This is a genomic window from Rhodococcus sp. YH3-3, assembly GCF_001653035.1.
Taxonomy (GTDB): domain Bacteria; phylum Actinomycetota; class Actinomycetes; order Mycobacteriales; family Mycobacteriaceae; genus Rhodococcus_F; species Rhodococcus_F qingshengii.
The window spans coordinates 515,119-572,789 of the sequence record NZ_BCWH01000003.1; the positions used below are offsets into that span (position 1 = coordinate 515,119).

The window sequence follows — 57,671 nt, forward strand, 5'->3', positions numbered from 1 at the left end:
CGTCCCGGCGGCGGTGGCCGTCCCGGTCAGCGCGGCGCAGCGGCAGGTGCATTCGGTCGTCCCGGCGGAGCAGTTCGCCGTGGACGTAAGTCGAAGCGGGCGAAGCGCGCCGAGTACGAAAGCATGCAGGCTCCCGCAGTCGGCGGCGTCAGGCTGCCACGCGGCAACGGCGAGACCATCCGTCTCGCTCGCGGCGCGTCTCTGTCGGACTTCGCGGACAAGATCGACGCGAACCCCGCAGCACTCGTGCAGGCGTTGTTCAACCTCGGTGAGATGGTCACGGCAACTCAGTCGGTCAACGACGAGACGCTGGAGCTGCTCGGCGGCGAAATGAACTACGTCGTGCAGGTCGTCAGCCCGGAGGACGAGGATCGCGAGCTGCTCGACAGCTTCGACCTCACCTACGGCGAGGACGCCGGCGGAGAAGAGGACCTCGAGTCCCGTCCGCCTGTGGTCACCGTCATGGGCCACGTCGACCACGGTAAGACCCGTCTGCTCGACGTGATCCGTAAGGCGAATGTCCGTGAGGGCGAAGCCGGCGGCATCACGCAGCACATCGGTGCCTACCAGGTGCTGACCGAGCTCGAGGGCAACGAGCGTCTCGTGACGTTCATCGACACCCCCGGTCACGAGGCCTTCACGGCCATGCGTGCTCGTGGTGCCAAGGCCACCGACCTCGCGATCCTTGTTGTCGCAGCCGACGACGGCGTCATGCCGCAGACGGTGGAAGCGATCAACCACGCCCAGGCGGCCGACGTGCCGATCGTGGTCGCGGTGAACAAGATCGACAAGGAAGGCGCGAACCCGGACAAGATCCGGCAGCAGCTCACCGAGTACGGACTGGTGGCCGAGGAATACGGCGGAGACACCATGTTCGTCGACATCTCGGCGAAGCAGGGTCTCAACATCGACGCACTGCTCGAAGCAGTGCTGTTGACGGCCGACGCTTCCCTGGATCTGCGCGCCAACCCGGACATGGACGCTCAGGGTGTTGCCATCGAGGCGCACCTCGACCGTGGCCGCGGCCCCGTCGCTACCGTGCTCATTCAGCGCGGAACGCTGCGGGTCGGCGACTCGATCGTTGCTGGCGATGCTTACGGCCGCGTCCGCCGCATGGTGGACGAGCACGGTCAGGACGTCCACGAGGCACTGCCTTCACGTCCGGTCCAGGTCATCGGCTTCACGTCGGTCCCCGGTGCAGGCGACAACCTGCTCGTGGTCGACGAGGACCGTATCGCTCGTCAGATCGCGGACCGTCGCAACGCACGTAAGCGCAACGCGCTTGCAGCGAAGAGTCGTAAGCGCATCAGCCTCGACGATCTCGATGCAGCTCTGAAGGAACATTCACAGCTGAACTTGATCCTCAAGGGTGACAACTCGGGAACCGTGGAGGCCCTCGAAGAGGCTCTCCTCGGAATTCCGATCGACGACGAGGTGCAGTTGCGCGTCATCGACCGCGGTGTCGGTGGCATCACGGAGACCAACGTCAACCTGGCTGCTGCGTCCAACGCGATCATCATCGGCTTCAACGTCCGCGCCGAAGGCAAGGCAACGGAGCTGGCGAACCGCGAGGGCGTCGACATTCGCTACTACTCGGTGATCTACCAGGCCATCGACGAGGTCGAAAAGGCACTCAAGGGTCTGCTCAAGCCGGTGTACGAAGAGGTCGAGCTGGGCAAGGCAGAGATCCGCGCCATGTTCCGTTCGTCCAAGATCGGCAACATTGCCGGTTGCTTGGTCACGTCGGGCAGCATCCGTCGCAACGCCAAGGCACGTCTCATCCGCGACAGCAAGGTCATCGCCGAGACGGTCACCATCTCCTCGCTCAAGCGGGAGAAGGAAGACGCTACCGAGGTTCGCGAAGGCTACGAATGTGGTTTGACCGTCACCTATTCCGATATCAAGATCGGTGACGTTCTCGAGTGCTACGAGCTTCGCGAGAAGCCGCGCGACTGATTATGTCGACACGGGCGTTGGGGCGGACGCACGTGAGTACTAGCTGACATGGACTCTCTCGGACTTGAACATACAAGTCCGAGAGAGTCCATTCGGCTCTGTCTAGGGGGAAAATGTTTGTAGGGGCACTGGAGTTCGACATCCTTTTCGGCGATGTCCACTCACTCAAGGAAAAGCGTTCGATGCTGTCGCCGATCCTGACGGAACTCCGTCGATTCGGCGTGAGTGCAGCGGAGGCGGGGGAGCAGGGACGCCTGCGTCGTGCGCTCGTGGGAGTCGGTGTGGTCAGTTCGTCCGTCGATCACCTGCACGACGTTCTCGATCATTGTGAGCGGGCGGTCGCCGAGCGTCCGGAGATTCAGTTGCTGGCTGTGCGAAGGCGAATTTTCGGCCCGGAAGACTGAGCGTCACCGATCTGTGTCGCTTAGCCACTCTTCCAGACGCCGTAACGAATCGAGTTCGTCGGCAAGGGATTCGGCTCCGGTGAGGAAGCGCGTGATTCGCGGGGCGCCCTTGGCGAGGACTTCCCCGTAGGCGGCGCACTACTTCATGCAACTACGAACCGCACGGTAGACGCGCCCGGATCGATCAAGGTTGATGTGAGCGATTCGCTGGTCAGATTGAGGCCCGCGTTGCCCGCCCCGACCTCAATGGATATCTGGCGGCTCGATTCACCCCGCAGCGAACCGGATCCGTCAGAGATGTGCGTCAAGTCGATTGCTCTCGTTCCACCGGTGCGAGTGTCGCGGTTCGAATAATTGACGTAGGCGGTGATCGAACACGGGCTGTCGAAAAAGGAAGTCCAGGAGACTGAAACGACTGCAATGCCTGGACGGTCGTGCGGGGTTTGGACGTAGCCCGTGAGTTGTCCGCTACAAGGAAGGGTGTTGTTCCTTCCCAACGAATATGTCAATGGAAGCGGTGTGAACTCGCTGTGGTCGGCCGACGCGATTGCCGGCGAGCAAAGTAGTGCAGTCGCAACGAGTCCTCCGGAAATTATCGATGCGGTGATTCTTGATCGCGTCATCGACCGGACGTTACCAACAAAAGGGCGATCGGTCTGTGCTGTGGGTTCGGCAGGCGCGGGTGGATGGTGATTTGGTTGCCGGGTAGCCGATGGACGAGACTGTTGTCGGTAATAATTCTTGTTAACCAGAACTTTGATCGATCGAGTCACCTCGATTCGAGTGGCCAGGTAGAGGAGACTGACAGTCATGGTAGATCCAGCCCGGGCACGCAAGTTGGCAAAGCGTATCGGAACCATCGTCGCGACCGCGATCGATCACGAGATCAAGGATCCGCGACTCGCATTCGTGACCATCACGGACACCAAGGTCACCAACGATCTGCACGACGCGACGGTGTACTACACAGTCATGGGCGAGAAGGTCGATTCCGCACCCGATGTGGAAGCCGCCGCCGCAGGTCTCGAGAAGGCAAAGGGTGTTCTGCGCTCGAAGGTCGGTGCCGGAACCGGAGTTCGCTTCACACCGACTCTGACGTTTGTCGCCGATACCGTTCCCGACACCGCGCGTCATATGGAAGAACTGCTGGCCCGTGCCAAGGCCGCCGACGACGAGGTCGCCAAGGCGCGTGAGAATGCACAGCCGGCCGGAGATGCAGATCCGTACAAGGAGCCGCGAGTGGCTTCGGACGAAGACGAGGCGTTGCCAGATGTTCGTGAAGCCGACTGACGCGCACCGAGAATGACGATCACCGCACTTTCGGACGTCGACCCCTGCGAGGCGAAGTTCGCTCAGGTGGCCGAGGTTCTCGAATCGGCACACACGGTGACAATTCTCTGCCATGTGCAGCCGGATGCGGACACGATCGGCAGCGGACTTGCGCTCGGTCTCGTTCTCGAGCGTCGGGGCATTTCGGTGCAGGTCGCGTTCAGTCGGCCGTCGGCGCTGCCCGAGTCGATGCGCGATTTCCCCGGTCTCCACTTGCTCGTGGCGCCCACTGATGTTCGGGAAAGTGTCGATGTACTGGTGACGGTGGATGTCGGCAGCGAGGGCCGTCTCGGTGAGTTGTCGAGTCGACTCGCCGGCGCGAATCGCACGATCGTCCTTGATCACCATCGCTCCAATTCCGAATTCGGAAGTATCAACGTCGTCGACGAAGCCGCGGCTTCGACGACGGCGCTCATCGCACGATTCTTCGATGCGTGGGGAGTCGCGATCGATCGCGATATCGCGCACTGTCTCTATGCCGGACTGGTCACCGACACCGGCTCCTTCCGGTGGGGAGGTCCGCTTCCGCACGTGCTCGCGGCGCGTTTGCTGGCGACCGGCATCGACGGCGACGCGATTGCGCGAAGGCTGCTCGACACCCATCCATTCGGGTGGTTGCCGATGCTGGCTTCGGTACTCGGGTCCGCGGTGCTGGTCCCGGAAGCCGCGGACGGCCGTGGGCTGGTGTACGCGGTCATCCGACGCAGTGACATCGGCGATCTTCGCTCCGAGGAGATCGAGAGCGTCGTCGATATCGTGCGAACCACTTCGGAAGCCGAAGTTGCCGCAGTACTCAAAGAGTCGGTTTCCGGAAGCTGGTCGATCTCGTTGCGTGCAAAGTCGGCGATCGACGTGTCGGCGGTCGCTGAAAGTCTTGGTGGCGGCGGGCACCGGCTGTCGGCCGGATACACGTCGACCAGTTCCAGCGACGAGATTGTTGCCGCGCTCGTCGCGGCACTCGGCTGAATCCGCGGCATTGAGCGAATCTGACGCCACCTCGGCGGGATCTTCGGCAGCTGATTTCGACGTCACTGGGCGTCGAATCTTTTCCCTGGCGTTTCCGGCACTCGGGGTACTGGCGGCCGAACCCCTCTATCTGTTGTTCGACATCGCCGTGGTCGGCCGACTCGGGGCGCTTCCGCTGGCCGGATTGGCAGTCGGTGGTCTGATCCTGTCGTTGGTGAGTACGCAGCTGACCTTCTTGTCGTACGGCACCACGGCGCGGGCCGCACGGCTTCACGGGGCGGGCCGCGAGCGCGACGCGGTGGGTGACTTCGGCGGTGGCCGGGACTCCCGACATCGCCGCGGCTGCGGAAAGTTGGCTCCGGATAGCGGTGTTGGGTGTTCCACTCATCCTGGTGGCCCTGGCCGGCAACGGCTGGATGCGCGGGGTTCAGAACACGGTGCGACCGCTGCGGTTCGTCCTTGTCGGCCTGGGTATTTCGGCGGTGTTGTGTCCGATTCTGGTGCATGGCTTGCTCGGTGCTCCGCGTCTGGAACTCGAAGGATCAGCTGTTGCGAATCTGGTGGGCCAGAGTATTTCGGGTGTGCTGTTCGCCTGGGCGCTCTTTCGTGAACCGGTTTCGGCTCGACCACATTTTGCGATCATGCGGGCGCAGATGCTGATGGGCCGTGACCTGATTCTGCGCAGCCTCGCATTCCAAGCGTGTTTCGTTTCCGCGGCTGCAGTGGCGTCGAGGTTCGGTGCGGCTGTAGTCGGTGCACACCAAGTCGTCCTCCAACTGTGGAACCTGGTTTCGCTCCTTCTCGATTCCTTGGCGATCGCAGCTCAGACGCTGATCGGAGCGGCGCTCGGCGGTGGATTCGCAGCCGCGGCGAAAAGGATGACCTGGCGGATCACCGCATGGTCGACGGTATTTGCCGTGGTGCTCGCGATCTTCTTCGCCGCCGGCCACTCCGTGATCCCCGGACTCTTCACGTCCGACGCCGAGGTGCTCGGTCAGATGTCGATCGCATGGTGGTTCTTCGTCGCGATCATGCCGGTGGCGGGAATCGTCTTCGCACTCGACGGTGTTCTACTCGGCGCCGGGGACGTGGTGTTTCTGCGCAACGCGACCATGCTGTGCGCCGTTCTCGGGTTTCTGCCCGCGATCTGGCTCTCTCTCGCCTACGACTGGGGGCTGGCCGGAATTTGGGCAGGGCTTACCGTGTTCGTAGTACTTCGGATGGTCGCGGTGTCGTGGCGAGCGTTTTCCGGCAAGTGGGCCGTGACAGGTCCGGCGACGGCGAAGCGCGGAAGTTCAACTGAGGAAGCAGAGGGATCGTGGCAGCAAAGCTGATGGCGGTGAGCGACATTCATGTCGGTCACAACGGCAACAAGCCGATGACGGAGGAACTGTTTCCGGATTCGCCTGACGACTGGCTCATTCTCGCCGGAGATGTTTCCGAGAAAACTGACGACATTCGGTGGGCGTTGAAGCTCCTTCGCAGCCGATTCGCAAAGGTCATCTGGATTCCGGGCAACCACGAACTGTGGACGACCGCCAAGGATCCGGTTCAGATTCACGGAGCGCCGCGCTACGAGTACCTGGTCAACATGTGCCGCGAACTCGACGTCATCACACCCGAGGACCCGTTCCCGGTGTGGGAGGGAGACGAGGGACCGGTCACGGTCGTCCCGATGTTTCTTCTCTACGACTACTCCTTCCTGCCGGAAGGTGCGCGAGACAAGGAACACGGGCTCGAGATCGCGCGTGACAAGAACGTCGTCGCCACCGACGAGTTCCTACTCTCACCGCAGCCGTATGCGACGCGCGACGCATGGTGCCGGGCGAGGATCGAGTACACCCAGGCGCGGTTGGATGCGCTTCCCGAAGGAACAAGAACCGTTCTCGTGAACCATTTCCCGATGGTCCGGCAGCCGACGGACGTACTCATGTATCCGGAGTTCGCACTGTGGTGCGGAACCACCGCGACCGCCGACTGGCACGTGAAGTACAACGCGGTGTGCTCGGTGTACGGGCACCTGCACATCCCTCGAACCACGTACTACGACGGCGTCCGCTTCGAGGAAGTCTCACTCGGATACCCGCGGGAGTGGCGTCGGCGTGGACTGCCGGAGAAGTTGTTGCGTCAGATTCTTCCCGTTCCGGAGTACCCGCCGGGAACGCTCAACAAGTGGGGTGGCCACTTCAAGGTCACGCCGGAGCAGGAAGCCGAAGTCGAGCGCATGCGCGCCGGACGCTGAGAGGTATCGCTACGTGATCGAACAGATTCTTCCCGGTGGAGTTGCGACGGCCGAGGCCTTCGTGGATCCGCCCGGTCTGGTTCCGCACCCCAGTGAGGAGGCGTTGATCGGCCGCGCGGTCGAGAAGCGTCGTCGTGAGTTCGTGACCACCCGGCACCTTGCGCGTCAGGCGATGGGCAAGCTCGGTGTTCCGTCTGCCGCTGTCATGCGCGGTGAGCGTGGTGCGCCGCTCTGGCCGCAGGGAGTGGTCGGGAGCCTCGCCCATTGCGACGGCTACCGCGGCGCTGTCCTGGCGTACTCCATGCAGGTCCGCTCACTCGGTATCGATGCCGAACCGCACGGCCCGCTGCCGGACGGGGTATTGCCCGCGGTCAGCATCGAGGCGGAACGAACGTGGTTGGACACTCAGGAAACCGGCGGTCCGGTGCACTGGGATCGAGTGCTCTTCTGCGCGAAGGAAGCCACGTACAAGGCGTGGTTTCCGCTCACCGGGCGCTGGTTGGGTTTCGAGGACGCCCACATCACGTTCGAGGCGGAGTCGGAAACGTCCGGCACTTTCAACTCGCGTCTGCTGGTCCCCGGTGAGGCGACGTCCGGTCCGCCGCTCACCTCTTTCGACGGCAGGTGGTTGGTGTCGGACGGACTCATCCTGACGGCAATTTCGGTGCAGTGAGCGCGACTGGCAGAATCGGCACACGTGTCAGCTCGTGAAAAGCCTTCCTCCGGTCTTGTCGGCGCCGGAATTCTGATTGTCGACAAAGAGGCGGGTATCACCAGCCACGACGTGGTCGCTCGGTGCCGCAAGTTGTTGAACACCCGGAAGGTGGGACACGCCGGGACGCTGGATCCCATGGCGACCGGCGTCCTTGTTCTCGGTGTGGAGCGTGCGACCAAGTTGCTCGGACTCCTGGCGCTGACCACCAAGGCGTATTCGGCGACCATTCGCCTCGGTGCAGCGACGGACACGGACGACGCCGAGGGTGAGGTCCTGACTTCCACAGACGCATCGCAAGTGACGGACGCGGAGATCGCGGCGATCGTGGCCACGCTGACCGGAGACATCAAGCAGATCCCGGCGAGCGTGAGTGCTATCAAGGTCGACGGTCAGCGCGCACACGCGCTGGTGCGAGCCGGAGAAACCGTCGAACTCGCGCCTCGCCCGGTAACGGTGTCGACTTTCGAGGTTCTGGCGCGGCGAAATGTCCCGGGAGGATTCGTCGATCTGGACGTCGACGTGGAGTGCTCGTCCGGTACGTACATCCGCTCGCTCGCCCGCGACCTCGGTCGTGAATTGGGCGTCGGCGGTCATTTGACGGCATTGCGCCGCACCCGCGTCGGGCCGTTCACTCTCGAACATGCGCGCACGCTCGAAGATCTGGCGCAGCAGCCGGGTGTGAGCCTCGACATCGATCAGGCCGCGCAGACAGCCTTTCCGCATCGGCAGATCACGGCGGAGGAAGCCGAGGCGATCAGCCAAGGGCGCTGGCTCGAGCCGATCGGGATGAAAGGGATCTGTGCGGCGATCGATCCCACCGGTCACACGATTGCGCTTCTGCAGGAGAAGGGTCGACGCGCCAGTTCGGTGATGGTCGTGCGACCGGCGACGCTTCGCGGGTGATCGTCCGCGAGCGTGTCGACGGCGACCTCGACGGTTGCGTCGATGCGCTGGCACAGGTCCACGAGTGCGACGGATATCCGAACACGTGGCCGCAGAACCCGCACCGCTGGCTCAGTTCGCCCACGGTGGTGAAGGCGTGGGTCGGTGAGAGCGACGGTCGTGTTGTCGGTCATGTGGCCGTCGACAGCGAGGTCGCAGGTGCGCCCACAACCGCGGGATCGATAGCCGTGTCGCGATTGTTCGTTCATCCTGGCTCACGTGGAAACGGCCTCAGCGATGCGCTACTCGACGCCGTGACGGATTTCGCAGCCGAGAGTCGGTTGGAACTGGCGCTCGACGTCGTCGACGACGCTCTGCCGGCGATCGCACTGTACGAGCGTCGAGGGTGGGTGTACGTCGACGAGAGGCTCGCCGACTGGACCCGGACCGACGGCGTCCGGCCCGTGGAACGCCGATACCGACTGCCGCTTTGACTACCTCGGCTAGACGAGCCAAATTGCTTGAGCGACTGGACTTCCCAAGTCGATGGTGTTGGGGCTGTCGCCGAGTCGAACGGACACTGTCCCGGCGAAATCGCGGCGCTCCTCGACGGTGATCTCGACATCGAGACTGACGCCGACGGAATCGAAGTACCGGAGCATTTCGGGATCGGAATCGGAGATCCGGGCAACGCGGCCCCGCTCACCGTTGGCGAAGTCGCTGAGCTGGCGGGCCGGGGGAGTCGGCACCGAACCGTCGGTGGCGGGAATGGGATCACCGTGCGGGTCACGTTCGGGGAAGCCCAGTTTGGCGTCCATCCGCGAGATCATCAGATCGGAAACGGCGTGTTCGAGGACTTCGGCCTCGTCGTGGACTTCGTCCCAGCCGTATCCGAGTTCCTGAACCAGATAGGTCTCGATCAACCGGTGGCGCCGGACCATGGAGACGGCGGCGGCGCGGCCGCTGTCGGTCAGGGCGATGGATCCGTAGCGGGCGTGATCGACCAGGCCCTGGTCCGAGAGTTTGCGGATCGCCTCGGACACCGTCGAGGCCGAGACGCTCATTTTCTCGGACAGGAGCTTGGTGGAAACCCGCTCGTGGGACCACTCCTGGATAGTCCAGATGACCTTGAGGTAGTCCTGGGCCACCGACGAGAGTGCGAGCGTGTCGATTGCCGCGTCGTGCGCCGAAGTGCTGTCGCCGTCCGACGTCGATGATGCTTCCGAGGTTCCGGTCTTGTGAGCTGCCACAACGCTTAGCTTAGGCTACGAAATCCGGAACTTCCGTACGTGAGCGGCAGCACAGCGGTGATTCGCTGGGCGGGTCCGAACGTGACCCGCCGCCGGTGGACCCGTAGGCTGCCAATCGTGCTGAGATGGCGTGGTCTCGACGAAGTTCCGGCCGATTGGGGTCGTTGTGTGCTCACTATCGGTGTGTTCGACGGTGTGCATCGTGGGCATGCCCAATTGATAGCGAGAGCGGTTACCGCTGCCCGCAAACGTGGTGTTCCGAGCGTGTTGATGACGTTCGACCCGCATCCCATGGAGGTTGTGCGGCCGGGTAGTCATCCAGCCCAGTTGACGACGCTGCAACGGCGTGCGGAATTGGCTCAGGATCTGGGCATCGACGTGTTCTGCGTGATGCCGTTCACCGCTGATTTCATGAAGCTGACGCCGGAGCGCTACGTCCACGAGATTCTCGTCGAACGTCTACATGTCGCCGAGGTCGTGGTGGGGGACAACTTCACCTTCGGCAAGAAGGCGCTCGGCAATGTCGATCTTCTTCGTGAAATGGGCGCTCGCTTCGGCTTTGCCGTCGACGGCGTCCAGCTGCTCGCCGAGCATGCGGTGACGTTCTCGTCGACCTACATCCGCTCGTGCGTCGACGCAGGCGACATGGAAGCGGCTACCGAAGCTCTGGGCCGTCCACATCGTGTCGAAGGTGTGGTCGTCCACGGTGACAAGCGTGGACGCGAGTTGGGGTTCCCGACGGCCAACGTTGCACCGCCGATGTTTTCGGCGATTCCGGCCGACGGCGTGTACGCGGCGTGGTTCACGGTGCTCGGTGCCGGCGAGGAACTCGGAACCGTCGTTCCCGGTCGCCGATACCAAGCCGCGGTGTCTGTGGGTACCAATCCGACCTTCTCCGGCCGGACCCGAACCGTCGAGGCATACGTTCTCGACACCGAAGCTGACCTGTACGGACAACACGTCGCGGTCGACCTGGTTTCGCGGATTCGCGGTATGGAGAAGTTCGACTCGATCGAGTCGCTCATCACGGCAATGAACCGAGATGTCGAACGCGCACGCCGGATTCTGAGTGAGGATGCAGAGCGCAGCGTCGGTTGAGTTCCTCCTGTGTCAGTGGCGGCCGCCACATTCGCTCCAGGTGGGCGAGAGCGCCTCATTGCTGCTGGTAGGATCTTCTCTCGGTGCGTGCTGCGGTTTGCGGTGGCCGCGCCCGATCTAGTTCCTTTCACGCAAACGTCATCACAGGAGTGAATCAAGTGGCATTGACCACGGAAGAAAAGAAGGCCGTTCTCGGCGAGTACGGCTTGCACGAGACCGACACGGGATCGCCTGAAGCTCAGGTGGCAATGCTCACCAAGCGCATCACCGATCTCACCGAGCACCTCAAGACCCACAAGCATGACCACCACTCGCGTCGTGGACTGCTCTTGATGGTCGGTCGCCGTCGTCGTCTGCTGAAGTACGTGGCAAAGACCGACGTCGCTCGCTACCGCACGCTCATCGAGCGTCTCGGCCTGCGTCGCTAGATTTTTCTCACGACGCTGATCGAAAGCAACACGGCATGCTTCGGTTTGCCGAACACTCCGTCAGCCGGCGAAGCCACGCATATACTGGGCTTCGCTGGCTTTCGGCGTTAGCTGCCGCAAGGCAGTTTCCGCTGTCGGCGCTATGCACAGTTGTCCAGGCGCAGTTGTCTAGGCGCAGTTGTGCAGTACGCAGCCAGCACACCGTATGCACCAGAGAACGTGGTGTCGGTTGTCGGTAGTGGTTCTCCGGACCGGGCAAGTGCCCGAAAGCTCCGGCGGACTTCGATCGACGGCCGCCCGAACGTCGTGACGTCCCGAAGCAGAAATCGCTCGCATCGCAAGGAGCGTCTGCAATTCAAGAGGGGGACGTCCCTCGGTGCGCAGTTTCCACCAGGAGGGTGGAAACGCCCGCGCGGGTACGGCGAAGACGAGAGGGAAGTGAAGAGAAAAGAATGACAGAGAATTCCGTAGTAGAGGTCGACGAAGGCGTGTTCGAATCCACCGCCGTGATCGACAACGGGTCCTTCGGTACCCGCACCATCCGTTTCGAGACCGGACGCCTTGCTCAGCAGGCCGCCGGCGCCGTCGTTGCTTACCTGGACGACGAGACCATGCTGCTGTCCGCCACGAGCGCCAGCAAGCACCCCAAGGAGCACTTCGACTTCTTCCCCCTGACGGTGGACGTCGAAGAGCGCATGTACGCAGCGGGCCGCATCCCCGGTTCGTTCTTCCGTCGTGAGGGACGCCCCTCCACCGACGCGATCCTGACTTGCCGCCTCATCGACCGGCCGCTGCGCCCGTCCTTCGTCGACGGTCTCCGTAACGAGATCCAGGTCGTCGTCACGGTCATGAGCCTCAACCCCCAGGATCTGTACGACGTCGTGGCCATCAACGCCGCTTCCGCGTCGACGCAGATCGCCGGCCTGCCGTTCTCCGGACCCGTCGGTGGCGTGCGCGTTGCACTCATCGTCTCGGACGAGAACAAGACCGGCCAGTGGGTTGCATTCCCGACGGTCGATCAGCTCGAGAACGCCGTCTTCGACATGGTCGTCGCCGGCCGCGTCGTTTCCGGTAGCGGTGACAACGCCGACGTCGCGATCATGATGGTCGAGGCCGAGGCCACCGACAACGTCATCGCGAAGATCGCCGACGGCGCTCAGGCGCCGACCGAGGCCATTGTCGCCGAGGGCCTCGAGGCCGCCAAGCCGTTCATCGCACGCCTGTGCGCTGCACAGGCAGCACTTGCATCCAAGGCTGCAAAGCCCACGGGTGACTACCCGGTCTTCCCGGCGTACCAGGACGACGTTTTTGCTGCCGTCGAGGCTGCTGCGTCCGAAAAGCTCAATGCCGCACTGACAATCGCCGGCAAGCAGGAACGCGACGACAAGACCGACGAGGTCAAGGTCGAGGTTCTCGAGCAGGTTGCACCCAACTTCGAAGGCCGCGAGAAGGAACTGGGAGCAGCGTTCCGCTCGCTCACCAAGAAGCTGGTTCGCCAGCGCATCCTGCGCGATCAGTTCCGTATCGACGGCCGCGGCGTCACGGACATCCGTTCGCTGTCCGCCGAGGTTGCGATCATCCCGCGCGCACACGGCTCCGCACTGTTCGAGCGTGGCGAGACCCAGATCCTGGGTGTGACCACTCTCGACATGGTGAAGATGGCTCAGCAGGTCGACTCGCTCGGTCCCGAGACCACCAAGCGCTACATGCATCATTACAACTTTCCGCCTTACTCCACCGGTGAGACGGGCCGCGTCGGTTCGCCGAAGCGTCGCGAAATCGGTCACGGTGCACTCGCCGAGCGCGCTCTCATGCCGGTTCTGCCCAGCGTCGAAGAGTTCCCTTACGCGATTCGCCAGGTCTCCGAGGCTCTGAGCTCCAACGGTTCCACCTCGATGGGCTCGGTGTGCGCGTCCACGCTCGCACTGCTCAACGCCGGTGTGCCGCTTCGCGCTCCGGTTGCCGGTATCGCCATGGGTCTGGTCTCCGACCAGGTCGACGGCGAAACCCGCTACGTCGCGCTGACCGACATCCTCGGCGCCGAAGACGCCTTCGGCGACATGGACTTCAAGGTCGCAGGTACCAAGGACTTCGTCACGGCCCTGCAGCTGGACACGAAGCTCGACGGCATCCCGTCGCAGGTCCTTGCCGGTGCACTCTCGCAGGCCAAGGACGCACGGACCACGATCCTCGAGGTCATGGCGGAAGCCATCGACACCCCGGACGAGATGAGCCCGTTCGCTCCCCGCGTGACGGCCATCAAGGTCCCCGTCGACAAGATCGGTGAGGTCATCGGCCCCAAGGGCAAGATGATCAACTCCATCACCGAGCAGACCGGTGCCAACATCTCCATCGAAGACGACGGCACCGTGTTCGTCGGCGCCACCGATGGACCGTCTGCACAGGCCGCGATCGACATGATCAACGCCATTGCCAACCCGCAGCTCCCCAAGGTCGGCGAGCGGTTCCTGGGCACGGTCGTCAAGACCACCGCCTTCGGTGCCTTCGTTTCGCTCCTGCCGGGACGCGACGGACTGGTGCACATCTCGAAGCTGGGCAGCGGTAAGCGCATTGCCAAGGTCGAAGACGTGGTCAACGTCGGATCCAAGATCCGCGTCGAGATCGCCGACATCGATGCTCGCGGCAAGATCTCGCTGATCCCGGTCGAAGAGGGCAACGACGAGGCTGCCGCTCCGGCCGCCGACGAGGCTGCTTCCGAGTAGATCTCACTTCGTACTCTGATGCGGCCCCGCGCGGATTTCCGTGCGGGGCCGCATCTGTACTGTCTGTAGACACAGAGCCTGTAGATACCTGATTGACCACTTGCACCGAGGACTGCTGAACCTTTTCATGGCAAAGACCACTCCCAACACCACGCGCAGCCGCAGCGCTGTGCTGAAATCGCCGATCGATGCGACTCCCGAATCCGGAGTACAGCGCACGGTCCTTCCCGGCGGCCTGCGCGTCGTCACCGAGTTCATTCCCGGTGTGCGTTCCGCCTCCGTCGGTGTGTGGGTCGGAGTCGGCTCGCGCGACGAGCAGCCGAGTGTGGCCGGTGCCGCGCATTTTCTCGAGCACCTGCTGTTCAAGTCGACGCCGTCACGGACGGCGTTGGACATCGCGCAGGTCATGGATGGTGTGGGCGGCGAACTCAATGCATTCACGTCGAAGGAACACACCTGTTTCTACGCGCACGTGATCGACGACGACCTTCCGATGGCGGTTGACCTTGTCGCCGACGTCGTGCTGCGAGGGCGTTGCAGAACCGCGGACGTCGACGTCGAGCGGCAAGTAGTGCTCGAAGAGATCGCGATGCGTGACGACGATCCGGAAGACTTGCTCGGCGACGCGTTCCTGACCGCGTTGTTCGGCGATCATCCTGTCGGCCGTCCGATCATCGGTAGCGTCGAATCGATCGAGTCGATGTCGCGCAATCAGTTGCATTCCTTCCATGTTCGGCGTTACACACCGCAGCGGATGGTGCTGGCCGTAGCGGGAAACGTCGACCACAAGCAGGTAGTGACGCTCGCTCGCCGTGCATTTGCCGGACATCTCGAGCGCGGGGTCAAGCCGGCGCCGCGGCGCGAAGGCACTCTGCGGTTGCGCACGATGCCTGAACTGAGCTTGACCCACCGCGACAGCGAGCAGGTCCACCTTGCGCTCGGGGTACGCGCGTTCGGCCGGCATGAGGGCCATCGCTGGGCGCTGTCTGTGCTCAACGCCGCAGTGGGCGGTGGGCTGAGTTCTCGTCTGTTCCAAGAGATTCGGGAGAAGCGCGGGCTTGCGTACTCCGTCTATTCGGGCGTCGACACCTTCGCGGACACCGGAGCGTTCTCCGTGTATGCAGGTTGCCAGCCGGAGAACCTCGGGGAGGTTGCCACGGTGATCCGCGAGGTACTCGCGAACGTGGCGACGGACGGAATCACCGATGCCGAGATCGCCCGCGCCAAGGGATCGCTGCGCGGCGGATTGGTTCTGGCACTGGAAGATTCAGGCTCACGCATGAACCGTATCGGTCGCAGCGAACTGAACTACGGCAACCATCGCAGTGTTGCGCAGACGCTCGCGACCATCGACGCAGTCACCTCCGAAGAGGTGCTCGAGGTGGCGCAGGTGCTGTTGACGAGGCCGTTTGCAGCCGCCGTCGTGGGTCCGTACAAGCGGGTTCGTGACCTCCCCGCGTCGGTACGCGGGATCGTGGGCAAGTAGTTCGAACTATCGAAATCGGGGTGTGCAGTTGAAGATCCGTGGTGCAGTGCTCGAAGAGATCGGCCGGAAGCGTCCCTTCGCAGAGTCGACTCCGATTTCGATTTCGGAACTCGACCTCGAATCCCCGGGCCCGGGTGAGATCCTGGTCAAGATCGAAGCTGCCGGGCTTTGTCACTCCGACCTCTCCGTGGTCGACGGGAATCGGGTACGACCCGTCCCGATGTTGTTGGGCCATGAGGCGGCAGGTCGAATCATCGAACTCGGCGACGGAGTTGATTCGTTGTCGGTGGGCACCCGCGTCGTGATGACTTTTCTTCCGCGGTGCGGTGAATGTGCGGGATGCGCCACTGACGGCCGGATGCCTTGCACGGTGGGTAGCGCTGCCAACAACGACGGCAGTTTGCTCGGTGGCGCGCAACGACTGCGGCGCTCCGGCGAGAACGTCAAACATCATCTCGGTGTTTCGGGTTTCGCGACGCATGCTGTGGTCAACGCCAAGTCGGTTGTTCCCGTCGACGACGACATCCCGGCCGAAATTGCAGCCGTACTCGGTTGCGCGGTGTTGACCGGTGGGGGAGCGCTCCTCAACGCGGCGAAGCCTCGCCCGGCAGACACCGTGATGGTGGTCGGCTTGGGTGGCGTCGGGATGGCCGCAATCCTGACGGCGAGGGCACTCGGGGTCGAGAACGTCATCGGCGTCGACGCACTGGAGTCCAAGCTGGCTCAGGCGCTGGAACTGGGCGCGACCGAGGTCTTCACACCGTCCGGCCTGTCCGAGAGTGGCGCTCGCGCAGACATCGTCGTCGAGGCCGCGGGAAATGCTCGGGCCTTCGAGACAGCGGTGGCTGCGACGGCAGCGGGTGGCACGACCGTCACGGTCGGGTTGCCGGCGCCTGACGCGCGCTCGTCGATCTCACCTCTCGGACTGGTCGCCGAAGCGCGGACCATCATCGGCAGCTACCTGGGATCGGCGGTCCCGTCCCGCGACATCCCGATCTACGCGCAGTTGTGGCGCGACGGGAAGCTGCCGGTCGAGAAGCTCATTTCCTCGCGAATCGAATTGGCCGACATCAATTCGGGCATGGACGAACTCGCCGACGGAAAAGCAATCCGACAGGTCATTATCTTCGACGCGGAGTAGGTGCACGTCGGTGTTATGCAGCGGAAATGAGGCGTTTGCGCCCCCGATGCCCTCCCGAGTCGCCGCGGAAAATCGTTACCCGTTGTAACGCTCCTCTCGTACTGGACGACTACTCGAATGACGTTGCGTGACGCCCCGGGGGTCGGTCGTACGTTTTCCAAAAGCTGATTGGGGAGAAGATATGCCGGTTCGTGGGTTCTTTTCGCGACATCGAATACTGGCGGGTGCAGTAGCGCCCGCAGCGCTCGGCGTGGCCGCACTGGTCGCGGTTGCGGTCGCTGTGGACTCTCCGGAGTCACGCACGATCGAGACACAATTGACGTCGTCGGTCACCGAGTGTCACGACATGGTCAGCATTGCGGTTGCCGGTCGACACGACACACCGGACGCTTCGACGGTGAAGATGTTGCTGGGAGCCGACGGGAAGCCGCTGCCGGCCGCGCTGTCCGGTGACTACAAGAGTGAACGCGTCGACCAGGTGATCAACCCGGCAGGCTCCGTCAACGCGAACAAGCCCGGCTCGTACGCGGCTGTGTACATCGCGTACCCGGCCAACATGGCGTCCTACGAGGATGCCGTCGCTGCCGGCGCTGCAAATACGCAGTCCGTGATGAGTGCCATCGCCAAGGAATGCCCGAAGACTCAGTTCTCGATCGTCGGGTACAGCGAAGGCGCCGATGTGGTGCGTCGCGTCGCGATGGACATCGGTACGCAGGAGAACAACGAGTTCGGGGTCGACCCGGACAAGGTTGTCGGTGTGGTCATGCTGGCGGATGCAGGCCGTGAAGCGGGCGACGGCACGTTCCTCGGTGCCACGAATCCGTTCACGAACCCGGATAACTTCAATACGAAGTACCAGAACGGAACCTCCGCGACACCTGGCGAAGGTGTACTCCCCGGCACTGCCGGAGGTTTCGGCAAGCTGAACGGCAAGGTCGCGTCCTTCTGCTCGGACGGTGACTTCACCTGCTCGGCTCCCAGCAACATCTCTCTGTTGATCTTGGCGGCAAATGTCGGTCGGCAGTTGAACATCGACCAACTCGAAGCGCAGGGTCTGAACCCGGCCACCGGTCAGGACGTCGCGGTGGTGTTCGGCCAGATCGTCTTCGAGGCGTTCGCAGACATTTCGTCCAATCCCAACTGGATGCAGAGTGACGAGACATTCCTTCAGGTGATGCTCAAGGTCTCGGATCCGGAGTACAAGCCCGGAAAAACACCCGCGCCGGCGCCGGTAGCCGAGGGCGAGACGGTGTCCACCGACAAGGTGTCTCCGCTGGCATATCTGCCGCAGAAGCTTTTCAAGGAGATTGTCGGTCTGATTGCTACCAACCAGAACACGATTCCCGTGATCTTGAGCGACCCCTACCAGCAGACACTCGCTCCAGACGTCGGACACCACTTCGATTACTGGCGAGATGCGGATGCGGCCAACGGCAAGCCGTTGACTTCAGCTGAGTACGCAGCGGCCTGGCTCACCTACCTCGCCCAGCAGGCGAAGGAAGGAAAGCCCGTCGACACAACTGCGAAGCCGACCCCGGAACAGATCAGTGCTGCTGTCGATGCCTACATGGCTGACGGCAATGCTGAGGGCGACGCCGCGGTGGCTGAAGGCACCGGAACCGGTCAGGCACCGGCCGGGACCACTGGCTCCACGGGATCTGCTGGAGCGCCCGCAACCACGTCACAGGTGCCTGCGGCAGGATCGGCGTCGGTCACATCGGGAGCGGTTGCCACTCCGACGGGTTCGGCGGCAGTGACGCCGACGTCGACAGTTCCGACCACACCGGTAGCGGGAACGGATGCAACGACGGCGCCCCCGACTACGACAGTGGCGTCGACGACCACGACGACGAAGGTGCCGGTTCCGAACCCGTAATCCTTCTCGCCGGCGTTCGTCACACGAATAACGCTGTCACAGGCTGCGATCCGCAATTAGTTGCGGATCGCAGCCTGTTTTCGTGTACGGGTTACGCACAGAGACCGTTGGTGCTTATCGTGGAAGGGAGGTTTCCGGATCACGAATCGTGGGTTTCACCGTGCACGAGCTGTCCATTGCGCAGAGTGTGGTCGAAGCCGTGTGTGAGCGTGCCGGCGAGCGACGAGTATCGAGCGTGCGGCTTGAAGTAGGGCAACTCTGCGCGGTGGTTCCACACTCTCTGCTGTTCTGCTTCGACGTCGTCACCGCGGGTACTCACGCCGAAGGTGCCAGCTTGCACATCGATGAGATTGCAACCAGCGCGCGATGCAAAAGCTGCGGCGTGATGTTCTCGCCGCCCGACATGTTCTTGCTGTGTGAATGCGGCAGTGCTGATGTCGAGGTGCTTGCCGGCCGAGAGTTACGGATCCTGTCGATGGAAGTGAGCTGAGCATGTGCGCGACGTGTGGGTGCGGGGACACCACAGGACCTCGGGTGTCGGTAGTCGCAGACGGAGAACACGAGCAGGAACACGACGATCATAGGCACGGTCACGAGCATGACCATGAGCACGGCCACCCCGACCACACCGTGATTCTCGAGCAACAGGTGCTCGCCAAGAACGACGGCATTGCGGTTCACAATCGTCAGTGGATGCGGAGCCGCCGAATCACGGCGCTCAACATCATGAGTTCCCCCGGCGCGGGGAAGACAACGTTGCTGGCGCGAACTATCCGGGAGCTCGGATGTCAGCGACCGATAGCCGTGATCGAAGGTGACCAGGAAACCCGGCTCGACGCCGAGCGGATCCGAGAGACCGGCGCGTCGGTGGTGCAGGTGAATACCGGGGCCGGATGTCACCTCGATGCCGCGATGATCGACCGCGCACTGCGCGCCTTGGATCCCGCTGAAGAATCGCTGCTTCTGATCGAAAACGTCGGAAACCTGGTGTGCCCCGCGCTCTTCGACCTCGGCGAGGAAGGCAAGGTTGTCCTAATTTCGACGCCGGAGGGGGCAGACAAGCCGAAAAAGTACCCACACATCTTCGCTGTCGCGGACCTCGTGGTGATCAACAAGATCGACTTGCTCCCGTACGTCGAGTTCGACGTCGATGCCTGCGTCGAGCAGGCGAGAATACTCAATCCTGCTGTGCGCGTTGTTGTTTTGTCTGCCACGACAGGTGAGGGCATGGACGAGTGGTACGAGTGGATCGGTAGTCGTTCGGCGATTTCTCCGGTGGCCGTTGACAACTGATCTGCTCGGGTAGTTAATGAAATGAGTGGGTGCCACGCAAGTGGGCCGAGGTTCGACTCCGGTGGCGTCAGCGTTTCGGTGCCGCGGCAATTCGAGGCCACAGAGTCTTGAGGCCATAGCGTGTCAGGCCAGTCGCGGCGCTGAGAGTCAAGGCGCAAGTGCACCCGTGAAAGCGGCTGACATGGACACACAAAAATCGACTGCTGGCACCACGGCGGAACCTGCCTCCGAAAGCGCAGCTACCCCCGCAAGCGCAGCGGCCAAAGCGGAAGAAACTCTGATCCACGTGCTGTGGATCAATGCCGGTCTCAGTTGCGACGGAGATTCGGTGGCGCTCACTGCAGCCACGCAACCCAGTATCGAGGAGATCGCGCTCGGCGCCTTGCCCGGCCTGCCGCAGGTAGCGGTTCATTGGCCGCTCATCGACTTCGAATGCGGACCGCAGGGTGGCGCTGACGATTTCCTGGAGTGGTTTTGGAAAGCCGACCGCGGAGAACTGGAACCCTTTGTTCTTGTCGTCGAAGGATCGATACCGAACGAGAAACTTCACGACGAGGGGTATTGGTGCGGCTTCGGGAACAATCGCGAAACCGGCCAACCGGTCACCACGAGCGAATGGCTCGACAAGCTGGCACCGAAAGCCACTGCGGTAGTTGCGGTCGGTACGTGCGCGACCTACGGCGGCATACATGCGATGGCCGGCAATCCGACCGGTGCGATGGGCGTGCCGGACTATCTCGGGTGGACCTGGAAATCGAAGGCGGGCATCCCGATCGTCTGCGTTCCCGGGTGTCCCATTCAGCCGGACAACCTCTCCGAGACCCTGACCTACCTTCTGTACATGGCCACTGATCAGGCGCCGATGATTCCCTTGGACGAATCCCTGCGCCCGCAGTGGCTTTTCGGTGCCACCGTACACGAGGGCTGTGACCGTGGTGGGTACTACGAGCAGGGTGAGTTCGCGACGGAGTACGGGTCACCGAAGTGCATCGTCAAACTCGGATGTTGGGGACCGGTCGTGAAATGCAATGTCCCCAAACGTGGTTGGATCAACGGAGTCGGCGGGTGTCCTAATGTCGGCGGGATCTGCATCGGGTGCACGATGCCGGGATTCCCCGACAAGTTCATGCCGTTCATGGATGAACCACCTGGCGGCAAACTCTCCACCAATGCGGTGGGAATGTACGGGTCCGTGATCCACAGTCTCCGCCGGATCACCGGAAACACGTTGGACAAGGAACCGCACTGGCGCGAGCGCGGGTCGAAATTACTCACCGGTGCAACGCGTACGTGGTGACCGACCGGATACATTCAAATCAGTTCGTGAGCAACGTCTCTGGGAGGCACTGCAATGACGGCCATCGTTCCCGAACCCACCTCGACTGCAGACCGCGACGGTCTTGTCGAGATGGCGTGGGACCCCATCACCCGAATCGTCGGCAGTCTGGGTATCTACACCAAGATCGACTTCGCCAATCGCGAAGTGGTGGAGTGTCACAGCACGTCGTCGATCTTTCGTGGGTATTCCCTGTTCATGAAGGGGAAGGACCCGCGCGACGCGCATTTCATCACCAGTCGTATCTGCGGCATCTGCGGTGACAATCACGCCACATGCTCGTGCTACGCACAGAACATGGCGTACGGCGTCAAGCCGCCGCATCTGGGCGAGTGGATCGTCAATCTCGGCGAGGCCGCCGAGTACATGTTCGACCACAACATCTTTCAAGAGAATCTTGTCGCCGTCGACTACTGCGAGAAGATGGTCTCCGAGACGAATCCCGGTGTGCTGGCGCAGGCAGAGAACACGCGCTGCCCGCACGAGGAGCAGCACGGGTATCGCACGATCGCGGACATCATGCGGACTCTCAACCCGTTCACGGGTGAGTTCTATCGCGAAGCGTTGCAAGTCTCGCGTTCGACTCGCGAAATGTTCTGCTTGATGGAGGGAAGGCACGTTCACCCGTCGACGCTCTATCCCGGCGGCGTCGGCACCGTCGCGACGATCGAACTGATGACGGACTACATGTCGCGGCTGATGCGGTACGTCGAATTCATGAAGAAGGTCGTGCCGATGCACGACGACCTGTTCGACTTCTTCTACCAGGCGATGCCTGGTTACGAAAAGGTTGGCCTGCGGCGGACCCTGCTGGGTTGTTGGGGATCGTTCCAAGACCCCGAGTACTGCAATTTCTCCTACAAGGACATGACCGACTGGGGCCGGAAGATGTTTGTCACTCCCGGTGTGGTTGTCGACGGAAAGTTGGTCACCACGGATCTGGTGGACATCAACCTCGGTATCCGAATCATGCTGGGCTCCTCGTATTACGAGGACTGGAGTGATCAGGAGATGTTCGTCAAAACCGATCCGCTGGGTAACCCGGTCGATCGCAGGCACCCGTGGAATCAGCACACCAACCCCCACCCGCAGAAGCGGAACCTCGAGGACAAGTACAGCTGGGTCATGTCACCGCGATGGTTCGACGGAAAAGACAACCTTGCTCTGGACACGGGCGGGGGAGCATTGGCTCGTCTGTGGAGCACCGCTCTGGCCGGCCTGGTCGACATCGGATACCTGGAGTCGACCGGACACAGTGTGAAGATCAATCTTCCGAAAACAGCACTGAAGGGTCCTGTCTCGCTCGAGTGGAAGATTCCCGAACATGGCAGCAATACCCTCGAAAGAAACCGCGCGCGAACGTATTTCCAGGCATACGCAGCCGCGGCTGCCCTTCATTTCGCCGAGAAGGCGCTTGTCGAGATCCGGGCCGGCCGGACCAAGACGTGGGAGTCGTTCGAGGTCCCGGACGAGGGTATCGGTTGCGGATTCACCGAAGCCGTCCGCGGAGTTCTCTCACACCACATGGTGATTCGTGACGGAAAAATCGCGAACTATCACCCGTACCCACCGACACCGTGGAATGCGAGCCCGCGCGACAGCTACGGAACCCCCGGTCCGTACGAGGATGCCGTGCAGGGTCAGCCGATCTTCGAGGAGAACGATCGAGACCACTTCAAGGGCATCGACATCATGCGGACCGTGCGTAGTTTCGATCCCTGCCTGCCGTGTGGTGTTCACATGTATCTCGGCGGTGGCAAGACCCTGGAGAAGTTGCACTCTCCGACGCAGTCCGTGACCGGGGAGTGATCGATGGAGCAATCGGCCGACTACTGGCGCGGAGCAGGTGAGCGCATCGAGACGTTGTTGCAGGCCAACACCGGCGCAGGCCCGGTGGCGAGAGATCGCGCCGAGCAACTGGTGCGTGAAGTCGTGCAGTTGTACGGCGCAGCACTCGAACGCACCGTCGCTCTGGCAGATCCGGCCACGATGGATGCGATGGTTCGCGACGATCTGGTGTCCAGCCTGCTACTGGTGCACGGACTTCACCCGCACGACGTGGAGACCCGCGTCCGCACTGCGCTCGACAGCGTGCGTCCGTACCTCGGTTCGCACGGAGGCGACGTCGAACTGATCGAGGTGGCGGACGGCGTGGTGCGACTACGGCTTCTCGGAAGCTGTAACAGTTGCCCTTCGTCCTCGGTGACCCTCGAAACCGCGGTCCAGGACGCGGTGCAGGCGGCGGCACCCGAGACCACCGGAATCGACGTCGAAACACCGGATTCGCACGAGCTGAAGTCGGGTGTGATTTCGGTCGAGTCCCTGTTCTCGCACGTTCACGCCGACGGGGGAGGTACGCACTGGGTGGAGGTCCCCGAATTCGCCGAAGTCGAGGTGGGAGAGGTCGCGGGCTTCCGCGTGTCGGGCACCGATCTGTTGGTCTGCCGCTCCGGTGACGATCTGTACGCGTATCGCGACCATTGCCCGGTGTGTGAGCACTCGATGGCGGGGGCTGTGCTCGAACGCATGATGGGCCGTCCTGCCCGAGACGCCGCTGTCCTCACCTGTCCGACGTGCTCTGCCCACTTCAGTGTGTACGGGGCGGGAGCGCGGGTGGGCACCGGCTCCGAGCACCTGGCGCCTGTGCCGGTGCTGATTCGCGACGGAGTGCTCTCGGTCGCGCTTGCTGACGATTCTGTGATACCGGTGACCTAGCCGTGAACGCAGCCCCGTCATGAAAGTCACTGTGGGAGAGGTGCTCACACGAATCGCCTCGTCGCGTGTCGTTCCGACCGGACCGAGGTGTGAGATGTGTGCGGCGGGCATAGGCGACGAACACCAGCACGTCGTGGACGTACAGGTCCGGAGCCTGATGTGCGTGTGCCGACCCTGCTATCTACTCTTTGCACCGGTCGACGCGGACCTTCGATACAAAGCGGTTCCCGATCGGTACCTCGAGTTTCCGGACTTCGACCTCGGCCCTGGCCGGTGGGAGTCTCTGGAAATCCCCGTCGGCCTGGCATTCTTCTTCCGCAACTCACTCCTCGACAAGTACATAGTCTTCTATCCGGGACCGGCCGGAGCTACCGAATCCGAGTTGCCTATCGACTCGTTCGAGACTGTGCTCGCGGAGAATCCGGGGCTCTCGCAGATGCGGGCCGACGTCGAGGCGTTGATCGTGTCGGTGCCCACGTCAGGACAATCGCCGAGATGCTTCGTTGTTCCCATCGACGCCTGTTACGAACTGGTGGGACGATTGCGCACCGTGTGGCGCGGATTCGACGGTGGCCAGGATGCCGCACGCGCAGTGGACGAGTTCTTCGGGCGCGTCGAGGCGCGAAGCAGGTCGGCATGACTGTTCTCGACTTCTCGGTCGACAACATGGAGGTGGAACCGTACGCGGTTACGCCGAATCTGACGGTGAGATTGAGAATGTCGGAATCCACCGGCACGACCGTCCGTGCGGTGGCTCTGCGCGCGCAGGTACGAATCGAACCACACCGCCGTCCGTACTCCGACGCCGAAGGCGAAGGTCTGCGCGATCTCTTCGGTCCGCGGGAGCGTTGGTCGAGTACGCTGCGCACCTTCCTGTGGATGGAATGTTCCACGGTCGTTCAAGGATTCACCGGAACAACGGTCGCGGCCTTACCCATGGCGTGTACGTACGACTTCTCGGTGACGGCGTCGAAGTACATGCACGCACTCGGCGACGGAACGATTCCGATCGTGGTTCTACTGAGCGGCACGGTATTCACCGACGGACCGCGTGGGTTCTCCGTGCAGCAGATCCCGTGGGACAGATCTGCTGCCTACGAATTGCCGGTCGACGTGTGGAAACAGCTGATGGCTGCGCATTATCCGGCGTCTGGTTGGGTACGCCTCGACCATGAGACGATTGCCGATCTCGTGCGGTTCAAGGCAGCGCACGGCCTCACGGACCTCGATTCAGCCGTGCGGCAGTTGCTGACGGCGAGCCAGGTGCCGCGATGACTCGAACGGGGATGGATCACGACGTTCGGGCCGTGGCCGACGCCGTCCTGTACGAGGGATATCTTCTCTATCCCTACCGGGCCGGCTCGGCGAAGAATCAATCCCGTTGGCAGTTCGGGGTTCTCGGACCGCCCGGCGCCGCCGAGGTCGGAGTCGGCGAGGAACCGTCGATGTCCGCGCAATGTCTGCTCGGCGAATTCGAGCGGAACGGCGTCGAAGTTTCTGCGACTGTGAGATTTCTGCACCACCAGTCGCGGACGGTTGAACGACTCGGCGCCGGCGGGGCGTGGATCCCGGTCGATCGGTTGGTAGTCGGCGAGCGGGAGTCGATCTCGTGGGACGAAGCCACCGAGTCCGAGATCGTGTTGGGTCCGTGGGGTCTGGACGAACTCGAGGCCGGCGTCGAAGAAACCTTCTGTGCGGCCGGAGTTGTCGAAGGAGAGACTTTGTCGGACTCTCGGGGCAGGGTGGTCGGACGTATCGTTCGGACACGGCTTCCGGTGAATGGCCTCTTGGCAGTGAGCGCCTCCGCCGGGGACGGACGCACGGTGATTTCCGTGACGATCATGAACGCCACGAGCGTCGACGCACGGGACAAGGGCACGGCCACCGCGCAATCGATGCTGGGGACTCACGTCATTGTGAACTGCACAGGCTCGAGGTTCCTGTCGTTGTTCGAAGAAGCAGATCACTCGGAGCAGTTGCGGCAAAATCGCTGTTATCCGGTGCTTGCGGGGACCGAGGACCCCACTCACCCTGGCACATCTCCCACCGTTCTGGTGTCACCGATCATCCTGTACGACTTTCCCGAGATTGCGCCGCAGAGCGAGGGATCTCTCTTCGACTCGACCGAGATCGACGAAATTCTCACCCTGAGAATCCTTGCCATGACCGACGAGGAAAAGGCGCGGGCGCGAGCTACCGACTCCAGAGCTGCCGACATCATCGACCGATGTGAGCGATTGACGGACGACGATCTAGCCGGCCTGCACGGTGTGCTGCGAAATCCGCACGCCGGTTCTGATCTGATACCCGAGGTGCCTGACGGTGTGGACTGGTGGACCCCGGAAGCCGACACCAGTGTCCAACCACGCACCGACGCAGTTCTGATCAACGGCGTCCGTGTCTCTGGTGGAAGTACAGTTCGGCTCCACCCCTCACGCCGCGCTGATGCTCAGGACCTGTTCTTCGACGGCCGGATCGCCCACGTCGCCACCATTCATGAAGACGTGGACGGCGACATTCATGTTGGGGTGACACTGTTGGACGATCCGGCCGCCGATCTGCACAACTGGTACGGCCGCTACCTGTACTTCGCGCCGGACGAGATAGAGCCGATGCCGCGCGACAGCGCGTGACGTACTCACAGCTATCGAACTTCACAGCTATCGAGAGGAGAACTCGCCATGAGGAGCATGGGATTGCTGTCGACGGCACTTCTCGGCGCCACCGCGATCGCAGCCGCGATCGTCCTGGTGGTGTCGATGCCGGACATCCAGCGCTATCTGCGAATGCGAAAGATGTAAAGCGCTGTGCGCGTGCTGATTGCAGGTGTCGGAAACATATTTCTCGAAGACGACGGATTCGGCCCCGAAGTTGTTCGGGCGCTGCAGCATGAGAATCTCCCATCGGGAGCTCACCTGGTCGACTACGGGATTCGGGGCGTGCATCTGGCGTACGACTTGTTGGAGTCGTGGGACGCCCTGGTCCTGATCGATGCCTTACCGGCGACCGGAGTCCCGGGCAAGCTCGCGATCATCGAAGTGGACCCCGAAAGTGAAGGCCCGCAAGGAGGTTTCGACGCGCACTCGATGCATCCGAGTTCGGTGTTTGCCAGCCTGCAGGCCCTCGGCGGAACACTCCCGCGGACGTTCGTGGTGGGGGCACATGCGAAATCGATCGGCGACGGAATCGGATTGAGTGCGGAGATGCGTGATTCGGTAAGGCAAGCCGCTTCTGCGGTGCTGGCACTCGTCCGGTCCATCGACGTGGACTGTGAGGCCACCACACTGGGGCCGGAGGTGTGAGTCATGTGTCTGGGGATTCCGGGACGGGTACGCGAACTACTGGACGGATACGGAGGTCAACTCGCTCTCGTCGACGTGGAGGGGGCACCACGCAAGGTCAACATCGGAATGCTCGACGAAGGCACCGTCACGGCAGGTGACTGGGTGGTGATCCACATGGGCTTTGCAGTCGAGAAGGTCGACGAGCAGGGAGCTCGCCATGCTCGGGCCGGCCTCGAACTGATGGGCCGTGGTGGCCACGACGGTGAGGTAGTCCTCTCCGGTTCTGGTAACGGCGAGGTCGGGACATGAAGATCGCCTGCCGTGTCATCGTTCGTGGCGTAGTCCAGGGGGTGGGCTTCCGGCCGTTCGTCCATGCGACCGCCACCGAACTGGGACTGTCGGGTTCGGTGGGAAATTCTGCTCTCGGTGTCGTGATCGACGTCGAAGGCGACGGAGAGACAATCGATGCATTTGTCGCTCGGGTGCGAAACCGCCCCCCACCGCTGGCACGGGTGGAGTCGGTAGAGCGCGAGGACTCGCGGCCGGTTGGTCGTGAGGGGTTTTGCATAGTCGAGACGGATGCGGGGTCGGTCGGGCGAACCTTGGCGCCGGCGGATGTCGGGATCTGCGACGACTGCCTCCGGGAACTGACTGATCCGAGCGATCGGCGATATCGTCATCCATTCATCACCTGCACCAACTGCGGTCCGCGATTCACGATCATCGAATCGCTGCCCTACGACCGGGCCGCTACGACGATGAAGCGATTCCCGTTGTGCGCGAACTGTGCGGCGGAGTACGTGGATCCCGCCGACCGCCGGTTTCATGCGCAACCGATTGCCTGCCCGCAGTGCGGTCCAACGCTATCGTTCGTGGAAGGGGACGCGCCCGCCGTGACCGGTGAGGGTGCACTGCTACGAGCCCGATCCCTACTGCGAGACGGGAAGATTCTTGCTGTCAAGGGAATCGGAGGATTTCACCTGGCTTGTGATGCCCGCGACGACCGCGCGGTTCACGAGTTGCGTGAACGCAAGCATCGAGCAAGCAAGCCGTTGGCGGTGATGGTGCGCGATGTGCCAGAAGCCAGAGAGTTGGGTGTGGTCGGTGATGCCGAGGCTGATGCCATGTCCTCGCGCGAGCGCCCGATTGTGCTGGTTGCCAAAGCGTCTGGATACGCGCTTTCCCCCTTGATTGCCCCCGGCATTCCGGATATCGGAATCATGCTGGCCTACAACCCGATTCAGCATCTTCTTCTGGGTTTGGCCGGAGAAGAGGCGGGCCCAGCGGTGTTGGTCATGACATCGGCGAACATCGGCGGTGAGCCGATTCTGTACTCCGACAACGATCTCGAACGATTGGGTGACCTGGCCGACGGGGTATTGACCCACAACCGTCCGATCTTGGTGCCGTGTGACGACTCGGTGATGCGAATAGTCGGCAGTGGAAGACAGTTGCTTCGTCGCTCGCGCGGATATGCTCCGCTGCCCGTCACCGCGCCGTTCGACGTACCGCCTACCTTGGCGGTCGGGGCCGACCTGAAGAACACCTTCTGTCTTGCCGAGGACGGATATGTGTGGCCGAGTCAGCACATCGGGGACATGGGCGACCTCGCTGTCATCGACAGTTTTGCTGCGTCGGAGAGTCACTTCGAATCGATCACGGGGGTGGTGCCGCACCAGATCGCCTGTGACGAGCATCCTCGGTATCGCTCGTCCTCGTGGGCTCGCAGTCGTAGTGGTGACCGACCGGTGCGCATCGTCGGGCATCACCACGCACATGTGGCTTCCGTGATGGGGGAGAACGGCCGGGACGGGAGCGAACCAGTTCTCGGAATAGCGTTCGACGGCACCGGCTACGGGGCGGACGGCGCAGTGTGGGGAGGGGAACTACTGCTGGCGACGTACAAGGGTTATCGCCGTCTCGCGCATCTGGGATACGTACTGCTGCCCGGTGGCGATGCCGGAGTGGAACGGCCGTACCGAATGGCGCTCGCCCACCTGTGGCATGCCGGGTTGGACTGGGAATCCGACCTCGCGCCCGTGGCAGCCTGTCCGCCCCGAGAGCAGTCGGTCCTACTTCACCAGATGGAAACCGGTTTCGGGTGCGTGGACACCTCGAGCATGGGGCGGTTGTTCGACGCAGTCTCCTCGCTGACCGGGGTCCGTCAGAGGGTCGACTACGAAGCGCAGGCTGCCATCGAGTTGGAGGGGGTGTCGAGGGGAGTCGACAGCGCCGGTTCGCGGTACACCTTCGATTGGACGCAGTCGGACGACGATTCGTGGACAGCAGATCCGCGGTCGGTCATTCGGGCTGTTGTCCGCGATCTCCGGGAGAAGTTGCCCGCTGAAGTGATCGGCGCCCGTTTCCACGAATCCGTAGCGCACCTGGTGCTCGAGTGGGCAATTCGTGGCCGGGAACTGGCGGGAGTGGACGAGGTAGTACTCACCGGAGGTGTCTTTCAGAACCCGCTACTGCTCGTTCGGGCGTGTGCTCTGCTCTCAGACGCTGGATTCACGCCGTTGACAGGACTGGAGTTGCCGCCGAACGACGGCGGTCTCGCCTACGGCCAAGTGCTGGTGGGGAGTTCGTCATGAGGTCAGGAGTTGTGTCATGTGCCTAGCCGTACCGGGACGTATCGAGTCCCTGGAGGAACGCGACGGAACGACGATGTCGGTGGTGAACTTCGGTGGCGTCCGAAAAGAAGTGTGCCTCGAGTACATTCCGGGCGCCCAAGTCGGCGAGTACGTCGTGGTGCACGTCGGATTTGCCATCCAGCGACTCGACGAGGAATCCGCTCGCAGCACGCTGGCGGAATTCGAGCACCTCGGCGTACTGGAAGAGGAATTCGGTGACGGGTTCGAAAGGGCTGCCCGGGCCGCGGGGATCGAACCGAAGGAGACGGAATCATGAAATATCTGGACGAGTTCTCCGATCCGGAACTGGCCGGCAAACTGCTGGATCAGATCCGTGCGCTGGCCACACGGCGATGGGCGATCATGGAAGTGTGTGGTGGTCAGACACATTCGATCATCAGACACGGCATCGATCAATTACTTCCCCAACAGATCGAGATGATCCACGGACCCGGATGCCCGGTCTGTGTCACCCCGCTCGAGATCATCGACAAAGCTCTCGAAATCGCGGCAAGACCCGATGTCATTTTCTGCTCCTTCGGGGACATGTTGCGAGTTCCGGGGAGTTCGTCGGATCTGTTCCGCATCAAGAGCGCCGGCGGTGACGTGCGGGTGGTGTACTCACCGTTGGATGCACTGACTATTGCCAAGGAGAATCCGGGCCGGCAAGTGGTGTTCTTCGGGATCGGATTCGAGACCACCGCGCCGGCCAACGCCATGACCGTCTATCAGGCCAATCGCCTGGGTATCGAGAACTTCTCGCTACTCGTCTCGCACGTTCTGGTCCCGCCGGCGATGGCCGCGATCATGGATTCGCCAGAGTGCCGCGTGCAGGCATTTCTGGCGGCCGGGCATGTGTGCAGTGTGATGGGAACGTCGGAGTACCCGGCGCTGGCCGAGAAGTACAAGGTCCCGATCGTCGTCACCGGATTCGAGCCGCTGGATCTGCTGGAGGGCATCCGAAAGACGGTGCTGCAGTTGGAATCGGGTCGATACGAGGTCGAAAATGCCTACGCCCGTGCCGTCACCGCGCAGGGCAACACCGCAGCGAAAGCGATGCTCGAGGATGTGTTCGCCGTGTCGGACCGGACGTGGCGCGGCATCGGATCGATCCCGGACAGCGGTTGGCAGCTGGCACCGAAGTATGCGTATTTTGATGCCGAAGAGCGTTTTTCGGTGACCGATATCCACACTGACGAGTCGAGCGTCTGCCGTTCCGGAGAAGTGTTGCAAGGTTTGATCAAGCCACACGAGTGCAGTGCCTTCGGGAAGGAATGCACTCCGCGGAATCCGCTCGGTGCCACGATGGTGTCGTCCGAGGGGGCGTGCGCCGCGTACTACCTGTACCGGCGCCTGGAACTTCAGGAGGCGGGTCATGCCGGCTGAGGAGACCGCTGTCGTGGACTTGTCGGCGTGGGTCTGCCCACTGCCGCTGCGTGATTCGCCGAACATCGTCATGGGGCACGGTGGTGGAGGAGCGATGTCCGCCGAGCTCATCGAGCACCTGTTCCTGCCCTCGTTCGGAAGCGCTGCCGATGCAGAACTCGGTGACTCGGCCGTATTCGACGTCGGCGGGGTGCGGCTCGCGTTCTCGACCGACTCGTATGTCGTCAAACCCATGGTGTTTCCCGGCGGAACTATCGGCGATCTCGCTGTCAACGGAACGGTGAACGACCTGGCGATGACTGGAGCGCAGCCATTGGTGATGTCGACGGCATTCATCCTGGAAGAAGGGACGGCACTGACCGACATCGCGGGAATCGCGAAGGCGCTCGGTGAGGCCGCGCACGTTGCCGGCGTTCGGCTGGTGACAGGTGATACCAAGGTCGTCGATGCCGGTCACGGCGACGGAGTCTTCATCAACACCGCAGGAATCGGGATTGTCGCAGACGGGGTGGACATCAGCCCCACTCGCGCACAAGTGGGTGACGTCGTGATCGTCAGCGGCGACATCGGCGTTCACGGCGTGGCCGTGATGAGTTGTCGCGAAGGTCTCGAATTCGGGACCGAAGTGCGCAGTGATTGTGCGGCCCTGAACGGCGTGGTGGCCGACATGATTGCCACCGGTGTCGACATCCACGTCCTGCGCGACCCTACGCGGGGCGGAGTCGCCGCGACCCTCAACGAGATCGCTCAGGCGTCGAACATCGGGGTTGCGCTGGTGGAGCGAGATCTGCCGATTCCCGCTGACGTGCGCGACGCCTGTGGGCTACTCGGCTTGGATCCGTTGTACGTCGCAAACGAGGGCAAGTTGATCGCTTTCGTTCCACGCGAAGATGCCGCCCTGGTTCTGGAAGCGATGCACGGCAATCCACTGAGTGTGGGAGCCGCCGTGATCGGGGAGTGCGTGGCCGAACATCGCACAATGGTGGTGGCGCGTACGGCATTGGGAGGCAATCGGGTAGTGGATCTGCCGGCAGGTGAACAACTTCCTCGGATCTGCTGATGACTGCCGTCGGTATGAACGGGCCGGCGTTGTTTGCCCGCTACGCGTATCCGCCGAACGAGTTGGGTTACTGCGGACCCGACGATCCTTCAGTGCTGCTTCGTCTGGCCAGCGGCAACTCGGGCAGCGGCGACCGTGATCGCGCTCGTCAATTCGACGGTGCGTGGCCGTACCTCGAGGCATTGGCTGTAGGAGCGGGCATCGACGACCCCCTGGATTCGCGAGTGATCGAAGCCTATTGGGTGGGAGGTGATCTCCTCGACTCTCTCGATTCGGGGAAGTTGTTGCAGCACCTGAGAAAAGCCTTCGGTGAACGGGAGAACACCGGGTTCCTCCCCGTCCTCGGGGGTCGGGACCGCGCGCTCGCGCACCACAGTTTTCACGTATTTCTGGTGTATCCGTGGGTCAAGCTTCTTCGGAAGCGCGGTGCGGTCCCACTGTCCGTCCTCCAGAACTGCCGGATCAGATGGGGAGTGGTCGAGGACGTCGGCGAGGAGCATGCATTGGTGGTTTCGTCCCCGCTCGAGTTCGACGGTGAGCAACTCGCACGCGGCCGACCGGCAACGCAGAGAGTGCGGTGGAGGGTCGAGGGCAACGCGCTTGCGGCGATGCCCGTCCCCGGCGCTGTGGTGACGATGCACTGGGATTGGGTGTGCGACAGGATAACGGCAGAGCAATCACGTGCATTGGATGCCGCGGAAGACTCGGGATTGCGGATCGCGAACCGAATGCTGTCGACCGATATGTGATCGTCAGTTCCCCTCCAGGACGGAGGCTACGGTGAATTGGGGTAGCGCGGTAACGGACAGCGCACTGTGGTTGGCAGAGGCATATGCGATCACGGTAGTAGTTCTCGTCGTCACCGCGCTGCTGCTTGCTCGGTATACCGTCTGGGGCAACCAGTTTCGGCGAATGGCTTGGCCCTACTTCGATCCCCGGCGCACCGTCATGCCGCTGTCGATTCTCGCGTTACTGCTGCTGCTCACGATATTCGGTGTCCGCGTGACGGTGTTGTTCTCGTACTGGTACAAGGATTTCTACGACGCCATTCAGAACCTCGACGAAACCGCTTTCTGGCACTACCTGCGAGGGTTCGCGATATTGGCCGCAGTCCACGTCGCTAGCTCACTCGTCGTCTACCTGGTAGGCCAAACACTCGATATCAATTGGCGCAGTTGGCTCAATGACACATTGACCGACGATTGGCTCGACGGCCGCGCCTACTATCGCGGAAACTTCCTGGAGAACCCGGTCGACAATCCGGACCAACGTATTCAGGCAGACATCACCGCATTCGCGACGTCGTCCCGCACGTTGTCCATGGGCGCCGTCGCCGCAATGGTCTCGATCGTCAGCTTCACCAAGATCCTGTGGGATCTGTCCGGTCCCTTGACTGTTTTCGGTGCCGAGATTCCGCGAGCGATGATCTTTCTCGTCTACATCTACGTGTTGGTGACCACGGCACTCGCATTCTGGATCGGCCGGCCTTTGATCATGCTGAACTTCTTGAACGAGAAACTCGGCGCCAGCTTCCGGTACGCGTTGGTTCGACTACGGGAGTACGGCGAAAGCATCGCCTTCTATCGCGGAGAGAACGTCGAACGACGCACGCTCGGACTACGTTTTGCTGCAGTGATCCGCAATATGTGGGCGATCGTCTTCCGGACGCTCAAGTTCAGTGGCTTCAATCTGGCAGTGGATCAGACAGCGGTGGTGTTTCCGTTTCTGGTCCAGGGATCTCGATTGTTCAGCGGGCAGATCACTTTCGGCGACGTGATGCAAACTGCTCAAGCATTCGGCCAGGTGCACAATTCGTTGTCGTTCTTTCGAGAGTCTTATGCCGATTTTGCAAGTTTCCGGGCCACACTGATCCGTTTGACCGGGCTCGCCGATGCCAATCGACGTGCCCGCGCACTTCCCGTGCTCGACGCGTTCTCCGCTGGCAGTCATTTGGTTGTTCGGGGACTCGACGTGCGCACGCCGGTTGGTGAGGCGTTGATCTCCGAACTCGACATGTCACTGGGGCCCGGCGATGCACTGCTGGTGAAGGGTCCGTCGGGTAGCGGCAAAACCACGCTGCTCCGCAGCATCGCGCAGTTGTGGCCGTACACAAACGGTTCCGTGACCACCCCGGTCGGAGACGTCCTGTTCCTCTCACAACGGCCATACCTACCATTGGGTTCTCTGCGCGCGGGTTTGGCATATCCGGACCAGTTGCCCTCAGGTCAGCCGAACACCGGGCGCTCGAACTTCGACGACCGCAGGCTCCACGACGCGCTCGCCGAGGTGCATCTCGCACATTTGATCGGTCGGCTCGACGAGCCGGCTGATTGGACTCGAATTCTGTCGCCGGGCGAACAACAACGGTTGGCGTTCGCCCGAGTCCTCCTGATCCGACCGCGAACCGCATTTCTCGACGAGGCGACATCCGGAATCGACGAAGGCCTCGAGTACACGCTCTACGACATCCTTCGCCGTGAACTGCCCGACAGCATCATTGTCAGCGTCGGGCATCGCAGCACTCTCGACGTTTTTCACAATCGACAACTCGAACTGCGCGGTGCGGGACACTGGACTCTCGCTGATCACGAAGGCTGAGCAAACTTTCGACGGTCGGATTCTTGCGACAGGATTCGGCCGGGTTACCCGCCGCGCCGCGATCGATCGAAGACACCGACCGTCACGAGGTCGAAGGGTTGCGGAAGTCGTTTGTGTGCTGGAGCACCCAGGCCGCAATCCTGGTGCGCGAGTCGTACCCCAGTTTGTTCAGTATGTGATCGACGTGGCCGTCGACAGTGCGCTGAGAAATGACCAGCTTGTCCGCGATTGCTCGGTTGGTCAGGCCCTGTGCGACGAGTTCGGCCACCTGCTGCTCCCGCGGAGTCAGCACTTCGTCAGCCGCCGATTTCGGTGATCCACCGGGCGGTTGCTCTCTCAGCGCGCGGGCCGCTGCGTCGTCGAGAGTCAGAGCTCGTCCATGATCGAATGCTGTTTGAAACACCCTGTCTCCGATCCGGTTACGAGCCTCGGTCACGCTGTTTTCGTGGTACGGGACCATGCTCCTGAAGGTTTCCATCGGGCTGCCCGTGGCGGTGAACAGCGTGTCGGCAGCTCCCATCAGTGTGGCTGCCAGCTTTGCGTCCCGGTCGACAAGCGTCCACGCGATTTCCTCGAGGCACCATGCACATCCGAACTGGTTACCCAGCCCTCGAAGCAATCGGAGAGAATCTTCGAGTAGCTCGATACCGCGAGCGTGGTTGCCATGACGCCACAGGGCGGATCCGTAGTCCGACATCGTCATCGACCGCCACAAGATTTCGCCGCGCGATTCGGTGAGGGCCAACTCCTCCTCGTAAATGCTTGCAGCCCGGTCGGTTTCGCCGAGTGCGTCGACGACGAAGGCGAACCAGTAGAGCGCGGGTACCAGACGGGCGATGTCGTCGTTTGCCCGGAATGCTGCGACAGCCTGCTCCAGGTACTCGGCGCCGCGCACGAGATCGCCGTCGGCGACCGCGACGAATCCGAGCGTGTACCGCGCCAGTACGCGACCGTCGTCGTTCCGCTGCATCTCGGCCTGTCGCCGAGCCTCTTCGGCAATGCTTGTCGCCGAAGCGATATCTCGTTGGAGGGCTGCCAGCAGTGCGCCTGTCGCGGCGGCCTCGACTACCGCCTCACCGAGAGTGCCCTCGGTCAGTTCGGGCACCTCGGCCAGGGCGCGACCCAACCAGTAGCGACCTTCGTTGAATCGACCACGTGCAAGCCAGTAATCATGCAAGGCACTTGCGGTACGCAATGTGGCTTCGACCGAGTCGGGTTCGGTCAGACCGAATTCCAACGCGGTGCGCACGTTGGGTAAGTCGCGGTCGATCCGCGTCATCCAGTCGATTTGGTGCGGCCCCGTCCAGTCGACTCCGGCGCGGAAGACGAGTTGCCTGAACCACTCACTGTGCCTGCGCTGCAGCGAGACCCACTCGTCGACTGACACCAGTTCACGCCCGTAGTCGCGAAGAGTCTCGAGTAGGCGGTAGCGGACGTACGAGCCGTTTTGTTCACGGATGAGGATCGACTTGTCGACAAGGGACATCACGAGATCGCCCAAGTCGTCGTTCTGTGCTTCGTCGGCGAGAATTCCTTCGACGGACCCGAGATCGAAGCTACCCGCAAATACGCTCGAGTTCGCCCACAACGACTTCTCCGGCGGCGTACACAGATCGAAGCTCCAGTCGATACTCTGTGCAAGCGTTTGTTGACGCGCTGGAGCGTTCCGGCTGCCCCGCGTCAGCAGTTGGAAGCGGTCGTCGAGTTTTTGCAGGATCTGATCGACCGACATCGCCCTCAGTCGGGCAGCCGCCAACTCGATCGGCAGCGGTAGTCCTTCCAACCGGCGGACGATCTTCTCCACAGCCGCGCTGTTCTCGCTGGTGATGCGGAAGTCCGTCACGGAGGAACGTGCCCGCTGCTCGAACAGCATCATCGCATCACCATCACGGGTGTCGGTTGGCGACGGCGCCTCGGTGGGAAATCGCAGAGGCGGCACCCGTAATACCATCTCGCCGGGAATGTCGAGCGGTTCTCGGCTGGTCGCCAGAAGTGCCAATCGGGCACAGCACCGGAGGAGTTCGGCGGCGGTGTCGGCCACCCAGCCGATGAGGTGTTCGCAATTGTCCAGAACAAGCAGGACCCGTTCGTCGACGAGACGGCCGATCAGTACCGATCGCGGTGACCGCGTAGATCGGTCTTGTACTCCGAGTGCGGCAAGAATCGTCTGATCGAGAAGTGCCGGCTCCCGCAGTTCGCTGAAGTCGACGAACCAGACGCCCCCGGGGAACGCACGAGAGGAATCATCGGCGGCACGGAGCGCCAAGCGGGTTTTGCCGACCCCACCCAGGCCCGTAAGGGTCACGAGCCGGTAGTCCGACAGCAGGCGTCGGACTTCTTTGGCCTCGGACCGGCGACCGACGAAACTGCTCAGTTCGATCGGTAGGTTTCCTCGTTTTGCCGCCATGAGAATCGCGCCGAATTTGTACGTGCTGAGTGGATTGACCCCACACAGTGTACGCGGACTCGCGTGTGTGAAATCTGTCAACGCACCACCGGTGTTTGTCCGTGATTGCCGTTGGGTCGAAGCTTTTCGGTGCATGACGCGGAATAGCGAACACTTTCCACCGACGTAGTTCGCGCCTCATTCGAAAGGGATGAGAGGCGCATTTCATCTTTCTGGCGCACTTACGATTCGGGCATGAAACGTGTGTGGGAAGGTGTGCGGCGCTACGGCAAGACGCTGCACTCGGTCGGGTTGTCGTTCGGTCTGGTGTTTTTCGTCCTCTCGATGAGCCCGTCCCTCTTACCGCGCGCGTGGTACCTGCAGGGCGTGGCAACCGGTATTTCCGTCGCCACCGGGTACGGCATCGGTGTGAGCGTGGCGTGGATGATCCGCAAATGCGGAGTCGAACCGAGATGGTCGGACCGGACCAAGCGGATCGGTTGGGCCGTACTCGCCGTACTGGCAGTGATATTGGTGCCTCTGTTTCTGATCTTGGGTTCGTGGTGGCAGCAGATCGTCCGTGATCTGGTCGAGGCGCCTCGCGTGAACCGGGCGAACTATCTTCTGGTGCTGCTGATTTCGCTGGTGGTGTGGTTGACCTTGTTGGAGGTGGGTCGTGGTCTGCGGTATCTCACCAGAGGGCTCGCTGCCGTTGCTCTGCGGTTTGTTCCCAAGGAAGCAGCGAAAGTCGCGAGCTTGGTCGTCGTCTTCGCGTTGGCGATCTTCGTCGTCAACGGTGCCCTCTACAACGGGCTCATCGCTTTTGCGAACTGGAGTTTCTCCGGCGCGGACAACGACACGCCCGATGGTATCGACCAGCCTCTGATCGCCGAACGCAGTGGTTCACCCATGTCTGCCGAGGCATGGGATTCGCTGGGCAAGGAGGGTCGCACTTTCATGGGTAGCGGGCCGTCTGCGGTGCAGATTTCCGCGCTGACCGGCCGGGACGCGAAGCAACCCATCCGCGTGTACGCCGGCCGTGAGTCGTCGGATTCCGTCGACGGTGTCGCGCAGCGGGTCGTCAACGAACTCGAGCGCACCGGCGGCTTCGACCGTGCCGTCCTGGCAGTAGTGACCACCACCGGCCGCGGCTGGGTGAACGACGACGTGGCGTCCGCTTTCGAATACGTCCAGGGCGGCGACACCGCCATCGCGGCGATGCAGTACTCGTTCCTTCCCAGCCCTTTGGCATTCATCGCCGATCGCGAAACCCCGATGGCCGCAGGCCGGGCGCTGTTCAACTCTGTCTATGCGAAGTGGATCGATCTGCCGCTCGACAAGCGCCCCAAGCTTGTCGTTTTCGGCGAGAGCCTCGGATCGTACGGGGGACAGGCCGCGTTCGCGGGAGCACAGGACATGGCGACGCGGGTGGATGGGGCGTTGTGGTCGGGGACTCCGAACTTCACCGCTCAATGGCAGGAGATCACCAGCAGTCGTGACTCCGGCTCACGGGAAGCCGTGCCGGTGATCGACGACGGGCAGTCGATTCGTTTCGCTGCCTATCCGGAGGATCTCGAACTGGATGCGCCGTGGAACGACTCACGCGTCATGTACTGGCAGCACGCCAGCGACCCAATTGTCTGGTGGTCTTTCGACCTGCTTCTGAACAAGCCGGACTGGCTTGCCGAGCCTCTCGGCCGTGATGTCGATCCGGGAATGACGTGGATACCGTTCGTGACATTCTGGCAGGTGACACTCGACATGGTCTTCTCGGCGGACGTTCCGCCAGGTCACGGGCACAACTACGGTGCCGAGGCGGCGGACATGTGGGCGCGGATCCTGCACCCCGACAACTGGTCTCAGTCGGACACCGACGCGATTCGCGGCGCTCTGACGAACGACTTTCAACCCACCAAGTAGTAGTGCGGAGTGCGGACCTCGTGACGGTCTCTCGTCGTTGGACCGGGAGTACTCGCTCTAGATCGTTCTATCACTGTTTGTCAGCTATCTAACAAGGAGCGCGATGCATTCATCAAGAACACTCGTAGCTGCGGTGGCGCTGAGCGCGATCACTGTATTTGCCGGGGCTGGGTCCGCGGTTGCCGCGCCGGCGGTCGGATCTGTCGATTTCGGTTCGTCGAGCGGATCCGGATCAGGAACCGGTTCGGCTAGCGGATCCGAATCTGGTTCTGTCGATTTCGGATCCGGCGGACCGGACGTCGAGCATCCGGTGTCGACCTGCTTCTGGTCCGTGCCGATCAATCCCGAGCGCGCGGACCCACAGCTCAACTACGCCTTTCCTGACACTGCGGCGATTTACTGGGCTGCGCAGTTCACAATCCCCGAGAACGCCGAGTTGGTTATCCGAGGGCAGTATGCGCATGCGCGCTATCAGTCGTTGAACTCGTACAACGCAGCAACCGCGATGCCGACCGCCGTCCTCAATGACATTTCGACAGCTCCCGACGCAGGTTCGCGCAACACCTATCTTCCCGGTGCCGATCGATCGAACGAAAGTGCCAGGTCGTACACGGCTTCCGTCCTCAACGAGGCCTCGCCTGTTGAGCCGAAACCCAACACCTTGTATGCCGGTGTGCCAGGTCAGGACCGGATAAGCCTGCTTTATCGCATCTACCTGCCGGACAACGGGCGTGATCTCACCGGCGGCGTTGGACTGCCGGAGCCAGAGCTGCACCTTTCCGGTGGTCAGGTGTTGCGCGGGCAGGATCTGTGTTCAGCGGTCGGTGCGGACAACGGAATCTTGAAGCCGGCTTCGCTGTCGCTGGACACGTACAAGGCATTGCGTGACCAACCGGGCAAGCCTGCGACATTCCCTTCCGAGCAGACACCAGTCTGGCGGGCGTACTACAGCGCCGAGTTCACGCTCGGCTGTACCTATCTCGGCAAATGCGATGGCACACCCCAGCGGGTGGGCGGGCAGTACTCCAACATCGACAACAGCTACGTCACCGCCGAAGTCAACCGTGGGTTCGGCGAAGTTCTAGTACTTCGGGGGGGTCTGCTGCACGATCAGGTGACAGGTTGAGTCACGCAGCCTGAGTGGCTGGTGTGGTCATGATGGTCTCGTATTCTATGGGGGTCAATCGGCCGAGTCCGACTTGGCGGCGTCGGCGGTGGTAGGTCTTTTCGATCCAGGTGACGATCGCGATCCTGAGATCGTCACGGGTGCGCCAGGGGCGGCGGTCCAGGACGTTCTTTTGCAGTAGAGAGAAGAAGCTCTCCATGGCGGCATTGTCGCCGGCCGCAGCGACGCGGCCCATCGAGCCGACCATGTGATGGCGGCTCAGAGCGCGGACGAATTTTTTTGATTGAAATTGCGATCCTCTGTCGGTGTGGACCACGCAGCCTGCGACGAAATCTCGGCGGGCGACGGCGTTGTCGAGCGCATCGACCGCGAGCCGGGACTTCATCCGATCGCTGATGGAGTAGCCAACGATCCGGTTGGAGAATACGTCTTTGAACGCGCACATGTAGAGCTTGCCTTCGCTCGTCCAATGCTCTGTGATGTCGCCCAACCACAGCTGATTCGCAGCATCGGCGGTGAAGTTGCGTTGGACGTGGTCGTCGTGGACCGCAGGCCCCGGGCGCTTGGCTTTTCCGCGTTTCTTGCCGAACCCCCTCCCCCAGCCGTTGTTCGAGCAGATCCGCCACGCTGTGCGCTCGGCCATCACCTGGCCGACGTCGCGAGCCTCGTAGAACAGGAACCGGTAGCCGAACTCCGGGTCGTCCTTATGGGCCCTGAACAGAGCGTTCGCCCGGTAGGCCTCCGCGAGGTCGGCATCGGTCACCGGGTCAGCCAGCCACCGGTAGTAGGGCTGGCGAGCGATCTCGAGTACCCGGCACGTCACCGTGACGGGAATGCCGTCCTCGGCCAGCTCACGAACGAGCGGGTACATCATTTTCCCGGCAGGTTCGCCTGGGAAAGATAGGCGGCAGCACGGCGCAAGACTTCGTTCTCCTGCTCGAGCAACCGGATTCGCTTGCGCAGTTCCCGGTTCTCGACCACGTCCTCACCGGTAGTTCCTGATTTGATTCCGTCCTCGATATCGGCCACTTTCAGCCAACCCGTCAGGCAGGATTCACTGATCCCGAAGTCGGCGGCGATCTGCTTCAACAGCATTCCGGGCTCGCGACTGCGGGCAACCCGAACAACGTCCTCACGGAACTCTCGGGGATAGGGCTTCGGCATGGTGCACATCCTTCCAGCGGCACCTCTCGGCACCACAGATCAGATGTCACCTATCCGTGCAGCAGACCCGGGAGAGTTGCCGAGGACTCCGAAGACGACAGGCGGCGCAAAGAATCTCGACAGCGCAGTCGACATGCGGTTCTGGTCGATGTGCAGCAATGAATCGCTGGCAACGACGAAGGTAGCGACGTGTCTGTTCGACGAGCAGATGGCCACTGATGCGGATGGTCGCTACACGATTGTCGCGTCGCTCCCTGAAGACCGACCCGCAAACGCTACGAAGGAATGTGGGGTGTCATGGCTTTCGCTCTCGCCGGCCGGTGACGGCGCAGGGCATCCCGACGATTCCCTCTTGATCATGCGGAACATGCTGCCGGCCAAGGACTTCAGCCACGCTGCACACGACACCAAGACGCCCGGTGACGAGAAGGCAGTGATGGGAGAGTATTTGCCGGACGGGCAATATACGTCCAAGCTCGCGTTCGAGGGCAGTGGCTGCGCGAAGTAACCCGTCCCTACGCGTGAGGTCACTACTCGAGATTGTGTCTGGTGATCCTCCTCGATGATGTCGGCTGCGCTCTGCTGCGAGCGCAGCCGACACACCGTTGGCCAAGTCTTTCGCGATCTTCGGTGGGGAATCGAGGCCTGCGGTTCAGGCACTCATCCCTTTCGAATGAGGCATGAACTACGCAGGCGCTCGCAGTGTCAGCATTGTCGCGCAGCGGTATCGGCTGTGCTCTGTTGTCCGTCGTGGCGGACAGGGGCGGCTTTTCTCGCCTACTGCCTATCCTGCTTGCCGCAATCAGAAATGAGTTTTGACATGGGTTCCGTTGTCGGAGAACTTCTCCCATTGGCCGTCGGTGTCGCCGTGTCGCCGGTGGCCGTCATCGCCACTATCTTGATGTTGCTCTCCAAGCGAGCGGGTAGCACCAGCGCCGGGTTCGCGGTGGGCTGGTTACTCGGAATCTTCATCGCTACAGTTCTTTTCGTCATCTTGTCCAGTGCCGTCAGCACGTCAGACGACGGACCGTCCGCCACGGTTTCGTGGATCAAACTAGCTCTCGGTGTCCTTCTGTTGGCCGTCGGGGTCAAGCAGTGGCGGGGGCGCAGCGGCGAGCACGAAACACCGAAGTGGATGCAAGCCGTCGACGAGATGACCGCGGTCAAGGGATTGGGCCTTGGATTCGCGCTCGCCGCGATCAACCCGAAGAACCTGCTCATGTGCATCGCGGCCGGAGTGTCGATCGGCTCGGCGTCGTTGGCGACCAGCGGAGCGATCACCTCGATTCTCGTATTCACGGTCATCGCCAGTTCAACTGTCGCGATCCCGGTCATCGGATACCTGGTGGCTGCTGATCGCCTGCGAAAGCCATTGGCCAATCTCAAAGTCTGGCTCGAGGACAACAACACCACGGTGATGAGTGTGTTGATCTTGGTCGTCGGAGTTGTTCTGATCGGCAAGGGAATTGGCGGAATCTTCTGATACCCGCTCTTTCGCGTGGTGTGAACGCGCGATTCCCGGATGATCGTTCGATCAGGCGCGCTTGACCGCGTAGTCGCCGTCGGCGTGACCGATCAGTTGCCATCCGCCCTCGATCGGGGACAGTCGGACGTCGGAGAGATTCGTGGTCTCGAGCTGTGGCCGGTCGGTGCCGGGGTACCAGGCCTCGACCCGTCCGGTGCCGCTCCCGTCAAACCCGTCACGCGATACCTCCGTCAGCGAGCCGGGCGCTGCCCGCGGATACGCTCGCGAGAGTGGCGCGGCGAATCCCTCTACGAGCCCGAGTGATTCACCGGACGGGCAGTCGATGCGATTCAGATTTCCCTGCGGCTGGTGGGTATTGCCGTCGCGAACCGGGTGGGGGTCACCGCACGCTTGTGTCCACGACCACCACGCGCCGCCCATCCGGTACCTGTCGGTGGCATCGACGAAGCGGTCGACGTCTGCTCTCTGCTCGTCGGCGTCGCCGAACCAACCCCATTCACCCGTCCACAACGGTGCGTCGTACCAGGCGGCAGCGAGGTCGGCGATCTTGAATCCGTCTTCGATTCCGGGAAATTCGCTACTGACCGTTATCGATTCGCTGTAGAGATGGGGCGAGAAGACCACCAGGGGATCGGTCAGGTAATGGCGTGGAGGCAGCGCGTCGAGGCCGAAAGCCGACCAGATCGCGCTGGGCTCGAAGAACACGAGGTGTGGAAATCCTCCTGCTTCGGCCTGTCTGATGGCGTCGGTGGCCCGCTTGTAGAACTGCCCGATCTGATCAGCTGCCGTGAATGGATCGCGCAGGCCGGGGTTCGGTTCGTTCAACAGGTCGTATCCGGCTACAGCTGGTTCGTCTTTGAACTCGGCAGCCAACCGCGCCCACGTCGCGACGAGGCGACTCTGGATTCCTTGCTCGTCGTCGTAGAACGCCTGGAAGGCATGGGCGATCGCGGGTGCGGCTTCCCTGAGCCCACCGATGTTGCAGGTTGTCCATCCGCCGGTCAGGGTTGCCCACTCGGGTGCGCCGTCCCAGCCGACTCCCGGCCGCATGAATGACGGGCACGACTGGTCGCTCGGAGTGCCGACGTACGGGCCCCATGCATCCTGATGCATGTCGAGAACGGTGTAGATGCCGTGGTCTTTTGCATCCTCGACCGCTACTCGAACGCGGTCGACGTACGCAGTGTCGAATGCACCGCGGGTCGGTTCCAGGAGGGACCACGCGACGTTGAGCCGGACGACGTTGAAGCCCAGCGCTGCCATCTGCGCGAAGTCCGTTCTTCCCAGCGGCGTAACGGTGGGTAGACCGGTGCCGTTGGTTGCGTAGTCATTGAGACCGTTGGCGTTCACGCCGCGGAGCAACACCGTTCGTCCGTCGACGTCCTTGATCGTTCGATCTGCGACGGTCAGTTGGGGGAGAGTCCAGCCCGGATCCGGTGGTGCAGCGTTCGCCGCCGGAGTTGCAATCTGGAGGACCAGGATTGCGAGGGTGGCAAGCAACAGCGCACGCATCCATCGACCTTTCTAGACAAACGTCCAATTCCGAGTCGAGGCTAGCGTGAGAAGACCTCTTTCCGGCGCGGTTTGCTCATACCTGTCACGGCCCCGCGTTGCCGAGAACACGTCGGACACGTGCTCCTGCTGGAGGTGTCATCATTGTCGACAAGTCTCGACCCGAGGGAGCCCTGGTGAAGCTTGCATTGACTGATCTGATCGAACAAATGCCTCGTGACGATTTGGCGAGTACGCGAGCGTTCTATGCGTCGCGGCCTGCCGGTGTCGGTCCGAGTTCCCTGCAGGAACTGCTTGTGGTGCGAGCATCCAGGGTGGTTGATCCCACGGCGAGCCGGGCTGTTGAACACACACTCGACATCGAGGGCCGATCCGTTTCGGTGCGCGTAGTCACTCCGAAAGACGGCGATGTCAACGGGGTCTATCTGTATCTTCCGGGTGGGGGTTTCTACATGAGTTCAGCGGCCAACGCTGACGCCCGAAGCATGAGACTTGCCGACGAGGTCGGGGTGGTAGTGGTTACCGTCGATTACCGGCTTGCACCGGAATTCCCTTGGCCGGCAGCGCCGGACGATTGTGAGGCAGTCGCCTTGTGGCTGCTTGAGGTCGCTGCCGAACGGTTCGGGACGACCAGGCTCGCCATCGGTGGCATGTCGGCGGGAGCAACCTTGGTGACGACGACGTTGCTGCGCCTTCGTGATCGAGGTCTGGCCAAGGCATTTTCGGGTGCGGTGCTGGAAGCGGGCACGTACGACGTCAGTGCCCAGACTCCCGCGGGCCGCACCATCAGCGACGAATACTTCATCGAAGCCTACGTCGGCCATGTCGATGATCGCACTCTCCCGGATATTTCTCCGACATTCGGCGACCTCAGCGGCCTGCCGCCGACCCTCGTTGTCGTTGGATCAGAAGACGTGGTCCTGGCAGAGAACCTTGCCATGGTGGCGCGACTGTCGGCGGCCGGAAACGACGTCGACTTGCGTCTCTATCCTGATGTCCCGCATGGATTTACAAACCATCCAACGCCTGTTGCCCGGCGTGCTGCGCTAGATATGGGTGCTTGGCTTCGGAATCGACTCGACTCCGACCCCGCGTGACAAGCACGGGCGCGGTTCAGTGTGCCGAGGAAAAGCGGACTGTGTTCGGTGTCAGATCTTGGCGAGCGTTTTACGATGAAACAATTCGAGGCTCACCATGGATTTCATCAGGCCGTCGAGGGTTCGCGCATCCCATCCAGTCAGATGCTGCCAGCGGTCGAGTCGGTAGGTGACAGAGTTCGCATGTAGGTGGATGTCACGGGCGGCGGCGCTGACAGAGAACCCGCTTCGCGCGAAGGCGCGGACGGCGTCCATCAGATGTGAGTGCTCTTCGGCCACAGATGCCCCGGCCTGTAGAAGCGGCAGCAGCTCGTCCTGGTGGGTGGCAAGAGTGGCGATGAGCCATTCGTCGGCAAAACTGACCGTCGTGCCCGGCGCTGTCGCCAACTGCAATGTGCGCTCGGCGTCGGTGATGCTTTGAGCTGCGCCGACGAGCCCGACCCGGGGCATCCCGATACCTAGTGACGTTCGTGGATGATCTCGCATGATTGCGTGGATGACTTCGGTTGGTTCGCCCTGACACATCACGATTACTCGGGAGCCATGTCGACTGCAATGCGCGACAACATGCACGGAATCCAGGGTTCGTTGCAGGTGTTCCACTTGTGCTTCTGACCATTCGTCCTCGACGGCCGACAGTGCTTGGAACGATTTCTGTGTATCGAATCCGAGGGTTTGTGCCAGCTCTCGGGCGTTGCTCAGTTCCATATCCGTTGCACTGTGCAGTGTTTCGAAGAATCGGTATCGAACGCCGGCGCGGATGGCCTGCTCGCTGCGCGTTGCCTCGGAGTGTCCGACTGCGACTGCGCTCGTCGCGGCGTGAACGAGGTCCCAAAGTTTGCCGCCTGCTTGCAGCAGCTCGTGTGTTGGTTTCGTGGACCGCTGGACCATCGTGTCCCAGAGCTCACGAGATGCAATGTGATAGGTCTCGATGACATCGGAGAGGGGGAGCCCTTGCATCGCGCGACGGCGCCCGAGTTCGCGGTTTCGGTCGGTGTCTTCTGTGGTGATCGTTTCGTTCTCGGCGACGGCACACAGCATTGCGGACAACTGTTTGCGGATGTAGTTGCCTTGCTCGGCCACTGGTACCGCGGAGTAGGCCGGGAGTTCGCTGCGAATCTGTTGTACCGCGCGCTCGGTGAGCGCTTCGAGCTCGTCGGAAACCTCGCGACACAACCGTCGGATCGTGTCTTCTTCTTCGACGTCGGTTACGTCCACGGGGTTACTCCTTTGTGCGTGCTTGGTCTTGCGTCCCGTGAATTTCACGAACGAGCGTCGTGGATTCCGGGGTTCACCCATGGTCCCGCCATAGTGACGGGAGGCACACTCAACGCTAGACCGGACGACGATTCGACGGCAAAACGCCCCTCGCCTCATCTGCTCCGGATCGATCAACGGCTAAGGAGCCACAATCATGTCCAACGAGGCGAAGAGTGCCTTGCTCGCAATCGGAGTTCCGTTCGTCGGGGTGCTGGGCGGGATAGTTGCGCTCTCCGGATCCGAACTGACTGTTCTCGGATTTCCCATTTTGTTCGCGTGGCTTTTCCTGTGGATGCCGCTGACCTCGTTGTGTCTCCACTTGGCATGGAAGTTCTTTGACCGCAAGGACTTCGAGGAAGCGGAACGAAACGAACTGGCTCAGGCCAAGACCGAGATCGGGGATCCGACATGATCGCTGCAACATTTACGCTCGTGCTACTCCTCGCGCTCGGCGCCGGAGTGCTTTCACGCCGTGGAAGCAAAAAAGAGATCTCCGACTACCTCGTGGGCGGGCGGTCTTTCGGTCCCGTGCTGGTTTTCATCCTGGGAGCAGGTGAGGCCTACAGCATCGGCACGCTCATTGGATTTCCCGGGGGTGTGTACGCCCACGGGGCAAGCTACGGCGTCTGGTTCATCGGATACATCTTGCTTGCCTACCCGATCGGATACTTCTTTGCGCCCTATCTCTGGCGGGCAGGCAAGCGGTATAACGCGATGACGCTGCCCGATGTGGCCGGGCGGCACTTTCGGTCGCGCGGGTTGGAACTGACAATCGCGATTGCCTCGGTAGTCTTCCTCATTCCCTGGGGGCAGTTGCAGCTTGCCGGCCTCCAGGTCGCACTGAGCGGACTTGGCATCACCATCAACCCGACGGTGGCGGTTTTCGTCGGCGCTGCGCTTGCTCTGCTCTTCCTCCTGCTTTCGGGTGTGCGTGCACCGGCGTTCGTGTCTTACGTCAAGGACGCAGCTCTGCTGTTGGGAGCGATCCTGATCGGACTGGCCGCCACGGCCAAATCGGGCGGTATCACGAAGCTCTTTGCCGATGCGGCATCCCATGGGGCCGGGCAGGCCTCGCAATCCACCGTCACCGGTTCGTCGCTGACCTTCGTTCTCACCACAATCGTGTTCCAGTCACTCGGTTTTTTCGTTTTCCCCTTCATCGTGCAAGCGGTGCTATCGGCGAAGTCCGAGGCAACCCTCAAGCGAGTCGCCCGATTCAACCCGCTGTACATGCTCATGTATCCCTTCCTCGTCGCTGCTGCCTTCGGCGCAATTTCATTGCTGCCCAACAAGCTCGAGGGCGCAGAGTCCAATGAGGTGCTCCTGCAACTGTCCCGTCTCGTGCTCCCGGACTGGCTGACCGGAGTGGTGGCGGGTGGTGCGGCACTGTGCGCGATCGTTGTTCTGTGTGGCTCGGCGCTGGGAATCGGCTCGATCGTCTCGCGAAACATCGTTCCTGGAATACCCGAATCACGTCAGAGAGTGTGGGTGCGCGGGGTCATCGTCGCCTACCTCGGCCTGTCGCTGATCCTCACCCTCGCCGCACCCCAATTGCTGCTGACGCTGGTGAATACCGCGTATTACGGGGTGACCCAGGCCGTGGTGGTGTTCGCGACGATGATCTTCGGATGGAAGCTGCGACCGGCAGCGCTCGCGATGGGCGTGGTGCTCGGCGACGTGCTGGTGCTCTGGCTGTACCTCGACACACACGGCACGGTATCGATGTGGTTGGCGGACAAAGGCATGAACATCGGTGCCGCAGCGCTCGTTCTGAACGTGTTGTTCGTGTCCGCCACTCGGGTGATGTGGCCTCCTGTCGAAGCGGTTTCGGGCCTCCGTGCAGAAAATCGATCGGCACCAGTGCCTTGCCCCGCAGCCCCGACCACGAAGGCGGATATCCGATGACTCGGACACTACTCACCGCAGATGCAATCCTCACCCAAGACGCTGCGTCACCCCAGGTAGAGGCGCTCGTCCTCGATGGAGGCCTGGTTGTCGCCACCGGAAGTCGAAAGGACATGGGGGAGTACGCCGGACCGGAAACTCGTCGGCTCGATCTCGCCGGCGCAACTGTGATCCCGGGGCTGATCGAGTCGCACATTCACCCGACCTACGCCGGCTTGACTGACGGATGGGCTGATTGCCGGACGCCACCGTGCGCCTCGATCACGGATATCCAAGGGGCTCTGCGGAACTCCACTCCCACTCACGGCTGGATACGTGGATGGGGGTACGACGACACACAACTTCGAGAAGGTCGCCATCTCACACGCGATGACCTCGACGCAGTCTGCACCGACCGCCCGATCATCGTTCTGCACATCTCGGGGCACTTTGCGGTGGCAAACACTGTTGCGCTTGCAACTGCAGGCATCGACGAATCGACGGTGGATCCCGGGGACTCGCAGTTTCCGCGTGGGGCGGACGGGAGGCTCACAGGGATGGCCTGGGAAATCGACGCCGTGGCACGGTTGAGCGGCGCGATACCAGACCTGACACAGGCAGAGGTGCAGACCGCGTTGCTGCGTAGCTTGACACTGGCGCGTTCGCGAGGAATTACGACCGTCCACGATCTAGGGGTCGGCCTGTCGGCGGGCATGCAGGAGTTGGCCGCCTATCGTGCCCTGGACACCATGGGCGAGATGCCCGTGCACACGGTTGGCTTCCTTCGGGGTGATCTCGCGATCGCAGAACTGGAGGAAAGGAACATCGCTTTCACGGCTGCACCGGCCCCAGGGTCACGCTTCCGCCTGGCCGGCGCCAAATTCTGGGCGGATGGGTCCATTCAAGGATTGTCTGCAGCCTTGCGAACTCCGTATACCTGCAGCCCGAACCATCACGGTGATCTGCTCTATCCGCAGGAGCAACTCGACGACATGGTTCTCCAGGTGCACCGCGAGGGAGGTCAGGTCGCGGTGCACGCCAACGGCGATGCGGCTGTAGCCGCCGCCATCGCGGCGCTGCGCAGTGCGCACCGCAGTGACGGACGTCGAGCGCGGCACCGTATCGAGCACTGCCAGGTGAGTAGGCCTGCGGATCTCGAGGCGATACGTGATGCCGAGATCGGGGTGAGCTTTTTCGTCAACCATGTTTTTCATTGGGGCGATCGTCACCGTGACCGTTTCCTCGGTCCTGAGAGAGCCGGCAACCTGGACCCGCTGGCGTGCGCCGATGACATCGGCTTGAAATTCGGGCTGCACTCGGATTGCCCGATAACGCCGATGGATCCCCTCCAGACGATTAGGACTGCTGTGAATCGGCTGACCATGGGCGGTGCCGTGCTTGGCGCCCACCAACGGATCGGAGTGCAGCGTGCAGTGCAGGCCATGACTGTGGACAGTGCGTACTTGGTCCATGACGAAGGACGGGTGGGGATCTTGGCGCCGGGTCGTCGTGCGGACCTTGTCGCGCTCGACGGCACTCTTGCTGCTCTCGCAGACGCTTCGTCCGACATTCCTCAGCCTGCACTGGTCATGGTCGACGGCAGGTAGCGCATGAGATTGATTTCGTCCCAACGGTTACCAGCTCGAGGTGGAGATTCGTGCAGTTGCTCGACAGTGAAGTTGTTCGGCGCTGTGCAGTTACGGCTGCCGCCGCGGCCGCGGTCTGTCGTTCGAACGGGCCCGGCGTGGTCGATGGCGACGCAGTGACGGGCAAGAGTTTCTTCCTGCCGGATGGCGGCTGGCCGGGCACCTGAACACATGTCCGGTTTCTGGAGCAAAGTCGGGACGAGGAGCGTGCCACCCTTGTAATCTCGCACGGGAGTTTGCGGGGCGCGGGGTATCCCGCACAGCGAATGAGAGGATGAAGGTGACAACTGTCTACACGCGCCGCCGAGGGGCGCGCCCTTTCGGAATCGCCCTCGCTGCGCTGGTCGCCATGGGTGCGGCCCTGACAGGCCCCACACTCGCCTCCGCCTCGAGCGGCGACCTGCAATTGGGTTCGAGTCAGTTCGGATCGTCCGGGGAGCAACCGCCGCTGCCGGAGATCCCACCGCCGTCCGCGGCCGAGATCAGGCTCGACGAGGCGCGGAACTTCCGCGACATCGGCGGGGGTCGGGTTCCGTTCCAACAAGCTCAGCTCGCTCAATGAGACTGATCTGGCAAAACTCACCGCCGCGAACCTGACCCTCGACGTCGACCTGCGCAACGCCTCCGAACGTGCGGAGGATCCTGATCGGATCCCCGCCGGGGTCACCTACCAGGTCGCCGACGTCGTCAGTATCGAACACGGCATCGCGTTCCACGAGTTCGTTCCCCTGACCCTCGGTCGCGCGTTGATCGACGGCGCAGTCAAGGGAACCTCGAACATCGGCCAGAGCATCGGCTACCCGTTCATGGTCAACTACCGGGGTTCCGATGTCGCCTTTCGTGACCTGCTGACTGCGATCGCGAACAACTCCGACGGCGCAACCGTCTACCACTGCAGTGCAGGGAAGGACCGCACCGGTTGGGGTACCGCGATCCTGCTGACCATTCTGGGTGTCCCGCGTGAGTTCATCAGTGCCGATTTCATGGCGTCGAACACGTACCTGGGCCGGGACGACGCGGTGGACCTGTCGTGGCTCGATGCGGCGTATGCACAGGTGGACCGGCTCTACGGCGGTATGGATACTTACGTACGGGAGGGCCTCGGCGTCGACCAGGGCACTGTCGACTCTCTGCGCGCCAAGCTTCTCCTCTAAGCGGAGCTCCACGCCCGGCTTCTTGCCTACTCGGACCTTCTTCTGTCCCAGTGCGACCTGTGGTTGCGGGAGCGCGCGATTGTGTGGCGCCGCTCCTGGGGTGGGCCCGAGGTTTCTTGGCCGTGTGCGATCACCAAGTGGCGCAAGAACTTGGCGCGCAAGAATCACGCCTGGTCATGGACTCGACGCTGGCCAATTGGTCAGCATCGAATCGAGAGCCTCGAGGATTCTTGCCCAGCTTTCGGCGCTGTCCGGTGCACTGTGGCTGAACGATCCACCCAGCTCGAGGCTGGCGTACCCATGAAAAACGCTGCCGAGCAACCGAACTGCGTGGGTCTGATCGAGATCGGTGAGGTTGTACCCGCGCAGAATCGATCGCATCATCTGCGAGTGTCTGAAGCCCGCGCTCGCGGCCGCGGCCTCCTGGGTAAGGCGCATCTGTGACGCGGCGTACCGACCAGGGTGTGACCTCGCGTAGTTGCGGTACACGTTCGCGAAGGCGGTCAAGGCGTCGCGGCCGGACCGACCGGCCACGGCGTCGGCAGCCTGGTCGGCCATCTCTTCCAAGGCAAGCAGCGCGATTCTGGTTTTGAGGTCGTTCGAACTCTTCACGTGGGAGTACAGGCTTGCGACCTTGACGTCGAACGCTCTGGCGACCGCCGATACGGTCACCTGCTCGAAGCCCACCTCGTCGGCCAATTCGGCGCCCGCCACGGCGAGGCGTTCGGGTGTCAGTCCTGCGCGAGGCATGTCCGTTGGTCCTGTTCGTCGAGAAGTGAAACCGCTTGCCTAAATAGTATAGGCAAATTACTGTGTGCTGTAGTTAAAACCTTCGCAACTTATCTACAGGTGAATGAGATGAACAGCCAGAGCAGCTGGATTACTACCGCAATTTCCGGGGACATCGTGCGCGGAGCCCTCGAGCTCGAGCGGACCGAACGCGGTGTGCTGACACACCGTCTGCCTGCCAGAGCTCGCACGCAATTCGCTGACGGGCAGATGGCAATGGCGCAATCACAACCGTCCGGAGTGCGGCTGGTGTTCCGAACCAGCGCTACGGCCATCGAACTCGACACTCTGCCCACGAAAATGATCTACATCGGTGCTCCGCCGAGGCCGCAAGGGGTGTACGACCTGATCGTCGACGGCGAACCAACCGGGCACGCAATCGCTGAGGGTGGCAACACGGTGACGATCGACATGGCGACCGGTACCGCTCAGAGACAATCCGGACCCGTCAGCACCATCCGCTTCGCGGACTTGCCCGCGCGATCCAAGACCGTCGAGATCTGGTTGCCGCACAACGAAACCACCGAACTTGTCGCATTGCGAACCGACGCCCCGCTCGAACTCGCAGTCGGCACGAAGCGTGATGTGTGGCTCCATCACGGAAGCTCGATCAGTCAAGGCTCCGGCGCTGAAAGTCCCTCCCGCACTTGGCCTGCTCTCGCAGCCTCCCTCGGCGGCGTGGATCTGATCAACCTCGGGTTCAGCGGCAGCGCTCTGCTGGACCAGTACGTCGCCCGCGCTATGCGAGACACTCCTGCCGACCTCATCAGCATCAAGATGGGCATCAATCTGGTCAACTCCGACGTGATGCGCCTGCGGGCCTTCACGTCGGCAATGCACGGCTTCCTCGACACGGTCCGCGACGGCCATCCAGTGGCTCCACTGCTGGTCGTCTCGCCTGTCTATTGCCCGATTCACGAAGACACGCCTGGACCTGGTGCATTCGATTTCGACGCGCTTGCCAGAGGCGAAATGCGATTCGTTGCTACCGGCGATCCCGCCGAGCGCGCAGCCGGAAAGCTGACGCTGCGCTCTATTCGGGAAGAGTTGGCGCGCATCGTAACCCAGCGATCGGCGGATGATCTTAATCTGCATTACGTCGACGGGTGCGATCTCTATGGTGCGGCCGAGAACGAAGAGTTGCCGCTTCCCGATCAGCTCCATCCGGACGCTGCGACGCACCGTCTCATCGGCGAACGCTTTGCCCAACGGGTATTCGCAGACGACGGCGCATTCGCACGCACGGTGTGATCGCGCAATCTGATTCGATCGGATTTCACACGATTTGACCCTGACGTAGCGTGAGGGCTCACGATGACTTCATGACCGATACTTACCCAGCATTCGACATCAGCCCCGTCCCTGTCCCCGCTATAGACGCCGTGCCTCCGGAACAGTTCCGAGGTCTCTACGGAATGCCCATGTTCGTGTCGGTTCCGACATCGGATCTGGCCGAATCTGCCGACTTCTGGATCCGTGGGCTCGGTTTCTTCGACCTCTTTTCGGTACCGGATCGACTGACGCACCTGCGACGCTGGGCATTTCAAGACGTTCTGCTCGTGCCCGGCGAATGTGCAGATTCACCACCGTCCGTCAGTGTGAGCTTTGCGTGTGTGCTGAGTCAGATGGACCAGATAGCACAGGCGTGTGAGGAATTGCGGCCCGGATGCACCAGCGGTCCACATCTGAAGCCGTGGAATTCACTGGAGTTGGAGATTGTGACACCGGAGAACGCGCGCGTGATCATGACGGCCGCTCGTCCGTACGACCCGAACAGTGCCGAGGCCGAGCATCTGCGAGGCATGGGAATTGACGGACCCGACGACTGAACCGAGGTCTGACGCTGTGGCCTCCCGAACCGCGTCTGTCAGACTGGATCACGTGACGGACCAACTCTTCGGAGACGAGGCAGACAGTGCTCTCACTGTCGGTGCTGCCGCATCACGACTAGGCATAACCGTACGTACCCTTCATCATTGGGACGCAATCGGTTTGGTGCGCCCGTCCGGGCGCAGTGACGGGGGCTACCGGCTGTACACCGACGCGGACCTCGGCCGCATCGGCCGGGTGCTTGTCTACCGTGACGTGGGTTTGTCGCTCGACGAGATCGGGATATTGCTCGATGCGCCCGCAGCCCACGTGGACGAGACGCTGCGTGGGCAGCGCGCCGAGTTGCGGCAACGGATAGCCGACTTGGAGGAACTGGGCGAGTCCTTGGATCGCATCATCGATGCCAGGAAGTCGGGTGTGCTGTTGCCGGCACACGAGCAGGTCTCGATCTTCGGCCGACACTGGCAGCCGTCATGGGGACCTGAGGCGCACGAGCGTTGGGGTGACAGTGCGCAGTGGGCGCAGCACGCGGAACGGTCGGCGGGTAGGACCGCTGAGGATTGGCAGAAGATCGCCGACTGCGTCGAGACGCTCAACGAAGATCTGGCGCTGGCCTGCCGATCCGGTGTCGAACCGGGAAGCGGCGAGGCGAATTTGCTGGCAGAACGGCACCGAGCGTCGATCGGGGTTTACTTCGACTGCACACATTCGATGCAGGTGTGTCTGGGACGGATGTACGTGGCCGATCCGGGATTCACCGCGTTCTACGAGCAGGTCGAGACCGGTCTGACAGTGTGGCTCCGCGCTGTCATCGATGCGAATGCTCGGGCCAACGGGGTTGTCCCCGAATCGGCGACGTGGGTGTGAGTGAGCTGGTGGTCGCTCGTCAGTCCAAAGACGCACACGCAGTGCACCACGGTCGGCCGTCGACTCCGGGCGCACGATGGGACACTGCGATGCGCGCGGCCAAAATGCAGCTTTCGTTGTCGTGATAGACGTCGAGATCCGAAGGAACCGTCGAGTGGAACGCCGGGACCTTCATGTCTACCTCCGTTGTGGCTCGCCAGGGAGTTGGCTCGTTGTGGCAATCCTCCCACCACAGAGATCATCTCGCCTGTCGGCAGAAGCAGGGCCGTTGCTCGGCCATATGGCCAGGGATCGACACGTACGGTCCCGTCCGCGCGATTGTGCAGCCCCGCAGCGACTTACAGGTGTGGTTACTTGGTCGCCCTGCCTTCCGAACAGATGCGCACTGCGCGCGCGGTGTGATCTTCGACGGCGCTCACCGCAGAGAATCCCGCAGGGATAGGCTGGACGGATGCGTGGAGAGTACAAGGTTCCTGGTGGAAAACTGGTCGCGGTCGACGTCGAGGTGGCGGACGGTCGGCTGTCCGAAGTCGCAGTCTCGGGGGACTTCTTCCTCGAGCCCGACAGCGCGCTCGACGACATCAACGCGGCGTTGCGCGGAATGCCCGCCGACTCGGATGCAGAACAGTTGGCGCATGCCATCTCCACTGCGCTCGACGGGTCCGTCTCGATGATCGGCTTCACGCCGCAGTCGGTCGGCATCGCGATCCGGCGCGCACTCGGCCACGCCACGAGCTGGGCGGATCACACCTTCGACCTCATCCCGCCGGTGGTTCTCGATCCCGCGATGCACGTCGCGCTGGACGAGGTCATCGCGCGTGAGGTCGCATCGGGTGAGCGTCCGCCGACATTGCGTTTCTGGGACTGGGACTCGCCCTTGGTCGTGATCGGATCGTTCCAGTCCGTGCGTAACGAGGTCGACTCCGAGGCGGCTGCGCGGTACGGCATCGGGGTGGTGCGCCGAATCTCCGGTGGCGGCGCGATGTTCATGGAACCGGGCAACTGCATCACGTACTCGTTGGCAGTACCGGCGTCATTGGTCGAGGGTTTGAGTTTCGAGCAGTCCTACGCGTTTCTCGATCAGTGGGTCATGGGAGCGCTTGCCGAGGTCGGTATCAACGCTCGGTATGTGCCGCTCAACGACATCGCCTCGGACAAGGGCAAGATCGCCGGCGCCGCTCAGAAGCGATTCGCGTCCGGCACTGTGCTCCATCACGTGACCATGGCCTACGACATCGACGCTGAGAAGATGACGCAGGTGTTGCGAATCGGACGAGAGAAGATGTCGGACAAGGGAACCAAGAGTGCGGCCAAGCGCGTCGATCCGCTGCGTTCGCAGACCGGAATGACGCGTGCAGCAATCCTGGAGTCGTTTGCGCAGCACTTTCGAGGTCAATACGACACCCACGACAGCGATTACACGGACTCGGAGTTGGAGCAGGCGCGCAAGCTGGTGGACACGAAGTTCAGAACCGAAGAGTGGACTCACCGCGTCCCGTGAAACCGAGAAACCGGGACGAGACCCGAGCGGTCTCGTCCCGGTCGCCTAGGTAGCCGGAGTCGCTGAGTTTGCCCCGAGGAGCTCGGCGTCGGCCGTCCCGGAGTTCCGCTTCGGAATGGTGAAAGTTGCGCTCACGCACAGGATTGCGATGACGAAGCACGCCACTGTGTACCAGAGGTTCCCGATGGGATCTCCAGCGCTGGTGGAACCGTCGACCGCGTCGAAGAAGTCGGGAAGCGCACTCGCCCACAGGACGGCCATGACAACCAGGTACACCACGCTGTAGATCTGCACGAACCTGTTGGTGTGTGCAGGAGTGTTCGATTCTGCCGAGCGCAGGTGCGTCCATTGGCGGACGAGAACCACGATCGCGACCACTGTGAGGACTGCAAGTTCAGCGGCGTAGAGGAACCCGCGGACAGTGTCGCTTCCCATACCGAAGACCGTCGCCGGGAGCGGGAGAATGAACGTACCCAGCGAGGCCAGCAGGCCGATCACGATGGTGCGCCATACCAATTGAAGTCCGGAGAAGTGCTTGCCGGCATCGACGTGCCGTCCGACGAAGTACTGGACGCAGAATGCCAACGACATCGGCCACAGCGCGGCGAAGACGACCACGCTGGGAAGTGGAACCGCGTCGAACATGGGTTGGTTGATCGGGTTCGACGTCGACCACTCCCACCACCGCAACTGGGGCCCCAGGTGGTCGAAGATTTCGTAGAACGCATGGTGGACGAAGCCGACGCAGACAGCGCCCAGTAGTGGACCGTATCTGCGGAAAACGCCGAGCATTCTGACTATTTCGAAGGCCAACGTCGCCATCAGTGGATAGATGGCAACGATGTACAGCGGCAGTCGACCCCACATGAAGTCGACGGTGAACACGTTGTGCGCGAACATCGTGTCCACTTGTTCTTCGATGCCGAACGCCGCCGGGAAGTACAGCGGAGGCTCGATGATGAACAGGTAGGCGGTGGCGCCGAACCAGAGGACCAGGTTGGTGGGGTCGCCGTTGCGGCGCAACCGCACGATCGCCAGGACCAGTGCGAGCACCGAGCCGACGATGATGGTCCATTCGAGGACGGGCAGGGTCCAGTTCTCCAGCGCCGCCGGGTTACGGAACTCGACGAGTCCACCTGCTTCCTGACAGGAGAAACCGAGTTCTGTTGCGAGCTGGGAAAACGTGGGGGAGCAGTGTTCTGCCATCAGTTGGCCCCTGACGTGATCGACTCGGCTTGTGCCTGAGAT

General features: G+C 62.2%; 54 protein-coding genes and 2 pseudogenes (1 of these 56 running past the window's edge). 47 read left to right on the forward strand and 9 right to left on the reverse strand.

Annotated features, from left to right (window positions below):
• The 10 genes and pseudogenes from infB to YH3_RS27735 form a co-directional block, all read left to right on the forward strand.
• Positions 1–1,956 (forward strand): translation initiation factor IF-2 (gene infB / locus YH3_RS27690; protein WP_064444489.1); only part of this gene is annotated, 1,956 nt, incomplete at its 5' end.
• A gap of 113 nt (positions 1,957–2,069) precedes the next feature.
• Positions 2,070–2,360, forward strand: a complete 291-nt coding sequence (locus tag YH3_RS27695; RefSeq protein WP_003942205.1) for a DUF503 domain-containing protein — start codon at positions 2,070–2,072, stop codon at positions 2,358–2,360.
• Between the two features lie 483 nt (positions 2,361–2,843).
• Positions 2,844–3,053: a hypothetical protein gene (locus YH3_RS36280; RefSeq protein WP_134930252.1), complete on the forward strand. Its 210-nt coding sequence runs from the start codon at positions 2,844–2,846 to the stop codon at positions 3,051–3,053.
• 117 nt (positions 3,054–3,170) lie between these two features.
• The gene (gene rbfA / locus YH3_RS27705) at positions 3,171–3,650 is read left to right on the forward strand and encodes a 30S ribosome-binding factor RbfA (RefSeq protein ID WP_064444490.1); all 480 of its coding nucleotides are present in this window, start codon (positions 3,171–3,173) and stop codon (positions 3,648–3,650) included.
• A 12-nt stretch (positions 3,651–3,662) separates the two neighbouring features.
• Positions 3,663–4,655, forward strand: coding sequence for a bifunctional oligoribonuclease/PAP phosphatase NrnA (locus YH3_RS27710; protein ID WP_064444491.1), 993 nt, complete (start codon positions 3,663–3,665; stop codon positions 4,653–4,655).
• Between the two features lie 10 nt (positions 4,656–4,665).
• Positions 4,666–5,989 (forward strand): annotated as a pseudogene (locus YH3_RS27715) (MATE family efflux transporter).
• Positions 5,974–6,897: a metallophosphoesterase gene (locus YH3_RS27720; protein ID WP_058226293.1), complete on the forward strand. Its 924-nt coding sequence runs from the start codon at positions 5,974–5,976 to the stop codon at positions 6,895–6,897. The pseudogene YH3_RS27715 and the gene YH3_RS27720 overlap by 16 nt, the downstream one beginning before the upstream one ends.
• Positions 6,898–6,910: 13 nt before the next feature.
• Positions 6,911–7,570 (forward strand): 4'-phosphopantetheinyl transferase, encoded by a 660-nt coding sequence (locus tag YH3_RS27725; protein ID WP_003942126.1) that lies wholly within the window; start codon positions 6,911–6,913, stop codon positions 7,568–7,570.
• Between the two features lie 24 nt (positions 7,571–7,594).
• Positions 7,595–8,515 (forward strand): tRNA pseudouridine(55) synthase TruB, encoded by a 921-nt coding sequence (truB, locus tag YH3_RS27730; protein ID WP_064444492.1) that lies wholly within the window; start codon positions 7,595–7,597, stop codon positions 8,513–8,515.
• The gene (locus tag YH3_RS27735) at positions 8,512–8,988 is read left to right on the forward strand and encodes a GNAT family N-acetyltransferase (RefSeq protein ID WP_064444493.1); all 477 of its coding nucleotides are present in this window, start codon (positions 8,512–8,514) and stop codon (positions 8,986–8,988) included. The genes truB and YH3_RS27735 overlap by 4 nt, the downstream gene beginning before the upstream one ends.
• A gap of 9 nt (positions 8,989–8,997) precedes the next feature.
• On the opposite strand, the gene YH3_RS27740 is transcribed toward YH3_RS27735, so the two are convergent.
• On the reverse strand, positions 8,998–9,744 hold the full coding sequence (locus YH3_RS27740; RefSeq protein WP_030535607.1) for a metal-dependent transcriptional regulator: 747 nt from the start codon (positions 9,742–9,744) through the stop codon (positions 8,998–9,000).
• 117 nt (positions 9,745–9,861) lie between these two features.
• Here YH3_RS27740 and YH3_RS27745 point away from each other — a divergent pair, with 117 nt between their 5' ends.
• The 23 genes from YH3_RS27745 to YH3_RS27850 all read left to right on the forward strand — a co-directional run bounded on the left by YH3_RS27745 (position 9,862) and on the right by YH3_RS27850 (position 34,801).
• The gene (locus YH3_RS27745) at positions 9,862–10,842 is read left to right on the forward strand and encodes a bifunctional riboflavin kinase/FAD synthetase (protein ID WP_003942148.1); all 981 of its coding nucleotides are present in this window, start codon (positions 9,862–9,864) and stop codon (positions 10,840–10,842) included.
• Between the two features lie 158 nt (positions 10,843–11,000).
• Positions 11,001–11,270, forward strand: a complete 270-nt coding sequence (gene rpsO / locus YH3_RS27750; protein ID WP_007735061.1) for a 30S ribosomal protein S15 — start codon at positions 11,001–11,003, stop codon at positions 11,268–11,270.
• A 452-nt stretch (positions 11,271–11,722) separates the two neighbouring features.
• Positions 11,723–13,993, forward strand: coding sequence for a polyribonucleotide nucleotidyltransferase (locus YH3_RS27755; protein WP_003942275.1), 2,271 nt, complete (start codon positions 11,723–11,725; stop codon positions 13,991–13,993).
• 127 nt (positions 13,994–14,120) lie between these two features.
• Positions 14,121–15,479 (forward strand): pitrilysin family protein, encoded by a 1,359-nt coding sequence (locus YH3_RS27760; RefSeq protein WP_003942169.1) that lies wholly within the window; start codon positions 14,121–14,123, stop codon positions 15,477–15,479.
• A gap of 28 nt (positions 15,480–15,507) precedes the next feature.
• Complete coding sequence (locus tag YH3_RS27765; RefSeq protein WP_193777214.1) at positions 15,508–16,620, forward strand: alcohol dehydrogenase catalytic domain-containing protein; 1,113 nt, start codon at positions 15,508–15,510, stop codon at positions 16,618–16,620.
• A gap of 181 nt (positions 16,621–16,801) precedes the next feature.
• A complete protein-coding gene (locus YH3_RS27770; RefSeq protein WP_064444495.1) occupies positions 16,802–18,496 on the forward strand; it encodes a cutinase family protein in 1,695 nt (564 codons plus the stop codon).
• Between the two features lie 160 nt (positions 18,497–18,656).
• Complete coding sequence (hypA, locus tag YH3_RS27775) at positions 18,657–18,986, forward strand: hydrogenase maturation nickel metallochaperone HypA (protein ID WP_073512368.1); 330 nt, start codon at positions 18,657–18,659, stop codon at positions 18,984–18,986.
• Between the two features lie 2 nt (positions 18,987–18,988).
• On the forward strand, positions 18,989–19,789 hold the full coding sequence (gene hypB / locus YH3_RS27780; protein WP_064444496.1) for a hydrogenase nickel incorporation protein HypB: 801 nt from the start codon (positions 18,989–18,991) through the stop codon (positions 19,787–19,789).
• A 181-nt stretch (positions 19,790–19,970) separates the two neighbouring features.
• Entirely contained in the window at positions 19,971–21,086 is a 1,116-nt protein-coding gene (locus tag YH3_RS27785) for a hydrogenase expression protein HypE (RefSeq protein ID WP_042922651.1), read from the forward strand.
• Positions 21,087–21,140: 54 nt separating this feature from the next.
• Positions 21,141–22,934 (forward strand): nickel-dependent hydrogenase large subunit, encoded by a 1,794-nt coding sequence (locus YH3_RS27790; RefSeq protein WP_007735075.1) that lies wholly within the window; start codon positions 21,141–21,143, stop codon positions 22,932–22,934.
• Positions 22,935–22,937: 3 nt separating this feature from the next.
• On the forward strand, positions 22,938–23,840 hold the full coding sequence (locus YH3_RS27795) for a NifU family protein (protein WP_064444497.1): 903 nt from the start codon (positions 22,938–22,940) through the stop codon (positions 23,838–23,840).
• 19 nt (positions 23,841–23,859) lie between these two features.
• Entirely contained in the window at positions 23,860–24,480 is a 621-nt protein-coding gene (locus YH3_RS27800) for a DUF5947 family protein (RefSeq protein ID WP_064444498.1), read from the forward strand.
• Positions 24,477–25,115 carry a DUF6084 family protein gene (locus YH3_RS27805; protein ID WP_003942181.1) on the forward strand — a complete coding sequence of 213 codons (639 nt, stop codon included), beginning with the start codon at positions 24,477–24,479 and terminating at the stop codon, positions 25,113–25,115. The genes YH3_RS27800 and YH3_RS27805 overlap by 4 nt, the downstream gene beginning before the upstream one ends.
• On the forward strand, positions 25,112–26,473 hold the full coding sequence (locus YH3_RS27810; protein WP_064444499.1) for a hypothetical protein: 1,362 nt from the start codon (positions 25,112–25,114) through the stop codon (positions 26,471–26,473). The genes YH3_RS27805 and YH3_RS27810 overlap by 4 nt, the downstream gene beginning before the upstream one ends.
• Before the next feature lie 48 nt (positions 26,474–26,521).
• A complete protein-coding gene (locus YH3_RS37430; RefSeq protein WP_003942178.1) occupies positions 26,522–26,641 on the forward strand; it encodes a hypothetical protein in 120 nt (39 codons plus the stop codon).
• Positions 26,642–26,647: 6 nt separating this feature from the next.
• The gene (locus YH3_RS27815; RefSeq protein ID WP_058226288.1) at positions 26,648–27,142 is read left to right on the forward strand and encodes a hydrogenase maturation protease; all 495 of its coding nucleotides are present in this window, start codon (positions 26,648–26,650) and stop codon (positions 27,140–27,142) included.
• Between the two features lie 3 nt (positions 27,143–27,145).
• A complete protein-coding gene (locus tag YH3_RS27820) occupies positions 27,146–27,433 on the forward strand; it encodes a HypC/HybG/HupF family hydrogenase formation chaperone (protein ID WP_058226287.1) in 288 nt (95 codons plus the stop codon).
• The gene (hypF, locus tag YH3_RS27825; RefSeq protein WP_064444500.1) at positions 27,430–29,718 is read left to right on the forward strand and encodes a carbamoyltransferase HypF; all 2,289 of its coding nucleotides are present in this window, start codon (positions 27,430–27,432) and stop codon (positions 29,716–29,718) included. Before YH3_RS27820 ends, hypF begins: the two co-directional genes overlap by 4 nt.
• 16 nt (positions 29,719–29,734) lie before the next feature.
• Positions 29,735–30,034 carry a HypC/HybG/HupF family hydrogenase formation chaperone gene (locus tag YH3_RS27830; protein WP_003942168.1) on the forward strand — a complete coding sequence of 100 codons (300 nt, stop codon included), beginning with the start codon at positions 29,735–29,737 and terminating at the stop codon, positions 30,032–30,034.
• Positions 30,031–31,143 carry a hydrogenase formation protein HypD gene (gene hypD, locus YH3_RS27835; RefSeq protein ID WP_007735088.1) on the forward strand — a complete coding sequence of 371 codons (1,113 nt, stop codon included), beginning with the start codon at positions 30,031–30,033 and terminating at the stop codon, positions 31,141–31,143. Before YH3_RS27830 ends, hypD begins: the two co-directional genes overlap by 4 nt.
• Positions 31,133–32,203 carry a hydrogenase expression/formation protein HypE gene (gene hypE / locus YH3_RS27840; protein ID WP_058038669.1) on the forward strand — a complete coding sequence of 357 codons (1,071 nt, stop codon included), beginning with the start codon at positions 31,133–31,135 and terminating at the stop codon, positions 32,201–32,203. The genes hypD and hypE overlap by 11 nt, the downstream gene beginning before the upstream one ends.
• Entirely contained in the window at positions 32,203–32,952 is a 750-nt protein-coding gene (locus YH3_RS27845; protein WP_042922579.1) for a DUF6390 family protein, read from the forward strand. The genes hypE and YH3_RS27845 overlap by 1 nt, the downstream gene beginning before the upstream one ends.
• A 31-nt stretch (positions 32,953–32,983) precedes the next feature.
• A complete protein-coding gene (locus tag YH3_RS27850; protein WP_064444501.1) occupies positions 32,984–34,801 on the forward strand; it encodes an ABC transporter ATP-binding protein/permease in 1,818 nt (605 codons plus the stop codon).
• An 82-nt stretch (positions 34,802–34,883) separates the two neighbouring features.
• Here YH3_RS27850 and YH3_RS27855 read toward each other — a convergent pair whose 3' ends face one another.
• Positions 34,884–37,208 (reverse strand): LuxR C-terminal-related transcriptional regulator, encoded by a 2,325-nt coding sequence (locus YH3_RS27855; RefSeq protein WP_064444668.1) that lies wholly within the window; start codon positions 37,206–37,208, stop codon positions 34,884–34,886.
• Between the two features lie 234 nt (positions 37,209–37,442).
• Here YH3_RS27855 and YH3_RS27860 point away from each other — a divergent pair, with 234 nt between their 5' ends.
• Together YH3_RS27860 and YH3_RS27865 are read left to right on the forward strand one after the other, a co-directional pair.
• Positions 37,443–39,107: an alpha/beta-hydrolase family protein gene (locus tag YH3_RS27860; protein WP_047271397.1), complete on the forward strand. Its 1,665-nt coding sequence runs from the start codon at positions 37,443–37,445 to the stop codon at positions 39,105–39,107.
• Between the two features lie 103 nt (positions 39,108–39,210).
• On the forward strand, positions 39,211–40,233 hold the full coding sequence (locus YH3_RS27865; RefSeq protein ID WP_238592714.1) for a hypothetical protein: 1,023 nt from the start codon (positions 39,211–39,213) through the stop codon (positions 40,231–40,233).
• 1 nt (position 40,234) lies between these two features.
• Here the strand turns inward: YH3_RS27865 and YH3_RS27870 are convergent.
• A protein-coding gene (locus YH3_RS27870) for an IS3 family transposase (protein WP_154100271.1) occupies positions 40,235–41,397 on the reverse strand; the annotation gives its coding sequence in 2 pieces (ribosomal slippage) (positions 40,235–41,110 and positions 41,113–41,397; 1,161 coding nt in all).
• Here YH3_RS27870 and YH3_RS27880 point away from each other — a divergent pair.
• Together YH3_RS27880 and YH3_RS27885 are read left to right on the forward strand one after the other, a co-directional pair.
• Positions 41,396–41,905: a hypothetical protein gene (locus YH3_RS27880; protein ID WP_064444502.1), complete on the forward strand. Its 510-nt coding sequence runs from the start codon at positions 41,396–41,398 to the stop codon at positions 41,903–41,905. The genes YH3_RS27870 and YH3_RS27880 overlap by 2 nt on opposite strands.
• A 312-nt stretch (positions 41,906–42,217) precedes the next feature.
• A complete protein-coding gene (locus tag YH3_RS27885) occupies positions 42,218–42,880 on the forward strand; it encodes a GAP family protein (protein ID WP_042922581.1) in 663 nt (220 codons plus the stop codon).
• A gap of 51 nt (positions 42,881–42,931) precedes the next feature.
• Here YH3_RS27885 and YH3_RS27890 read toward each other — a convergent pair whose 3' ends face one another.
• The gene (locus tag YH3_RS27890; RefSeq protein ID WP_064444503.1) at positions 42,932–44,395 is read right to left on the reverse strand and encodes a glycoside hydrolase family 5 protein; all 1,464 of its coding nucleotides are present in this window, start codon (positions 44,393–44,395) and stop codon (positions 42,932–42,934) included.
• A gap of 176 nt (positions 44,396–44,571) precedes the next feature.
• Here YH3_RS27890 and YH3_RS27895 point away from each other — a divergent pair, with 176 nt between their 5' ends.
• A complete protein-coding gene (locus tag YH3_RS27895; RefSeq protein WP_064444504.1) occupies positions 44,572–45,492 on the forward strand; it encodes an alpha/beta hydrolase in 921 nt (306 codons plus the stop codon).
• A gap of 51 nt (positions 45,493–45,543) precedes the next feature.
• Here YH3_RS27895 and YH3_RS27900 read toward each other — a convergent pair whose 3' ends face one another.
• Positions 45,544–46,710 carry a CdaR family transcriptional regulator gene (locus YH3_RS27900; RefSeq protein ID WP_007735099.1) on the reverse strand — a complete coding sequence of 389 codons (1,167 nt, stop codon included), beginning with the start codon at positions 46,708–46,710 and terminating at the stop codon, positions 45,544–45,546.
• A 196-nt stretch (positions 46,711–46,906) separates the two neighbouring features.
• On the opposite strand from YH3_RS27900, the gene YH3_RS27905 reads away from it, so the two are divergent.
• The 5 genes and pseudogenes from YH3_RS27905 to YH3_RS27920 all read left to right on the forward strand — a co-directional run.
• On the forward strand, positions 46,907–47,164 hold the full coding sequence (locus YH3_RS27905) for a DUF3311 domain-containing protein (RefSeq protein ID WP_019748101.1): 258 nt from the start codon (positions 46,907–46,909) through the stop codon (positions 47,162–47,164).
• Positions 47,161–48,657 (forward strand): sodium:solute symporter, encoded by a 1,497-nt coding sequence (locus tag YH3_RS27910; protein ID WP_030535588.1) that lies wholly within the window; start codon positions 47,161–47,163, stop codon positions 48,655–48,657. Before YH3_RS27905 ends, YH3_RS27910 begins: the two co-directional genes overlap by 4 nt.
• Positions 48,654–50,243, forward strand: coding sequence for an amidohydrolase (locus tag YH3_RS27915; RefSeq protein ID WP_064112759.1), 1,590 nt, complete (start codon positions 48,654–48,656; stop codon positions 50,241–50,243). The genes YH3_RS27910 and YH3_RS27915 overlap by 4 nt, the downstream gene beginning before the upstream one ends.
• A gap of 319 nt (positions 50,244–50,562) precedes the next feature.
• The gene (locus YH3_RS36905) at positions 50,563–50,844 is read left to right on the forward strand and encodes a hypothetical protein (protein WP_238592715.1); all 282 of its coding nucleotides are present in this window, start codon (positions 50,563–50,565) and stop codon (positions 50,842–50,844) included.
• Positions 50,837–51,436: pseudogene (locus tag YH3_RS27920) on the forward strand (tyrosine-protein phosphatase); the annotation flags it as partial. The gene YH3_RS36905 and the pseudogene YH3_RS27920, both read left to right, overlap by 8 nt.
• A 174-nt stretch (positions 51,437–51,610) precedes the next feature.
• Here the strand turns inward: YH3_RS27920 and YH3_RS27925 are convergent.
• The gene (locus YH3_RS27925) at positions 51,611–52,186 is read right to left on the reverse strand and encodes a TetR/AcrR family transcriptional regulator (protein ID WP_064444505.1); all 576 of its coding nucleotides are present in this window, start codon (positions 52,184–52,186) and stop codon (positions 51,611–51,613) included.
• Positions 52,187–52,294: 108 nt separating this feature from the next.
• On the opposite strand from YH3_RS27925, the gene YH3_RS27930 reads away from it, so the two are divergent.
• The 3 genes from YH3_RS27930 (at position 52,295) to YH3_RS27940 (ending at position 54,922) form a co-directional block, all read left to right on the forward strand.
• Positions 52,295–53,476, forward strand: a complete 1,182-nt coding sequence (locus YH3_RS27930) for a GDSL-type esterase/lipase family protein (RefSeq protein WP_064444506.1) — start codon at positions 52,295–52,297, stop codon at positions 53,474–53,476.
• A 71-nt stretch (positions 53,477–53,547) separates the two neighbouring features.
• Positions 53,548–54,054 carry a glyoxalase/bleomycin resistance/dioxygenase family protein gene (locus YH3_RS27935; RefSeq protein WP_039973461.1) on the forward strand — a complete coding sequence of 169 codons (507 nt, stop codon included), beginning with the start codon at positions 53,548–53,550 and terminating at the stop codon, positions 54,052–54,054.
• A 52-nt stretch (positions 54,055–54,106) separates the two neighbouring features.
• Positions 54,107–54,922 (forward strand): MerR family transcriptional regulator, encoded by an 816-nt coding sequence (locus tag YH3_RS27940; RefSeq protein WP_051720812.1) that lies wholly within the window; start codon positions 54,107–54,109, stop codon positions 54,920–54,922.
• Positions 54,923–54,941: 19 nt separating this feature from the next.
• Here the strand turns inward: YH3_RS27940 and YH3_RS36285 are convergent, their stop codons facing one another.
• Complete coding sequence (locus tag YH3_RS36285) at positions 54,942–55,097, reverse strand: hypothetical protein (RefSeq protein ID WP_003942131.1); 156 nt, start codon at positions 55,095–55,097, stop codon at positions 54,942–54,944.
• A gap of 276 nt (positions 55,098–55,373) precedes the next feature.
• Between YH3_RS36285 and YH3_RS27945 the strand changes: the two genes are divergently transcribed.
• A complete protein-coding gene (locus YH3_RS27945; RefSeq protein WP_064444507.1) occupies positions 55,374–56,423 on the forward strand; it encodes a biotin/lipoate A/B protein ligase family protein in 1,050 nt (349 codons plus the stop codon).
• Between the two features lie 45 nt (positions 56,424–56,468).
• Here YH3_RS27945 and YH3_RS27950 read toward each other — a convergent pair whose 3' ends face one another.
• The gene (locus YH3_RS27950; protein ID WP_064444508.1) at positions 56,469–57,629 is read right to left on the reverse strand and encodes a hypothetical protein; all 1,161 of its coding nucleotides are present in this window, start codon (positions 57,627–57,629) and stop codon (positions 56,469–56,471) included.
• Positions 57,629–57,671 carry the 3' portion of a metal-dependent hydrolase gene (locus tag YH3_RS27955; protein ID WP_030535581.1) on the reverse strand. The gene runs 905 nt beyond the window's last position, so the window shows 43 of its 948 coding nt (coding positions 906–948); its start codon lies beyond the right edge, outside the window — the gene reads right to left on this strand; it ends in the stop codon at positions 57,629–57,631. The genes YH3_RS27950 and YH3_RS27955 overlap by 1 nt, the downstream gene beginning before the upstream one ends.

Coding starts and splice junctions, on each gene's coding strand:
- YH3_RS27695 (WP_003942205.1), top strand. CDS start 2,070: ATGTTTGTAGGGGCACTGGAGTTCGACATCCTTTTCGGCGATGTCCAC.
- rbfA (WP_064444490.1), top strand. CDS start 3,171: ATGGTAGATCCAGCCCGGGCACGCAAGTTGGCAAAGCGTATCGGAACC.
- YH3_RS27710 (WP_064444491.1), top strand. CDS start 3,663: ATGACGATCACCGCACTTTCGGACGTCGACCCCTGCGAGGCGAAGTTC.
- YH3_RS27755 (WP_003942275.1), top strand. CDS start 11,723: ATGACAGAGAATTCCGTAGTAGAGGTCGACGAAGGCGTGTTCGAATCC.
- YH3_RS27760 (WP_003942169.1), top strand. CDS start 14,121: ATGGCAAAGACCACTCCCAACACCACGCGCAGCCGCAGCGCTGTGCTG.
- YH3_RS27770 (WP_064444495.1), top strand. CDS start 16,802: ATGCCGGTTCGTGGGTTCTTTTCGCGACATCGAATACTGGCGGGTGCA.
- hypB (WP_064444496.1), top strand. CDS start 18,989: ATGTGCGCGACGTGTGGGTGCGGGGACACCACAGGACCTCGGGTGTCG.
- YH3_RS27785 (WP_042922651.1), top strand. CDS start 19,971: ATGGACACACAAAAATCGACTGCTGGCACCACGGCGGAACCTGCCTCC.
- YH3_RS27790 (WP_007735075.1), top strand. CDS start 21,141: ATGACGGCCATCGTTCCCGAACCCACCTCGACTGCAGACCGCGACGGT.
- YH3_RS27795 (WP_064444497.1), top strand. CDS start 22,938: ATGGAGCAATCGGCCGACTACTGGCGCGGAGCAGGTGAGCGCATCGAG.
- YH3_RS27800 (WP_064444498.1), top strand. CDS start 23,860: ATGAAAGTCACTGTGGGAGAGGTGCTCACACGAATCGCCTCGTCGCGT.
- YH3_RS27805 (WP_003942181.1), top strand. CDS start 24,477: ATGACTGTTCTCGACTTCTCGGTCGACAACATGGAGGTGGAACCGTAC.
- YH3_RS27810 (WP_064444499.1), top strand. CDS start 25,112: ATGACTCGAACGGGGATGGATCACGACGTTCGGGCCGTGGCCGACGCC.
- YH3_RS37430 (WP_003942178.1), top strand. CDS start 26,522: ATGAGGAGCATGGGATTGCTGTCGACGGCACTTCTCGGCGCCACCGCG.
- YH3_RS27820 (WP_058226287.1), top strand. CDS start 27,146: ATGTGTCTGGGGATTCCGGGACGGGTACGCGAACTACTGGACGGATAC.
- hypF (WP_064444500.1), top strand. CDS start 27,430: ATGAAGATCGCCTGCCGTGTCATCGTTCGTGGCGTAGTCCAGGGGGTG.
- YH3_RS27830 (WP_003942168.1), top strand. CDS start 29,735: ATGTGCCTAGCCGTACCGGGACGTATCGAGTCCCTGGAGGAACGCGAC.
- hypD (WP_007735088.1), top strand. CDS start 30,031: ATGAAATATCTGGACGAGTTCTCCGATCCGGAACTGGCCGGCAAACTG.
- hypE (WP_058038669.1), top strand. CDS start 31,133: ATGCCGGCTGAGGAGACCGCTGTCGTGGACTTGTCGGCGTGGGTCTGC.
- YH3_RS27845 (WP_042922579.1), top strand. CDS start 32,203: ATGACTGCCGTCGGTATGAACGGGCCGGCGTTGTTTGCCCGCTACGCG.
- YH3_RS27855 (WP_064444668.1), bottom strand. CDS start 37,208: ATGGCGGCAAAACGAGGAAACCTACCGATCGAACTGAGCAGTTTCGTC.
- YH3_RS27860 (WP_047271397.1), top strand. CDS start 37,443: ATGAAACGTGTGTGGGAAGGTGTGCGGCGCTACGGCAAGACGCTGCAC.
- YH3_RS27865 (WP_238592714.1), top strand. CDS start 39,211: ATGCATTCATCAAGAACACTCGTAGCTGCGGTGGCGCTGAGCGCGATC.
- YH3_RS27880 (WP_064444502.1), top strand. CDS start 41,396: ATGGTGCACATCCTTCCAGCGGCACCTCTCGGCACCACAGATCAGATG.
- YH3_RS27885 (WP_042922581.1), top strand. CDS start 42,218: ATGGGTTCCGTTGTCGGAGAACTTCTCCCATTGGCCGTCGGTGTCGCC.
- YH3_RS27890 (WP_064444503.1), bottom strand. CDS start 44,395: ATGCGTGCGCTGTTGCTTGCCACCCTCGCAATCCTGGTCCTCCAGATT.
- YH3_RS27905 (WP_019748101.1), top strand. CDS start 46,907: ATGTCCAACGAGGCGAAGAGTGCCTTGCTCGCAATCGGAGTTCCGTTC.
- YH3_RS27910 (WP_030535588.1), top strand. CDS start 47,161: ATGATCGCTGCAACATTTACGCTCGTGCTACTCCTCGCGCTCGGCGCC.
- YH3_RS27915 (WP_064112759.1), top strand. CDS start 48,654: ATGACTCGGACACTACTCACCGCAGATGCAATCCTCACCCAAGACGCT.
- YH3_RS27925 (WP_064444505.1), bottom strand. CDS start 52,186: ATGCCTCGCGCAGGACTGACACCCGAACGCCTCGCCGTGGCGGGCGCC.
- YH3_RS27930 (WP_064444506.1), top strand. CDS start 52,295: ATGAACAGCCAGAGCAGCTGGATTACTACCGCAATTTCCGGGGACATC.
- YH3_RS27935 (WP_039973461.1), top strand. CDS start 53,548: ATGACCGATACTTACCCAGCATTCGACATCAGCCCCGTCCCTGTCCCC.
- YH3_RS36285 (WP_003942131.1), bottom strand. CDS start 55,097: ATGAAGGTCCCGGCGTTCCACTCGACGGTTCCTTCGGATCTCGACGTC.
- YH3_RS27945 (WP_064444507.1), top strand. CDS start 55,374: ATGCGTGGAGAGTACAAGGTTCCTGGTGGAAAACTGGTCGCGGTCGAC.
- YH3_RS27950 (WP_064444508.1), bottom strand. CDS start 57,629: ATGGCAGAACACTGCTCCCCCACGTTTTCCCAGCTCGCAACAGAACTC.